Raw genomic sequence first — 57,340 nt, forward strand, 5'->3', positions numbered from 1 at the left:
TGATGGATGTGCCGCCGGATCACGTCGAGCAATGGCTGGTGAAAACGCCAGTCGCACCGGTGAGTGCGCCGGCACCCGAGCCGGAGCCCGAGGATGTCGATCCGGACACCACTGCCGTTGCCGCAGCACCGGCGCCCGCCGCAGCGGCGCCGGGAGGGCAGCGATGATGCGCGCGATGCCCCTGCACGAATTGCTCGCCGGCGAAGTGCCGGCGATGCCGATTTTCAATCCGGTCATTCACGGCTTGTCTGCCGACAGCCGTGAGCTCAGCGAAGGCGATGCGTTTATCGCCTTGGCTGGTGCGACCACGCATGGCCTGAATTTCGTCGACAAGGCGCGCGCCGCCAAGGTCGCGGCGATCGTGTTCGAGCTGCCGGCGCCGGCTGATGTCGTGCTGCCGGAACACGCCATCGGCGTGGCGGATCTTCGCCACAAACTCGGCCGTCTCGCCGATCGTTTCTACGGCGCACCGTCGAAAGCGTTGACGATGACCGGCGTCACCGGCACCAACGGCAAGACCTCGACGGTGCAGTTGATCGCGCAGGCCTTGAGCACGCACGGCGAAACAGTCGGCACCATCGGAACGCTCGGCGCTGGCCTGTATGGTGAGGTCGTCGCGCACGAACGCACCACGCCCGACGTGATTCCGGTGCATCGCCTGCTCGCGGAAATGCGCGAACAGGGCGCGACGCAGGTGGCGATGGAAGTGTCATCGCACGGGCTCGAGCTCGGTCGCGTCGATGAAGTCGCGTTCCGCGTCGCGGTGTTCACCAACCTCACCCGCGACCATCTCGATTTCCACGGCAGCATGGAAAGCTACGGCGCAGCCAAGGCGAAGCTGTTCGCCTGGCCGACGCTGCGTGCGGCAGTGATCAATGTCGACGATGCGTTCGGCATCGAACTGCTCGGCAAACTCGCCACCGACGTGCGTGGCATCGGCGTCAGCTCGCGCGGCAATGCCGCCGCGAGCCTGCGTGCCGAGCGGCCGATGCTGTCGCCGGAAGGTCTGCGTTTCACCCTCAGCGAAAGCGGTCAGGGTTTCGATATCGCCTCGCCGCTGCTCGGGCGTTTCAATATCGACAACCTGCTCGCTGTCGCTGGTGCGTTGCGTGCGTTGAACTGGAATCTCGAAAAAGTCGCGCAGGTGTTGCCGACGCTTTCGCCGGTCGGCGGCCGCATGAGCCGCGTCGGCGGCAGCAATGGCCAGCCGCTGCTCGTCGTCGACTATGCGCATACGCCCGATGCGCTTGAACAGGCCCTGGCCAGTTTGCGCGAACACACGCCGGGTCGTCTGACCTGTGTGTTCGGTTGCGGTGGCGACCGTGATCGCGGCAAGCGCCCGCAGATGGCGTTGCTGGCCGAGCGCGGCGCCGATCGCGTGATCGTCACCGACGACAATCCGCGCAGCGAGAACGGCGATGCGATCGTCGCCGACATTCTTGAGGGCTTCAACAATCGCAGCCGTGTCGAAGTCGAGCGCGACCGTGCGGCAGCGATCGCCCTGGCGCTTGCCGGCGCGGGCGGCGACGACATCATCCTGATCGCCGGCAAGGGTCACGAAACCTATCAGGATGTCGGCGGCGTCAAACATCCATTCGACGATCTCGCGGTCGCCCGCGGCCTGCTGGAGGCGCGCGCATGAGGCCGTTGCCGCTCTCGCAGATCGCCAGTTGGTGCGAAGGTCGCCATTTCGGTGCCGATGTCGAGATCCGCGCCGTCAGCACCGACACGCGCAACGTCGCGGCCGGCGCGCTGTTCATCGCGCTGCGTGGCGAGAATTTCGACGGCCACGATTTCGTCGCCGAAGCGCAGGCGCGCGGCGCCGCGGCGTTGCTGGTGCATCGTGAAGTCGATTCGTCGCTGCCGCAGATCCGCTGCGCCGATACCGAGGAAGCGCTGGGCGAGCTCGCCGCCGGCGTGCAGCAGGGCCGACGCGCGGTCGTCGTCGCCTTGACCGGCAGCAACGGCAAGACCTCGGTGAAGACGCTGACCCAGGGCATCCTGGCGCGGGCAGGCCGCACGTACTTCAATCCCGGCAATCGCAACAATGAAATCGGCCTGCCGCTGGCGGTGCTCGACGCGCCCGAAGACGCGCAGTTCGCGATCTACGAAATGGGTGCAGGCAAGCCCGGCGACATCGCCTACTTGGCCAGCATCGCACCGCCGCAGGTGGCGCTGGTCAACAACATCGCACCGGCACATATGGAGCGCATGGGCAGCCTGCTCGGTATCGCCGAAACCAAGGCGGCGATCTACGAAGCCTTGCCGGACGACGGCGTCGCGGTGATCAACGCCGACGATGCCTTCGCGCCGTTTTTCATGCAGATCGTCGGCGCGCGGCGCAGTTTCCGCTTCGGTATCGAGAACGATGCGCACGTGCGCGCCGATCACATCGTCGCTTCCGCCGATGGCTCGCGCTTCAGTCTGCACACGCCAGCCGGCTCCGCCGATATCGCTCTGCCGCTGCCCGGTCGCCACAGCGTGATGAACGCGCTCGCCGCCGCTGCCTTGGCGCTGGCGGCGGGTGCGCCGTTCGATGCGATCGTCGCCGGCCTCAACAACGCCGAAGCGGTGAAAGGCCGGCAGATTTCCCAGCGCCTGACCAACGGCGCGGTGTTGATCGACGACAGCTACAACGCCAATCCGGGCTCGGTGAGCGCGGCGATCGCGACACTGGCGCAGTCCGGCGACGAAGCCTGGCTGGTGCTCGGCAACATGGCCGAACTTGGCGAAGGCGCGGCGGCATTGCATGCCGAGATCGGTGCGCAGGCCAAGCGTGCCGGGCTGAAGAAGTTGTGGACAGTTGGCGATCTCGCCCGTGAGGCGAGCCGTGCGTTCGGTGATGGTGCGCGGCATTTCGACAATCAACAGACATTGATCGCTGCGCTCACGTCCGAGCTGCATGCCGGCGTGCGCTGCCTGGTGAAGGGTTCGCGCTCGAGCGCGATGGACAGGATCGTCAATGCGCTGCTCGCGCAGGACAGGGGAGAGGCCGGACATGCTGCTTGAGTTGGCCCGCTGGTTGCAGGCATTCGCGCGATTGTTCGCGCTGTTCGACTACATCACTATGCGCGCGATTCTCAGCGCGCTCACGGCGCTGGGTCTGTCGCTGTGGTTGGGGCCGTCGGTGATCGCGCGCCTGGCCAAACTCAAGGGCGGCCAGCCGATCCGCAAGGATGGTCCGGCTTCGCATTTTTCCAAGGCCGGCACGCCGACCATGGGCGGCGCGTTGATCCTGTTGACGATCACGCTGTCGACGCTGCTTTGGGGCGACCTGCGCAATCGTTTCGTCTGGGTGTTGCTCGCGGTGCTCGTGAGCTTCGGCGCGATCGGCTGGCTCGACGACTGGATCAAGATCGTCCGCCGCGATCCGAATGGTCTGAAGTCGCGGCACAAGTACGCGTTGCAATCGTTGTTCGGATTGCTGGCGGCGTTCGTGCTGTTCTACACCGCGAAAGTGCCGGCGGAAACCACGCTGTATCTGCCGTTGCTGAAGAATTTCGCGTTGCCGCTGGGCGCGGGCTTCATCGTGCTGGCGTATTTCTGGATCGTCGGCTTTTCGAATGCGGTCAATCTCACCGACGGCCTCGATGGTCTGGCGATCATGCCGACTGTGCTGGTCGCCGCCGCGTTGGGCGTGTTCGCCTACGCCTCGGGCAACTCGGTGTACTCGCAATACCTCGGCATTCCGGCGATTCCCGGCGCTGGCGAACTGGCGATCATCTGCGCGGCGATCGGTGGTGCCGGCCTCGGCTTCCTGTGGTTCAACACCTATCCGGCGATGGTGTTCATGGGCGACATCGGCGCACTCGCGCTGGGCGCGGCATTGGGCACGATCGCCGTCATCGTCCGCCAGGAACTGATCCTGGTGGTGATGGGCGGCATCTTCGTGATCGAAACCCTGTCGGTGATGATCCAGGTCGCGAGCTTCAAGCTCACCGGCAAGCGCGTGTTCCGCATGGCGCCGATCCATCATCATTTCGAACTCAAAGGTTGGCCGGAGCCGCGCGTGATCGTGCGCTTCTGGATTATTTCCGTCGTGCTTGTGCTGGTGGGTCTCGCCACCTTGAAGGTGCGCTGATGGGCTACCTCAGCGACCGCGCCAGCCAGGCCCTGCGCTTCGACGAACTCGAAGGCCGTTTCGATCCGTGGCTGCTCGGCATTGTCATCACGCTGGCCTGCGTGGGGCTGGTGATGGTTGCGTCGGCATCGATGCCGTATGCAATGAGCAATGGTGCCGGGCCGTTCTACTACTTCAATCGCCACGTGATCTTCCTGGCGATCGGTCTCGTGCTGGGTTTCGCGCTGATGCGCATCGAACTCAAGCGCGTCGAGCAGCAAAGCCATCTGTTGCTCGCCATGTGCTTCCTGTTGCTGCTGGCGGTGTGGCTGCCGGTGGTCGGTGTACGCGTCAATGGCGCGCGTCGTTGGCTCAATCTCGGTGTCTCGCACTTCCAGGTGGTCGAGGCGGTCAAGCTGATGCTGATCATCTGGCTGGCGAGCTACCTCGTGCGCTTCCGCGATGTCATCGGCGACAGCTGGAAAGCGCTGCTCAAGCCATTGATCGTCGCCGGTCTGCTGGTCGGACTGCTGCTGATCCAGCCCGACTTTGGTTCGGCCACGCTGATCCTCGCGGTCACCGGCGGAATGGTCTGGCTCGGTGGTGCGCGCGTGCGCAATCTTGCGTTGCCAGCGCTCGCCGGTCTGACGGCGATGTCTTTCATCGTGATGCTGGAACCGTATCGCGTGCGTCGCCTCGCGTCCTTCAGCAATCCCTGGGCAGATGCGCAGGACAGTGGCTACCAGCTTGTGCAGGCGCTGATCGCAATTGGTCGCGGCCAGGCCACCGGTGTCGGTCTCGGCGGCAGCATTCTCAAGCTCGACTACCTGCCGGAAGCGCATACCGATTTCATCTTCTCGGTGACCGCCGAGGAACTCGGCTTCGTCGGCGTCTGCTTCATCATCGGCCTATTCGCATTGTTCACCTGGCGCGCCTTCAGCCTGGGCCTGCGCTGCATCGAGATGCGTCGGCATTTCAGTGGCTACTGCGCGTTCGGCGTCGGTCTGTGGATCAGCCTGCAGGCATTCGTGTCGATGGGCGTGAATCTGGGCATCCTGCCGACCAAAGGTCTGACCCTGCCGCTGGTGTCTTCGGGCGGTTCCAGCGTGTTGATGACCTGCGCGGCGATGGGTCTGTTGCTGCGCGTGAGCTACGAGCTCGATCGCGCCGAACGCAAGGTCGCGAAGTTGCGTGGCCAGTCGCAGGTCGCCGACGTGATCGTCGATGACGAACTCTACGACTCGACGCCGCATCCGGCGGCATCGGCGCGTCCGGTCACGGCGACGACGATGCCGGCGACGCGCGGCCAGCGCGCGCGCATCGAACCCCGGCTGGGAGCGCAGCGATGAACGCAGGCGCAGCGCAGTCGCCCGTGATGATTCTCGCCGGCGGCACCGGTGGCCACATTTTTCCGGGGCTCGCCTTGGCGCGGGCGCTGCGCGAACGCAGCGTGCCCGTGCTCTGGCTCGGCTCCATGGGCGGCATGGAAACGCGGTTGGTGCCTGCCAACGATTTCCCGATCGAAACCATCGCCGTGCGTGGGTTACGTGGCAAAGGCCTGGTCAGTATGTTGAGCGCGCCATTCGTGTTGCTGCGCTCGGTCTGGCAGGCGCTTTCGGTATTGCGGCGCACGCGACCGCGCGCGGTGGTGAGTTTCGGCGGTTTCGCGGCGGGTCCCGGCGGCATCGCGGCATGGTTGTTGCGCCGGCCACTGATCGTGCACGAACAAAATCGCGCGCCGGGCATGACCAATCGCGTGCTCGCGAAAGTCGCGCGGCGTGTCCTCTGCGGATTTCCCGACAGTTTCTCCGGCGTCGCCAACGAAGTCGTCGGCAACCCCGTGCGTCCGGAAATTTCCGCGCTGCCGGCACCAGCGGAGCGCTTCGCCGATCGCCATGGCGCGCTGCGTCTGCTCGTGCTCGGCGGCAGTCAGGGTGCACGCGCGATCAACGCCACGGTGCCGAAAGTGATCGCGTCGCTGCAGGCGGCGACGCCATTCGATGTCCGGCATCAATGCGGCGAGAAGATGTTTGAGGAAACCGTTGCAGCCTATGCGGCGGTCGGCGTCGAGGCGAGCGTCGAGCCGTTCATTACCGATATGGCCGCGGCTTACGGTTGGGCGGATATCGTGATCGGCCGCGCCGGTGCGTTGACCATTGCCGAACTCTGCGCTGCCGGCGTCGGCAGCGTGCTGGTGCCGTTCCCCGGCGCGGTCGACGACCACCAGGCGCGCAACGCCGATTACCTCAAGGAACGCGGTGGTGGCGAGTGGCTGCGCCAGGACGGTGCGCTGGAGATGGAGCTGCGCGCGCAACTGCAATCGTTCGCCGGCAATCGCGCCCATCTGCTGCGCATGGCCGAGGCCGCACGCGCGGCGTCTTTTCCGCAGGCCGCGGAACGCGTGGCCGACATCGTGATGCAGGAGGCCCGGGCATGATGCGTCGTCGTCTTCAGGAAAGTGGCGATCTGGCACGGGCATTCCGCCGCGTGCATTTCATCGGTATCGGCGGCGCCGGCATGAGCGGCATCGCCGAAGTGCTGGTGACGCTGGGCTACCAGGTTTCCGGCTCCGACCAGAACGATTCGCTGACCACGCGCCGCCTGGTGCAGATGGGCGCGACGGTGCATCGCGGCCACGCCGCGACGAATATCGACAACGCCGACGTCGTGGTGATTTCCAGTGCGATCAAGCCCGAGAATCCCGAGCTGATGGCGGCGCGCGAGCAGCGCATCCCAGTGGTGCCGCGTGCCGAAATGCTGGCAGAGTTGATGCGCTTCAAGCGCGGCATCGCGATCGCGGGCACCCACGGCAAGACCACGACAACCTCGCTGGTCGCGAGCGTGCTCTGGGAAGGTGGGCTGGATCCGACTTTCGTGATCGGTGGCCAATTGTTGTCGGCGGGCGCGAACGCCAAGCTTGGCAGCGGCCAGTGGCTGGTCGCCGAAGCAGATGAAAGCGACGGCAGTTTCCTGCGCCTGAATCCGCTGATCGCGGTGGTCACCAATATCGACGCCGACCATCTGGAAAACTACGGCGGCGATTTCAATCGCGTGAAAGCCGCGTTTTCGGAATTCCTGCATCGGTTGCCGTTCTATGGTTTGGCCGTGCTGTGCATCGACGACGAGGAAGTCGCGGTGCTGGCCGAGCAGATGCCGCGGCATCTGATGCGCTACGGTTTCGCCGAGCAGGCCGATGTGCGCGCGACCGACGTGAGCCAGGACGGCGGCAGCATGGCCTTCACCCTGCATCTGCCGGACACCGCGCCGCAGCGCGTGCGCTTGAACTTGCCTGGCCGCCATAACGTGCAGAACGCGCTCGCCGCCGCGGCGATCGCCTGGCAGCTGGGCGTGGCGCCAGCGGCGATCGCCAGCGCGCTGGAAAAATTCCAGGGCATCGGCCGCCGCTTCAATCTCAAGGGTGAGCTCGACACCGGCAAGGGCAAGGTGCTGCTGGTCGATGACTACGGCCACCATCCACGCGAACTCGAAGCGGTATTCGCGGCAGCGCGCGGCGGTTGGCCGGAGCGCCGACTGGTGGTCGCATTCCAGCCGCATCGCTACAGCCGCACGCGCGATTTGTTCGATGACTTCGCCGCGGTGCTGTCGAGCTGCGATGCCGTGGTGCTGACCGAGGTCTATGCCGCTGGCGAGGCACCGGTCGCCGGTGCCGATGCGAAATCGCTGGCGCGTGCGATCCGTGCGCGCGGCCGCATCGATCCCGTCGTTGTCGCGAGCGCGCGCGAGCTCGCGGCGGTGTTGCCCGACGTCCTCAACGACGGCGATCTGCTGTTGATGATGGGCGCCGGCGACATCGGTCACGTCGCCGCCGATATCGCGGCGCATGGATTCGAAGGAGCCAGCAAGGCATGAAGCAGATTTCCCAGCCCAGCGCATTCGGACGCGTCGCCGTGTTGATGGGTGGCAGCAGTTCCGAGCGCGAGGTTTCGTTGAACTCGGGTGCGAACGTGCTCGAGGCCCTGCGCGCCAAAGGCGTCGATGCGCAGCCGGTGGACGGCATTCCGGCGCTGGTTGAAGCGCTGATCGCGAAGAAGTTCGACCGCGTGTTCAACATCCTGCACGGCAACAAGGGCGGTGGTGAGGATGGTGTGCTGCAGGGCCTGCTCGAGGCCTTGAACGTGCCCTGCACTGGTTCCGGTGTGCTCGGTACGGCGCTGGCGATGGACAAGATCCGCACCAAGCAGGTCTGGATGACGCTGGGTCTGCCGACACCGAAATATATGCGTCTGGCTCCGGGGGATGATGTGCACACCGCAGCGCGTTCGCTCGGTCTGCCGGTGATCGTCAAGCCGGCCTGCGAAGGTTCCAGCGTCGGCGTCAGTCGCGTTTTCAACGATGCCGATCTTGAAGCGGCGGTGGAACTCGCCGCGCGCTATCCGGGCGAGCTGCTGATGGAGCAGATGATCGTCGGCGAGGAGCTCACCGTCGGCATCCTCGGCGAAGAATCGTTGCCGTCGATCCGCATCGTGCCGGCGGGCGAGTACTACGACTACCACGCGAAATACATCGCTGAAGACACGCAATATCTCTGCCCGGGTCTGGATGGCGATGCGGAAAGCGAAGTCCGCCGGCTCGCGCTCGCGGCATTTCACGCGGTGGGCTGCAGCGGCTGGAGCCGCGTCGACGTGATGCGCGACCGCGCCGGAAAATTCTTCCTGCTGGAAGTCAACACCGCGCCCGGCATGACCAGCCATTCGCTGGTGCCGAAGGCTGCGCGCGAAGTCGGCATCGATTTCGAAACGCTGTGCTGGCGAATTCTCGAGACCTCGTTCAAGGAGACCGGCAAGCCGTGAACGCCGTCCTGCGCATCGCTGCGTGGATCTTCGCGATCGTGCTGGTCGCGCTGCCGGTCGTCGCCGTAGTGAACGGCTGGATTGGTGGTTCGCGCTGGCCGATGCGGCATCTGGCGGTCACCGGCGAATTTTCGCAGGTGAGCGATGCGCAGATCCGGGCGGCGGTAATGCCGAACGTGCGCAACGGATTCTTCGCGGTCGATCTCGACCGGGTGCGTACTGCGCTGGCTGCGCTGCCCTGGGTCAAGCATGTCGAAGTGCGCAAGCGCTGGCCGGATCGCCTGGAAGTGTCGATCAGCGAATACAAGCCGCTGGCGCACTGGGGCGAAGAGCGGATGTTGTCCGAGCACGGCGAATTGTTTCCCGCGCCCAAAGGCGTGACCGCGAATCTGCCGCAGTTCATCGGCCCGGATTCCCGCGCCAGCGAATTGATGGCGTTCTACAGCCAGGCGCGGCCGCTGTTTCTCGGCAATGGTCTGGCGGTACGCACGGTCGAATTGTCTGCACGCGGCAGCTGGAATCTGTCGCTGTCCGACGGCACCCGCGTCGAAGTGGGGCGGGGCGACCCGCAATCGAAGCTGCAGCGGTTCGCGCGGCTGCTACCGCGTATCCGCCACACCGATTCGCGCACGCTCGATCGCGCCGACCTTCGCTACACCAATGGTTTCGCATTGACCTGGCGCGCCGCAGATGCGACCGCGCCGACTCCGCTCAAACAGGCAGGAATATGAATCGCAAGGGCGACAAATCGCTGATCGTCGGACTCGACATCGGCACTTCCAAAGTCACCGCGCTGGTCGGCGAGTATTCGCCTGGTCAGGAGATCGAGGTGATCGGTATCGGCTCGCACGAATCGCGCGGCATGAAACGCGGTGTGGTGGTCGACATCGAGTCGACGGTGCAGTCGATCCAGCGCGCGATCGAGGAAGCCGAGCTCATGGCGGGCTGCGAAATCCGTTCGGTCTACGCCAGCATTTCCGGCAGTCATACGCAGTGCCGCAACTCGCCGGGCATCGTGCCAGTGGCGAGCGGCGAAGTGACTTACGGCGATCTTGACAACGTGCTGCAGGCGGCGCGCGCGGTGGCGATCCCGTCCGATCAGAAGATCCTGCATGCGATTCCGCAGGAATACATCGTCGACAACTCGCAGGAAGGCATCCGCAATCCGGTCGGCATGTCCGGCGTGCGCCTGGAAGTGCGCGCGCATATCGTCACCGGCGCGCAGTCGGCGGCAGCCAACGTGATGAAATGCGTCAATCGCTGCGGCCTGCAGGTCGACGACCTGATCCTGAGTTCGATCGCGTCGAGCACCGCTGTGTTGACCGCCGACGAACGCGAGCTGGGCGTGGTGCTGGTCGATATCGGCGCTGGCACCACCGATATCGCAGTGTTCGTGCAGGGCGCGTTGCGCCATACCGCGTCGCTGCCGATCGCCGGCGACCAGGTCACCAATGACATCGCGCATCTGCTGCGCACGCCGACGCCGGAAGCCGAGCAGATCAAGGTGCGTTACGCCTGCGCGCTTGCGCAGTTGGCGACGGCCGAGGAAAGCATCCAGGTGCCGAGCGTGGGCGATCGTCCGCCGCGTCGGCTTGCGCGCCAGGCATTGGCGGAAGCGGTACAGAACCGTTACGAGGAAATTTTCGAAATGGTGCAGGCGGAATTGCGCCGCTCCGGTTTCGAGGATCTGGTGCGCGCCGGCCTGGTGTTGACCGGCGGTGCGGCACGTATGGAAGGCGTGGTCGAACTGGCCGAAGAAATGTTGCACATGCCGGTGCGCGTGGGCATACCTCAACACGTGACCGGCCTGGGCGAAGTGGTGGGCAATCCCGTGCACGCGACCGGCGTCGGTCTGCTGCTCTGGGGCAGCCAGGTCGAACACCCGCATCGCCCACGCATCAATACCGGCAAGGCCGGGACATTTTTTACCAAGCTGCGGAATTGGTACCGCGGCGAGTTCTAGTCGCAACCCCCGAAAACAATAAAAAAATCCATCTGAAAATCACGAGGACACGGACATGGCACATTTCGAACTAGTGGAAAAGTTGGCTCCGAACGCCGTCATCAAGGTGTTTGGTGTGGGCGGTGGCGGTGGCAACGCCGTGGCGCACATGGTCAATGCCGGCGTCGATGGCGTGGAATTCATCACCGCCAATACCGATTCGCAGGCGATCAAGCAGTGCGGCGCCAAGCAGCAGCTGCAGCTCGGCGGAAACGTCACCAAGGGCCTGGGCGCTGGCGCGAATCCGGAAGTCGGCCGGCAGGCGGCGCTGGAAGATCGCGAGCGCATTCTCGAGGCGCTGGACGGCGCCGACATGGTGTTCATCACTGCCGGCATGGGCGGCGGTACCGGCACGGGCGCTGCACCGGTGGTGGCGCAGCTCGCGAAAGAGCGCGGCATCCTGACGGTGGCCGTGGTCACCAAGCCGTTCCCGTTCGAGGGACGCCGTCGCATGCAGGTGGCGCTGAAGGGTATCGAGGAGCTCGCCAACCATTGCGATTCCCTGATCACCATCCCGAATGAAAAACTCATCACCGTGCTCGGCCGCGACGCGACCATGATGCAGGCCTTCCGCGCCGCCAACGACGTGCTGCTGGGCGCCGTGCAGGGCATCGCCGACCTGATCGTCCGTCCGGGCCTGATCAATGTCGACTTTGCCGACGTGCGCACCGTGATGTCGGAAATGGGTCTGGCGATGATGGGCAGCGGCACCGCCCGCGGCGATGATCGCGCCCAGGCGGCGGCGGAAGCGGCGATCAGCAACCCGCTGCTCGACGAGGTCAATCTCGCCGGTGCCAACGGCGTGCTGGTCAACATCACCGCCGGTCCGGATTTCACGATGCGCGAGTTCGACGAGGTCGGTCGCATCATCGAGGAGTTCGCTTCCGAGGACGCGACGGTGGTCATCGGTACTGTGCTCGATCCGGACATGGCCGACGAAGTTCGCGTGACCGTTGTCGCCACCGGCCTCAACCGCAGCACCGCCGCGCGCCAGCCGATCCGTACCGGCGGCGAACGCGAGGTGATGCGCGAGCCTGTTCGCAACCAGGTCAAGCTGGTCCGCAATGCCACGACCGGACTGCCGGATTTCGATGCCATGGCCAACGTCACCGCCAATCCGTCGGCGGGTAACAACCTGGGCTTGCGCAGCCGCGGCGCCGAAACCGCCCCGGCGACTGCCTTGGGCGACCTGCCTACCGACCACAGCTATCTGGATATCCCGGCCTTTTTGCGTCGCCAGGCCGATTGATCGCAAACCGTATCCCCCCGCCAAGCCGCTGTGCCCGGGTTGGCGGTTCTTCCGTTCCCCCAAGGAAGGAGGGAACGGTGTGTTTGCCTCAGTGATTTTTTCCCGCCGGGTCTTCCGGCGGGATTTTCTTGCTCATCAGGAACTTGGCGACAAAAACCGGGTCTGGATCACACCCCTGGCAGGGCTTTTGGCTTACTCTTGCCGACCGTTGGTTTTCGGATTCGTTCAGGAAACCCTGTGCTATTCTCGTTAACGTTTTGTGTCCTCCCCTCCGGAGAACGCTGAGAAATGATCAAACAGCGCACTTTAAAGAATGTCATCCGCGCCACCGGCGTGGGTCTGCATAGTGGTGAGAAGGTCTACATGACCCTGCGTCCCGCAGCCGTGGACACGGGCATCGTTTTCCGTCGCACCGACTTTGCCAAACCTGTCGAGATCAAGGCCAAGGCCGAATTGGTCGGTGACACCAGCCTGTGCACCGCGCTCGTCCAGGGCGACGTGCAGGTCAAGACGATCGAGCATCTGCTCTCGGCCTTGGCGGGACTGGGTATCGACAACGCTTATGTCGACCTGTCCACGGCGGAAGTGCCGATCATGGATGGTTCTGCCGGTCCTTTTGTATTCCTGCTGCAGTCGGCGGGAATCGAGGAGCAGAACAAGGCCAAGCGTTTTATCCGCATCAAGAAGACGGTGCAGGTCGATTCCGGCGACAAATGGGCGCGTTTCGAGCCGTTCGACGGTTTCAAGGTCGGTTTTACCATCGACTTCAACCACCCCCAGTTCAACAAGGCGACCTCCAGCGCGGAGATCGACTTTTCCACCACGTCTTTCGTCAAGGAAGTCAGCCGCGCCCGGACCTTCGGTTTCATGAAGGACATCGAGTACCTGCGCGAGCGCAACCTTGCTCTGGGCGGCAGCATGGACAATGCCATCGTCCTGGATGACTACCGCGTCCTCAACGAAGATGGCCTGCGCTACGAAGACGAGTTCGTGAAGCACAAGATCCTCGACGCGATCGGTGATCTCTATCTGCTCGGTTACAGCCTGATCGGCGCCTTCTACGGCTACAAGTCCGGTCATGCCCTGAACAACCAGCTGCTGCGCGCCCTGTTGGCCGACGAGTCGGCTTGGGAAGCGGTGACCTTCGAGGACGAAGAGGCTTCCGCCTCCGCCCCGATTTCCTACGCCCATCCGGCGCAGGCGGTCTGAGAAACGGCTGGCGCCTGAATGGCCCAGCCCCGGGTTCCTTTTCTGGAACCCGAATCACGTAGTTATCATCTTGATTTAACTGGTTTTTAACGGTTGCTCGGATTTCATCGGGCAGAATGCCCCTCGCTTCACGCAAACCGAATCACGGCAAGGACGCCAGTTTCATTAGTTGGGCCCGGAGTTCCGGGTCTGTCACTGACTGGGCCGTTGTGCGTAGAGATTCACGCACAGCCTGGGAAAGAGGTTTGCCAGAAGATGGTTCGGGGAAGCCCGGCGTCAACGGGACCACTTTAACGACCAGCGTGCGGGCCGGTAGGCCAGCCGCGGCAGCAGCGTCCAGCAGGGCGTCTGTACTCAGCCGCAGCTTGTTCTTCCAGACCGGGGCGTTGACCAGAAACACGAGCTTGTCTTGATCCACGTTCGCCAGGCGGCAATGCCCGGCAAGCGCGGCGGGCAGACTCTGGCGCAGCAACTGATCGAGCCGGTCCAACCATTGGGCGCGTTCGATCAGGGATCCGAGTCCCGCCGAAGCAGCCTGCAAGGCCTGCGGAGGTGAACCCGATCCAGCGGTGCCACGATCCTGAGAGTGAGTAAGTTTTGCCATGATGAATGTGATCATCGTATCGAAATTCTTTCGTTCGCCGCAGAAATTGGCGTTCGACAACCCGAAAGTCGCATCGGCCACCGCCGGCATCGTGCTTTCCGTGCTGGCATTGGCATTCACCGCCGGCTTCGCCACTCGTGGCGCCAATGGCGCGGCCCGTGGCGAGATCGCGCAGCTCAAGAGTGAGCTGAGCAAGCAAAACACCGAGCTCAAGGCCGCTCGCGAAGACGCGCAGCGCGAGATCAACGCCGTCGCTGCCCGCGTCGGTGAGCTCCAGGCGCAGGCCAACCGTCTCAACGCCCTCGGCGAGCGCCTCACCCGCGACGGCAAGATGAGCGACGGCGAATTCGATTTCGACCACGTCCCCGGCATGGGCGGCGCGGAAGCGGTTTCCGACATCCCGGCCGGCGACCTGCTCAAAAGCCTGAACAACCTGCAGACGCAGTTCGACCACTCCGGTCGTCAGCTGTCGGTGCTCGAGGCCATGCTTTACAACCAGCAGGTGCAACTCAAGAGCACGCCCTCGCGCGCGCCCTCGCAGGGCTACATCACTTCCGGCTTCGGCGGCCGCGCCGATCCGTTCACCGGCGGCAGCGCCCACCACATGGGCATCGATTTCCACGCCAACATGGGCGATCCGGTGCTGTCCGCTGCCGATGGCGTGGTCAGCTTCGCCGGCGTGAAGAGCGGCTACGGCAACGTGGTCGAGGTCGATCACGGCAACGGTTATTCGACGCTTTACGGCCACAATTCGCGTCTTACGGTGCGTGTTGGCGATGTCGTCCATGCTGGACAGGAACTGGCCAAGGCCGGCTCGACCGGCCGCTCGACCGGTCCGCACGTGCACTTCGAGGTTCACGTCAACGGCGTCCCGGTGAACCCGCGCCCGTTCCTGGAAAAGCTCGGCAGCTGATCCATCCGGCCCGATTGATATCCCCGGGCCCGTCCCCAAGTTAAACTAGCCGGCCATCCGCAAGGGTGGCCGTTTTTTCTTTGGTGCCTGGCCCGATGGCCGGCGCGGACTTCGTACCTTCCCTATCTGGTTTATCCATGCTCAACAGCCTGCTCACCCGCCTTTTCGGCAGCCGCAACGAACGCCTGCTGCGCCAGTTCCAGAAGAACGTCGCACGCATCAATGCGCTGGAACCGGAGTTGCAGAAACTCAGCGACGACCAACTGCGCGGCAAGACCGATGAGTTCCGCAAGCGCATCGCCGAAGGCGCGACGCTAGACCAGCTGCTGCCCGAAGCCTTCGCCGTCTGCCGCGAAGGTTCGCTGCGCGCGCTAGGCCTGCGCCATTACGACGTGCAGATGATCGGCGGCATGGTCCTGCACTCCGGCCGCATCGCCGAAATGCGTACAGGCGAAGGCAAGACGCTGGTCGCGACCCTGCCGGTCTACCTCAACGCACTCGCCGGCAAGGGCGTGCACGTCGTCACCGTCAACGACTATCTCGCCCGCCGCGACTCGGCCTGGATGGGCAAGCTCTACAACTTCCTCGGCATGAGCGTCGGCGTCGTCTATCCCGGCATGCCGCACGCGGACAAGAAAGGCGCGTACTCGGCCGACATCACCTATGGCACGAACAACGAATACGGTTTTGACTACCTGCGCGACAACATGGCGTTGGCCAGCGAAGACCGTTTCCAGCGCGGCCTGTTTTACGCGATCGTCGACGAAGTCGACTCGATCCTGATCGATGAGGCGCGCACGCCGCTGATCATCTCCGGTCCCGCCGACGAATCGCCCGAGCTTTACATCAAGGTCAACAAGATCGTGCCGCGCCTGACCAAGCAGGAAAAAGAAGACGGCATCGGCGATTTCTGGCTCGACGAGAAACAGAAGCAGGTGCATCTGTCCGAAGCCGGCATGGAGCACGCCGAAGAACTGCTGCGCCGCGACGGCATTCTTGCCGCCGACGATGGCCTATACAGCGCCAACAATCTCGCGGTGGTTCATCACCTCAATGCCGCCTTGCGCGCGCATGCGATCTACCAGCGCGATGTCGATTACATCGTGCGCGACGGCGAAGTCATCATCGTCGACGAATTCACCGGTCGCACCCTGGCTGGCCGGCGCTGGTCCGATGGCCTGCACCAGGCAGTCGAGGCCAAGGAAGGCGTGGACATCCAGCGCGAAAACCAGACGCTGGCCTCGATCACTTTCCAGAACTATTTCCGCATGTATTCCAAGCTGTCCGGCATGACCGGCACGGCTGACACCGAAGCCTACGAATTCCAGAGCATTTACGGCCTGGAAGTGGTGGTGATCCCGACCCATCGCCCGATGGTGCGCAAGGACCATTCCGATCTGGTCTATCTGACCCGCCAGGCGAAGTTCGACGCGGTGATCGAGGACATCAAGGATTGCTACAGCCGCGGCCAGCCGGTGCTGGTCGGTACGACCTCGATCGAAACCTCCGAGCTCGTCGCCAACCAGCTCGCGCTGTCGAAGATTCCGCATGAGGTGCTCAACGCCAAGCAACATGAGCGCGAGGCGCAGATCGTTGCCCAGGCAGGTCGCGCCAAGGCCGTCACCATCGCCACCAACATGGCCGGTCGCGGTACCGACATCGTGCTCGGCGGCAGTCTCGAAGCCGAACTGCATACGCTGGGCGAAGACGCCTCCGAACTCGACAAAGCCCGCGCCAAGTCCGAATGGCAGAAGCACCACGACGAAGTGCTTGCTCTCGGCGGCCTGCATATCATTGGCACCGAGCGCCACGAGTCGCGCCGCATCGACAACCAGTTGCGCGGTCGTTCGGGTCGCCAAGGCGATGCCGGCTCTTCTCGCTTCTATCTGTCGCTCGAAGACAACCTGATGCGCATCTTCGCCGCCGAGTGGGTGCAGACCGCGATGCGCCGCATGGGCATGAAGGAACACGAGGTCATCGAATCGAGTCTGGTGACCAAGCAAATCCAGAACGCGCAGCGCAAGGTCGAAGCGCACAACTTCGACATCCGCAAGAACCTGCTCGATTTCGACGACGTCGCCAACGACCAGCGCAAGGTGATCTACCAGCAGCGCGACGAATTGCTGGAATCGGAATCGGTGCAGGAATCGATCGACGCGATCCGTGAAGACGTTTTCGCCGAGCAGTCGCGCCGTTATGTGCCTGAAAATTCCATCGACGAACAATGGGACGTCGACGGCCTGCAGCGTTCACTGGCCGACGACTTCGGTATCGAAGTCGACCTCCGTCAGCTGATCGCGACCAGCGCCGAGCTCGATGCCACCGGCGTCGCCAGTCATGTGATCGCCGCCGGCGAGAAGCATTTCGCGGAGAAGGAAGCGCAGCTTTCGCCCGACATCATGCGGCACCTGGAAAAACACCTGATGCTGAACGTGCTCGACCAGAGCTGGAAGGAGCATCTGGCGCGCATGGATTACCTGCGCCAGGGCATCCATCTGCGTGGTTACGCGCAGAAGCAGCCCAAGCAGGAATACAAGCGCGAGAGCTTCGAGCTGTTCACCGAGATGCTTGAGCGCGTCAAGCGCGAAGTGATCACGATGCTGGCGCGCGTGCGCATCCGCGACGAGGAAGAAGTCGCGCAGATGGAAGCCGCCGAACGCCAGCGTCAGGAAGCGCAGCTTGGCCGCATGCAGTTCCAGCATGCCGATACCGGCGGTTACGGTGCCGACGAAGAAGCCGCGCAGGCGCAGGCCTTGCTCGCGGCGGGCGAGGGCGTGCTGGCTGGCCCGAAGGTCGGCCGCAACGATCCCTGCCCCTGTGGCTCGGGCAAGAAATTCAAGCAATGCCACGGTCAACTTTCCTGAGTTGATCGCATGGGCGGCGACCGGCATCGCCAGCTCGCCGATGACGTGATCCATGTGGTCGCGGGCGTCCTCAGCGATGCCCGCGGCCGCATCCTGATCGCACGCCGCACCGCCGGTCGCGACCTGGCCGGTGCCTGGGAATTTCCCGGTGGCAAGGTCGAGCCCGGCGAATCGGCGCTGCAGGCGCTGGATCGCGAATTGGGCGAAGAATTGGGCATCCGCGTCGATGCGATCGAACCGTTGATCGCGGTGCCACAGATCTATCCTGACAAACGCATCCTGCTCGACGTCCATCGCGTGTTGGAATATCACGGCACGCCTCGCGGCTTGGAAAAACAGGCCCTGGCCTGGTCGCCGAGCGCGAAACTCGCCAGCTATCCGATGCCGCCGGCGGACATTCCGGTCGTCGCAGCGCTCAACCAGCCCGCGGAATATCTGATCACCCCGGACCCCGGTGACGATGATGCGGATAGCGATGACGATTTTCTCGCGAAGGTCGAGCTCGCTTTGATCGCCGGAATTCGTCGGCTGCAATTGCGCAGTCGCAAACTGCCGCCGGCACGATTGCGTGCCCTGGCCGTGGCGATGAAGCAGCGTTGTGATCATTCCGGTGCGCAGCTGCTGATCAATGGCGATATCGCGTTGGCCCGGGAGCTTGGTTGCGGGCTGCATCTGCAGGCCGCACAACTTGCTGCCTTCGATAGGCGATCATTTCCCGCGGAGCAGCTGCTCGCGGCTTCGTGCCATGACGCGGAAGAGTTGCGGCGTGCGCAGGCGCTGGGCGCGGATTTCGTCGTGCTCGGAGCGGTGGCGACCACCAGCTCGCACCCCGGCCAGGCCGCGCTGGGCTGGCGGGGATTCGCCGAGTTGCGCGAACAGGTATCGCTGCCGATCTACGCGTTGGGAGGGCTGGGTCGCGGCGATCTGCCGGCGGCGCGCCAGCATGGTGCGCAAGGTATCGCTGCGATTCGCGGCTTCTGGCCCGCCGATTCAGCCTGAGCGGATCGCCAGCTGGCGATACAGCGCATCCAGGCGCTGCGCCGGCGCCTGCAGATCTTCGGCGTCGGCATCGTTGATCACGACATCGTCGGCGATCGCCAGGCGCTGGCTGCGGCTGGCCTGCGCAGCGATCATGCGTTCGGCCAGTTCGTAGTCGACACGGTCGCGGGCGATCAAGCGCGCGCGCTGGATTTCGATCGGCGTATCGACCACCAGGATGCGTTGCAGCCACGGGTACGCCGTCTTGCCGCCGCCTTCGGTGAGCAATGGAATCGCGACCAGTGCATAGGTGCCGCCGGCCGCCGCGCACTGCTCCGCGAGTAGCTGGCGGATACGCGGATGGGTGATCGCCTCGAGGTCGCGCTTGGCTTGATCGTCAGCGAAGATGATTTCGCGCAGGCGGCCGCGATCGAGTTCGCCGTCATCCTTGCGCAGCGTCGGGCCAAAGCGTTCGAAGATTTCCGTCAGCGCGGGCTGCCCGGCCGCAACTACGCTGCGCGCCGCGACGTCGGCATCGACCACGGTGACAGCGAGGCTTTCGAACTGGCGGGCGAGTTCGCTTTTGCCCGAGGCGATGCCGCCGGTGATGGCGACCACGAACCTGGCCATGCTCAGCTCGCCGGCGAAGACCAGCGCAGATAGCTGCCGAGCAGGTCTGTGGCGAGAATGAAATGGATCCAGCCGGCGATGGCCAGATACGGGCCGAACGGGATCTGCGTGCCGCGGTCGCGGCCCTTCGCCAACAACCACAGCGAGCCGATCACCGCGCCGACCAGGGAAGCGATCAACAGGATCGGCAGGATCGCCTTGATGCCGCACCAGGCGCCCAGTGCCGCCATCAGCTTGAAGTCGCCGTAACCCATGCCTTCCTTGCCGGTGACCAGCTTGAACAGCCAGTACACGCTCCACAGGCTCAGATAGCCGACGGCCGCACCGAGAATGGCCGAGACCGGATCGACGTAGACGGTGATCACGCTCGCGAGCAGGCCCAACCAGAGCAGGGGGTAGGTGAGTTGATCGGGCAGGTAGGTGGTGCGCAGGTCGATGCCGGACAGCGCCACCAGTGCCGCACTGAACAGCAGGCCGAGGCCGCTTTCCCAGCCGATGCCGAAACGCCAGACGCAGGCGGCGAACATCAGGCCGGTGATCAGCTCGACCGCGGGATACTGCCAGCTGATCGCCGTCTTGCATTGCCGGCACTTGCCGCGCAACGCGATGAAACTCAGCAGCGGAATGTTTTCCCAGATCGCCAGCTTGTGGCCGCAATGCGGGCAATGCGAAGCCTCGATGACGATGCCCGGCGGCGCCGGATCGTAAGGCTCGGTCAACTCCAGGAGTTCGCGGCTGTCGTGCTTCCACTGCCATTCCAGGCGCCGCGGCAGGCGCAGGATGACCACGTTGAGAAAGCTGCCGATCAACAAACCCAGAACAAGGGCGGCCGTGACGGCCGCCGCGGGATTTTCCGCCAGGAATTCAAACATTCGCGATCAGATGGTCGCAGCGAGTTTGAAGATGGGCAGGTACATCGCGATCACCATGCTGCCGACCATGATGCCGATGATCACCATGATGAAAGGCTCGAGCAGGCTGGCCAGGGCGTCGACGGCGTTGTTGACTTCCTGTTCGTAGAAATCCGCGACCTTGAACAGCATCGTGTCGAGGGCGCCGGATTCTTCGCCGATCGCGGTCATCTGCGTGACCATGTGCGGGAAGATGTTGACCTGCTTCATCGCCATGTTCAGCTGGTAACCGACCGCGACGTCCTGGGAGATGCGCTTGACCGCTTCGTTGTAGATCACGCTGCCGGTGGCGCCGGCGGTGATGTCGAGGGCTTCCACCAGCGGCACACCGGCCTTGAAGGTCAGCGCGAGGGTGCGGGAGAAACGGGCGATCGCCGACTGGTGCAGGATCTGGCCGATGACCGGCACTTTCAGCATGAACCGGTCAACGAAATGCTGGACCTTGACCGAGCGTTTGAAGATGGTCATGAAGCCGACGATGCTGCCGATCACCACCAGCAGCACCAGCCACCAGTAGGACACCATGAAGCGCGAGGCATGCACGTACATCATGGTGAAAGCCGGCAGTTCGGCGCCGAAGTTCTTGAACACTTCCTCGAACTGCGGGATCACGAAGATCAGCAGGATCGACGACACCAGCAGGGCGATGGCGAGCACGCCGATCGGGTAGAACAGCGCTTTCTTGATCTTGCCTTTCAGGGCCTCGATGCGTTCCTTGTAGGTCGCCAGCGTGTCGAGAACCGTGTCGAGCACACCGGCGCCTTCACCGGCGCGCACCAGGTTGCGGTACAGCTCGTCGAACTGCACCGGATACTTGCCCAGCGATTCGTACAGGCTGGAGCCGCCGGAAAGACTGTCGCGGACGCCTTCGAGCATGTCCTTCATGCGCGGATTTTTCTGGCCGCCGGAAAGGATCTCGAAGCTCTGCACCATCGGCACGCCGGAGGCCAGCATCGTGGCGATCTGACGGCTGAACACGGCGATGTCGAGCGAGCTGATGCGCTGACCGGCTTGGCCGAACAGCGGCTTGGGCTTGGGCTTGACGATGGTCGGATTGATGCCTTGCTTGCGCAGCTCAGCGCGCAGGAAGTTCGCGCTCTTGGACTGCGACTCGCCCTTCATCTTGGTGCCGCGCTTGTCGGTGCCTTCCCACACGAACACCTCGAAAGGATTGGCTCGGGCGGCGGTCGCGGGGGCTTTGGTCGCGGTGGCTTTGGTCGTTGCCATGGCTTAGTCCTTGGTGACGCGGTTGATTTCGGCCAGGCTCGTCAGACCGTTCTTGGCCTTGAGCAGGGCGGAGAGGCGAAGGTCGCGAATGCCCGAGCGCAGGGATGCGTCGGCAATCTGCATGGCGTTGCCGCCTTCGAGGATGATCCTCTGGATTTCTTCGGACATCGGCATGACCTGGTAGATGCCCATGCGGCCCTTGTAGCCTTCGTTGCAGTCAGCGCAGCCGACGGCCTCGTAGATCTTGATGCCGGCCTTCACTTCCGCCTCGGTGTAACCCTCGGCGCGCAACGCCGCATCGGGCAGCTGTACTTCGCGCTTGCAGGCATCGTGCAGTCGGCGTGCCAGGCGCTGGGCGATCACGATGGTGACCGAACTGGTGATGTTGTAGGGCGCGATGCCCATGTTCATCAGGCGCGAAATCGTCTGCGGGGCATCGTTGGTGTGCAGGGTCGAGAGCACCATGTGGCCGGTCTGCGCGGCCTTGATCGCGATCTCGGCGGTTTCCAGGTCGCGGATCTCGCCGACCATGATCACGTCCGGATCCTGACGCAGGAACGAGCGCAGCGCGACGGCGAAGGTCATGCCCTTCTTCTGGCTCATCTGCACCTGGTTGATGCCCGGGACGCGGATTTCGACCGGGTCTTCGGCGGTGGAGATGTTGCGCTCGTCGGTGTTGAGGATATTGAGGCCGGTGTACAGCGACACCGTCTTGCCCGAGCCAGTCGGGCCGGTCACCAGGATCATGCCGTAAGGCTTGGCCAGCGCGTCCAGATACAACTGCTTCTGGTCTTCCTCGTAACCGAGCTTGTCGATGCCCAGCTTTGCCGCGGAGCCATCCAGCAGTCGCAGCACGATCTTCTCGCCGAACAGCGTCGGGCAGGTGCTGACGCGGAAGTCCATCTGCTTGGTTTTGGAAATGTTGAGCTTGATGCGTCCGTCCTGCGGCACGCGGCGCTCGGCGATGTCGAGCTGGGCCATGACCTTGAGGCGGGCGGAAATGCGCGGATGCAACTTGACCGGGGCCTTGGCCACGGCGCGCAGAATGCCGTCCATGCGCAGACGGACGCGGAAGTCGTTTTCGTAGGGTTCGAAGTGGATGTCCGAGGCGCCGCGCTTGATCGCGTCGAGCAACACCTTGTTGACGAATTTCACCACCGGCGTGTCGTCGCCGCCCTTGGTGTCCATCGCCGAATCGTTGGCGTCATCCTCGCCGCCGGTCGACTCGAGGTTTTCCAACCCCTCGTCGTCGCCCATGCCGGTGTCCATGGTGTCGCTGTTGGACAAGGCCAGCTCGACCGCTTTGCGCAGGCGCTCGTCGTCAACAAGGATGGGCTCGACCGACAGGTTGGCGGCAAACTTGATTTCGTCCAGTGCCCGCGTGTTGGTCGGGTCGGAGATTGCTACGTAAAGACGATTGCCGCGCTTGAACAGCGGCAGCGCCAGGTGCTTCTGGATCAGCTCCTCGCTGATCGACTTGGCGGCGGAGAAGCGCATGTCCATCGCAGTCGGGTCGAACAGCGGCATGCCGAATTCGACGGAATTGGCGGCGGCGATCTGCGCCGAATTGACCAGGCGCTGCTCAAGCAGATAGGCCTGGGCCTGTTTCTTGACCTTGCTTGCTTCGTCCAGCGCCTTGCGGGCGTCGGCTTCGCTCAGCGCCCCGTCCAGCACGAGCCGGCGGGTGATGCCGGTGATGCCTGCAAGGTTTGCGGTGGCAACATTCATGGCGGACTTTCCCCAGTAGCTCCCGGACTTTACCGCAATTTTCTAATCTGGCGTAGCACCTGGCCGCGGGCCCGGTCCGGCGTGGCTCCCGACCGGCCTTCAGGATACCCTGTGGCCCTGCACGGGGACCGGATAAATGCGGATAAGCTTGATTCTGCCAGCGAAAAACGAGGCTGAAGGCCTGCGCCGGACATTGCCCGGGGTGCGCGCCGTCCTTCCGGACGCCGAAGTTATCGTGGTCGATGATGGCTCCAGCGACGACACCGCCGCGGTCGCCCGCGAGTTCGGCGCCACCGTGCTCAGCTCGCCCTACTCGATGGGCAATGGCGCGGCGATCAAACGCGGCGCCCGCGCGGCGACCGGCGAGGTACTGATGTTCATGGACGCCGACGGCCAGCACGACGCCGCGTTGATCCCGCCACTGATCGCCCGTCTCGATGAAGGCTACGACATGGTCGTCGGCGCTCGCGGCTGGGACGGTCAGGCCAGCGTCGGCCGGGGGCTCGCGAACGGCCTCTACAACCGGGTCGCCAGCCTGATGACGGGGTTCCAGGTCGCCGACCTGACCTCGGGTTTCCGGGTGGTCCGCGCCGACAAGTTCAAGGAATTCCTGCACCTGCTGCCGAACGGCTTTTCCTACCCGACCACCATCACCATGGCGTTCTTCCGCAGCGCCTACGCCGTCGCCTATCACCCGATCCCGGTGGCCAAGCGGCTGGGCAAAAGCCACATCAAGCCGCTGCGCGACGGTGTGCGCTTCCTGCTGATCATCTTCAAGATCGCCACCTTGTATTCGCCGCTGAAGCTGTTCGCGCCGGCGGCGATCGTGTTCGCCCTGCTCGGCCTGGGCAACTACGCCTATACCTTCATCACCGAAGGTCGCTTCACCAACATGAGCGCGCTGCTGTTGAGCGCATCGGTCATCGTTTTCCTGATCGGCCTGGTCTCCGAGCAGATCACTTCGTTGACCTATGTGAAAGGCCGCGAGCAATAACCGGCCCCGTGGAAGATCGCGCGCAGCAGATGAGCGTCCAGGTTTTCATCCCCACCTTCAACCGCTCGGCGAAACTCGCGCGGGCCGTGGAAAGCGTGCTCGCCCAGACGGCCGGGGACGCGGAGGTGGTCATTCTCGACAACCACTCCGAAGACGACACGCCCGCCGTCGTGGCCGCATTGATGGCCGCCGACCCGCGCATCACCTACGTGCGCCGCGAGCGCAACATCGGGATGATCGCCAACTTCAATGCGATCCGCAGCCTGGTCACGGCAGATTTCTTTTGCGTGCTTACCGACGATGACGAGTACGAGCCCTGCTTCCTCGAAACGGCACTGGCCTGTTTCGGCAAAGACCCGCGCATCCGTTTCGTCGCCTGCAATGCGCCGACCCTGTTGCACGGCGAAGTCGTCAAGAGCCAGCTCGATGCCTGGCAGGAAGGCTTCTACCCGGCGAACACCACGGTCTTCAAATGCCTGAGCGGGCACTACCCGCTGATCACCAACTGCCTGCTGCGCGCGGAAACCGCCGGTGACTTCGTCTTCCACGAAGATCTGGGCAACGTCGGCGACGGCATGCTGCTCACCTGCCTGTTCTGCAAATACGACGCCTACATCAGCAAGGTGACCACGGGTTCCTGGAACAGCGATGGCGAAAACGCCTCGACCCTGCTCAAGGCCGACCCGGCGCTGCTCGTCGATACCGCGATCCGGGAGGCGCAGCACTATAGGGCGTTCTGCCAGAAAAATGGCATAGTCATGCGCGGGTTGCCGATGCTGTGGTTGAAGCGCTTCCTCACGGTTTTGATGGCCGCGGATCGCTCCGGTTTCCGGCATGTCCGGGAGGCCAGCGAAATGCGCCGCAGCTTCTGGCCATCGACGATCGCCGTGCTGTGGATCCTGCATCAGCTGCGGGTGATCCGGCTGTTCCACAAAGCTCTTTTGCTGTTCCGCCGGCTCAGCCTGTCCTGGGTTGCGCGGCGTGGAAAAGCGGGGCTGAGGCATTCCTGAGGTTGGGCAAGTTCAAGGAGAGGTGCGTTGAAAGCTGTGATTCTTGCCGGCGGCCTGGGCACCCGGATTTCCGAGGAAACCCACCTCAAGCCCAAGCCAATGATCGAGATCGGCGGCAAGCCGATCCTCTGGCACATCCTCAAGATGTATTCGGCCCATGGCGTGAACGAGTTCGTCATCTGCTGCGGCTACAAGGGCTACATCATCAAGGAATACTTCGCCAACTATTTCCTGCACATGTCCGATGTCACCTTCGACATGGCGAGCAACCAGATGCAGGTGCACGAACGCCACGCCGAGCCCTGGAAAGTCACTCTGGTCGATACCGGCGAAGAAACCATGACCGGCGGCCGTCTGCGCCGGGTCGCGCGCTATGTGCAGGATGATGAGGCCTTCTGCTTCACGTATGGCGATGGCGTCGCCGATGTCGACATCACGCGGCAGATCGCCTTCCACCGCGAGCACGGAAAAAACGCGACGGTCACCGCCGTGCAGCCGCCGGGCCGTTACGGCGCGTTGACGCTCGCCGGCACGGCGGTCACCGGATTTACCGAGAAACCGCGCGGCGACGGCGGCCTGATCAACGGCGGCTTTTTCGTGCTCTCGCCGAAATGCCTTGATTTGATCGAAGGCGATGCGACCAGTTGGGAGGGCGCACCCCTGGCAACGCTTGCGCGTACCGGACAACTGCAGGCATTCGAACATCCCGGCTTCTGGCAGCCGATGGACACGCTGCGCGAAAAGACGCTGCTCGAGGACCTGTGGAGCTCGGGCAAGGCGCCATGGAAAGTCTGGTGAACATCGCGCCGGAGCATTGGCAGGACCAGTCGGTTTTCCTGACCGGCCATACCGGCTTCAAGGGCGGGTGGCTGTCGCTGTGGCTGCAACAACTTGGCGCGCGTGTGCATGGTTATGCGCTGGATCCGCCGACCACGCCGGCATTCTTCGACGCCGCGCAGGTGGCTACAGCCTTGGCTTCCGATGTCCGCGCCGACCTCGGCGATGGCGCTTCGCTCCGTTCCGCCCTGCAGCAGGCGCAGCCGCGGGTGGTGTTCCATCTCGCGGCACAATCGCTGGTGCGCGAAAGCTATCGCGACGCGCTCGGCACGTTCGCCACCAATGCCATGGGCACGGCAAATCTGCTCGAAGCCGTGCGCGGCATCGACACGGTGCGTGCGGTGGTGCTGATCACCACCGACAAGGTGTATCTGAATCGAGAATGGAACCAGGGCTATCGCGAAGCCGATCACCTCGGCGGCCACGACCCCTACAGCGCCAGCAAGGCGGCAGCGGAAATCATCGCCGCGAGTTATCGCGCCAGTTTTTTCACGGGGCCGCATCGTCATCCTGCGCAGGTCGCAACCGCGCGCGCCGGTAACGTGATCGGTGGCGGCGACTGGGCCAACGATCGCCTGGTGCCCGATGGCCTGCGCGCTTTCGCTACCGGCGCACCGCTGCGCCTGCGCTACCCCGACGCCGTGCGTCCCTGGCAGCATGTGCTGGAGCCGCTCGCCGGCTATCTGCAACTGGCGCAGCGGCTGCTTTCGCCGGAAGGCGAGCGCTTCGCCCGCGCATGGAATTTCGGTCCGGATGAAAAGTCCGAAGCCACAGTCGTCGAGGTTGCGCAGATCCTGGCGCGAGCTTGGGGCGACGGCGCCCGCGTCGAAGCCGAAACGCGTTCCGGGCATCCGCACGAAGCCGGATTGCTGCGCCTCGACAGCTCCGCCGCACGGGACATGCTTTCCTGGCGACCGCGCTGGTCGCTGGCGCAGGCCGTCGAGCAAACGGTTGCCTGGCAACGCGCGATGAATCGCGGTGACGATATGGCCGCCGTAAGCCGCGGTCAGATCCGCGCCTACATGGCTGCGTCGGCATGAGTCCACGCTTCGACATCCTCGCGACGCCACTGCCTGGACTGCAACGGATCCAGCGCAGACCCGTGAGCGACGAGCGCGGCTTTTTCGAGCGTCTGTATTGCACGCAGGAAATGGCGGCATTTCTTTCCGGTCGCGGCATCGCGCAAATCAATCGCAGCCTCACGCGGCACGCCGGCGCCGTGCGCGGCATGCATTACCAGCGCCCGCCGCATGCCGAAACGAAAATCGTCAGTTGCCTGCGCGGCGCGGCTTTCGATGTCGCCGTCGACTTGCGCCGCGGCTCCAGCACTTTTCTGCACTGGCATGGCGAAATAATCAGTGCCGACAACCACGCCAGCCTGCTGATTCCCGAAGGCTTCGCCCACGGCTTCCAGGCACTCACCGACGACTGCGAAATGCTTTATCTGCACACCACCGCCTACGAGCCGGCCGCCGAGTCCGGATTGAATCCGCAGGATCCGACGCTGGCCATACGTTGGCCGCTGCCGATCGGAGAAATGTCGCCGCGAGATGCCGCGCACGCAGCGATCACCGATGGTTTCGAAGGGCTTGCGCCATGAAGTGCCGTCACTGCGCCGCGCAACTCGCGCTATCGATGCTCGATCTCGGCAGTGCGCCGCCATCCAACGCCTATCTCACCGAGGCGGCGCTGAAGCAGCCGGAAAAATGGTTTCCGCTGCGCGTGCTGGTTTGTCAGCACTGCTGGTTGGTGCAGACCGAGGATTTCGCGCGGGCGGAGGAATTGTTCGACGCCGAGTACGCGTATTTCAGCGCGTTCTCCAGCAGCTGGCTCGCGCATAGCGAGCGCTACGTCGCCGATATCATCGCCAGTGCCGGACTCGGCGCCGGCAGTCACGTCGTCGAGGTCGCGGCCAATGATGGCTACCTGCTGCAGTATTTCCAGCAGCGCGGCATTCCCTGCACGGGTATCGAACCCACCGCGAGCACGGCAGCGGCGGCACGAACCCGCGGCATCACCATCGTGGAAGATTTTTTCGGCGCGCGACTCGCGAACGAACTGGTCGCCAAGGGCCTGCAGGCCGATCTGACCGTCGCCAACAACGTCCTTGCGCATGTGCCGGACATCAACGACTTCGTCGCCGGCTTCGCGCTGCTGCTCAAGGAAGACGGCCAGGCGACCTTCGAGTTTCCGCATCTGCTCAGACTCGTCGCCGGCAACCAGTTCGACACGATCTATCACGAACATTATTCCTATCTGTCGCTGTCGGCGGTGACGCGGATTTTTTCCGCGAATGGCCTGGCGGTATTCGACGTCGAGGAACATCCCACGCACGGCGGCAGCCTGCGGGTGTTCGCACAGCGATCGGACACTGGCAAGCGACAGCGCAACGGGCGCGTCGACGAACTCCTGCAGCGCGAGCAGCATTCCGGAATGCTGGCCGACGATTTCTATGCGCGGTTCCAGCAGGCGGCTGAAGGCGTGAAGGACGCGTTTCTGGCATTTCTTCTCGACGCAAAAAAACGCGGCAAGTCCGTCGCTGCCTACGGCGCGGCGGCGAAAGGCAATACCTTGATGAATTTCGCCGGCCTGCGCCCTGACCTGATCGAGTTCGTCGTCGATCGCAATCCCGCCAAGCAGGGGCGATACCTGCCCGGCAGTCGCATTCCGATTTTCCCCGAGGCGCACTTGCGCGAACGCCGACCCGATTATGTCGTCATCCTGCCCTGGAACCTCCGGCAGGAAGTCGTCGCGCAACTTGCCTACATTCGTGATTGGGGTGGTCGCTTCGTCACCGCCGTTCCTGCGCTGGAGATATCGGACGCATGATCGCCATCCACGCCAGCGCCAAAGTTTCGCCACTCGCCGATATCGAGGATTCGGTGCGTGGCACGCGCATCGATATTTCCGAAGGCGTGGTGATCGACGCCTTCGTCAAGATCAAGCCGGTCGGCGGCGTCGGCGATGTGTTCATCGGGCCGGACTCGGTGATCAATTCCGGATGCGTGCTGTATTCCGGCAACGGCATCCGCATGGGGCGCGGCGTTCTGGTCGCGGCGAACTGCACTTTCGCGCCGGTGAACCACGAGTACGCGCGCAGGGACGTGCCGATAGCGAAGCAGGGCTTTCGTGCAGGCAAAGGCGGCATCGTCATCGGCGATGACGTCTGGATCGGCGCCAATTGCGTGATCCTCGATGGTGCGCAGATCGGCGACGGTTGCGTCGTCGCAGCCGGCAGCATTGTCCGCGGCGCGCTGGAAGCGTATGGCGTGTACGGCGGAAATCCGCTCGCCAGGCTCGGTGAGCGCAAATGAAGTTCACTGTCGTCGGCGCATCCGGGTTCATAGGCGGCGCCTTGGTCGCTACGCTGCGCAAGCTCGGTCACGAGGTGAATGCGCCGGTACGCGGGGCGGCGTCATTGCTGCACGAGCCGTTGGGACATGTGATTTGCGCCGCGGGAATTACCGCCGACTTCCGCACGCGTCCGTTCGATGCTTTGCGCGCGAACACCGCTCTCGTGGCCGAACTGCTGGAGCGGGCGGCGTTCGATTCCTTGCTGTATCTGTCGTCGGCGCGCATCTATCGCCATGCCGAACACACACGCGAAGATGCGCGGATTTTCCTCAGTCCCGAAGATCCGGAAGATTTGTACGATTTCACAAAGCTCACTGCGGAGGCGCTCTGCCACGCCAGTGGTCGTGCCAATGTTCGTGTCGTCCGATTGAGCAATGTGGTCGGCGCCGATTTCCGTTCGGGGAAATTCCTGTTCGAGTTGATCCGCGCCGCCTGCGACGATGGCGCGATCGCGTTGCAAAGCGCGCTCGATTCGGCCAAGGATTATGTGTGGATCGGCGATGTCGTCGAGCAGGTGCCGAAAATTGCCTTGTCCGGCCGGCACCACTGCTACAACTTGTGTTCGGGCACAAACCTGACGCACCGGCAATTGCTCGAACAGATCCAGACGGTGACCGGCGCCCGCTTGTCGGTGCGCGAGAATGCGCCCTGCACCGTCGCGGCGCCGATCGACATCGACCGGCTGCGTGAAGAGTTCGGCTATCGACCGACGCCCGTGCTGCCGCTGATCCCGCCATTGATTGATGATTACAGGAAGCAACGTCATGCTGAAAATTGATATGGAAAACGGCCTCGTGGAAGTCGATGGGCCGGACGGCAGTACGACGCTTGCGATCGGTTCGCCGGAAGCGTTCAAGCTGATATCGAAGGCATGGCTGCGTAGCGGCTGGGACGCGAAGTACGTCTACAGTTTCAGCTGGATGGGCCGCCCGATCATCCAGTTGCCCGAAGACATGATGCGCATCCAGGAAGTCATCTATGCGCAGCGGCCCGATGTCGTGATCGAAACCGGCATCGCCCACGGCGGCAGCCTGATTTTCTACGCCAGCCTGTTCAAGGCGATGAACCACGGTCGTGTCATCGGCGTGGATATCGAGATCCGTCCGCATAATCGTCAGGCGATCGAGGCGCACGAAATGTTCGACCGGATCAGCATGATCGAAGGCTCCTCGGTCGATGCCGGCGTCGTCGCGGCGGTCGGCAAACAGATCGCGGCGGGCGAGCGCGCGATGGTGATCCTCGACTCCAATCACACGCGGGCGCACGTGCTGGCGGAATTGCGCGCCTATGCAGGTTTCGTCGCCGTCGGTTCCTATCTCGTCGCCTGCGACGGGATCATGCAGGAAGTGGTCGGCGCGCAGCGGACGAGTCCGGAATGGATCAGCGACAATCCGCAATCGGCGGTCGCGAACTTCCTCGCTGAGCGCGATGACTTCGTGCTCGAGGAGCCGGCATTCCCGTTCAATGAAGGCGCGATTTCCGAACGCGTCACCTATTGGCCGAATGCGTTCCTGCGCAGGATCAAGTGAGAATTCGTTGTCGCGACGATGCTGGCCGCAAGGGAAAGCTGTCGCGCCTGCGTGCCCGTGACCTGATCCGGCCGATCCCGGTCGACGCAGAGCGGCGCGGATGTCGCTGAAGAAAAACGTCATCGCCAATTACTTCGGCGCCGGCTGGACGGCGCTGATGACGTTCGCGTTCGTGCCCTTCTACATCCGCTATCTCGGGATCGAGGCTTATGGCCTGATCGGCATCTACACGATGCTGCAGGCGTGGCTGTCGCTGCTCGACCTGGGCATGACGCCGGCAATGAGCCGGGAGCTGGCCGGCCTGGGCGATGATCGCAGGAAGGGGCAACAGGCCCGTGACCTTCTGCGCAGTGTCGAAGTGATTTTCTTCTGCCTCGCGACAGCGGTCGCGCTGGCGGTCTGGGCGTCGTCGCGCTGGCTGGCGTCGACCTGGTTGTCGAGCAAAGGCGTGGCTCCGGATGTGCTGGCGCAGGCCTTCGCGATCATGGGCGTGGTGGTCGGTCTGCGTCTGATCGAAAACATCTACCGCAGCAGCATCGTCGGTATGCAGCGGCAGGTGGCGCTGAGTGCGGTGACCAGCGTCGTGGCGACGTTTCGCGGCTTCGGCGCAGTGATCGTGCTGGCTTTCGTCGCGCCGACCATCCAGGCGTATTTCCTTTGGCAGTGCCTGGTGTCCGTGCTCTCGGTATCGGCGCTGGCCGCCACGGCGTATCGCGCGCTGCCGCCGGCGCTCGCCCGCGCCGGTTTCTCGCTGCCGGCGCTGCGTTCTGTGTGGCGTTTTGCCGCTGGCACCATGGCCATCACCTTCCTGTCGTTGTTGCTGACCCAGATCGACAAGGTGCTGCTGTCGCGCCTGCTTACCCTGGAGGCATTCGGTTATTACGCTTTCGCCGTCGTCGTCGCGCAGTTGCCGATCGCGCTGGTCGCGCCAGTGACGCAGGCGTTCTTTCCGCGTTTTGCGCAATTGCTCAAGCAGGACAACCAGGCCGGTCTGGCGCTGGCTTATCACACGGCCTGTCAGTTGATCACCGTGTTGCTTGGGTCGGCGACGGTGCTGCTGCTGTTGTCGGGGCAGGAAATTCTGCGCGCATGGACCGGCGACATCGACCTGTCTGCACGCACCTATCCATTGGTGGTGGTGATTGCCTTGGGCAGCCTGTTGAACGGCTTGATGACAGTGCCGTATTTCCTGCAGCTTTCCTCAGGCTGGACCGCGCTGAACATCCGCGTCAATCTCGTGGCGATCGCGCTGGTGGTGCCGGCGCTGTTCTGGGTCGTGCCCAGGCATGGTGCGATCGGTGCGGCCTGGATCTGGGTCGGACTCAATGCCACGTACGTTTTCGTGGTCATCCCGTTGATGCATCGGCGGCTGCTGGTCGGGGAAAAATGGCGGTGGTATGCACGCGACGTCGGGTTGCCGCTGGTCGCGGCGGCGGCCGTCGCCTTGTTGTTGGGCGCGGTGATTCCCGAACAGCACGGGCGGGTCGCGATGCTGGTCAAGACTGCGTTCTGTTTCGCTGCGATCGCGGCGGCGGCAACGTTCGCCGCGCCGATCGTGCGGGCGCAGTTTTTCGCCCATCTTCCTGCCGGACTGAAACCGCGCGCCCGCTGAGTGCGCGCTCAGCGAATTTTCGGCATGCCGTGGCGGAGCAACAGCAGGATTTTCTGCGGCAGGAAAACCACGGGCTGCAGATAGATGCGCAATCCGCCGCGCCGCGTCGATTGCAGCTGGCCTCGACGCGTGCGAAGAATGCCAAACTCGCGCAGTGGCAAAGTGATCGCCGGCCAGTAGATCTCCTTCCAGATGCGGACATCGCTGTTGATCATCGACACCAGCAAGCCCTCCATCGCCATCGCGGTCAGGTGCAGCGCGAGCAGCGGCCACATCAGCGGCCCGGGTGTTGTCACGAACAGCACGGCGGTCTTGTTGCGTTCGCTGAGGCGGCGCCGGCGGAAGGTGCTTTGCAATTGCCCGTCCTGCAGCTTGTTGCCGCCGAAACTTTTCCCCTGCCAATGCCGGTAGCCGCTTTCCCGCGTCGTCTGCACAGGCAACCCGCGCAGCCTGGCCTGGCAGCACAGGAACAGATCTTCGCCGATGGATTCGATCCACTCGGGAAATCCGCCGAGCTCGTTCCATGCCGCCCGCGGAATCCACAAACCGGCGCCGGGCACCATCGCCACGTCTACGCGCGCCGCATCGAGATTGGGCACGGGGTTGCAGAAAGGATCGAGCAGGCAGCCGCGATCGACCAGTTCCCCGGTCTGCCAGTTGTATTGCGGCAGCGTGAGTATTCCTTTCGGAGTTTGCTGGTCCGCGCAGCGTCGCAGTGTGGCGAGGGCATCGGGGAACAGCGCGGCGTCGTTGTTGAGCAGCAGAACGAATTCGCCGCGCGCGTATTCCACCATGCGGTTGTTGCTTACGCAGAAGCCGACGTTCTCCTTGCTCGCAAGCAGCTCGATCTGCGGATAGCGCTCGCGCAGCCACGCCACCGAGCCATCGGTGGAAGCGTCGTCGTGGACGATGATCTCGAACTCCAGATCACCGCTCTGCGCCAATACCGAATCCAGGCAATCGGCCAGCAGCGCGACGCCGTTGTAGTTGGCGATGCAGACCGAACACAGCGGCCGCGTCGGCCGGCTCAGCGAGGAATACTGCGCAACCATCGCCATGTCTGCCGCAGGCCTTCGTCCAGATCGGTTGTCGGCGACCAGCCATAGGCCAGTCGTGCCTGGCCGGCATCGATCACCGCGCGGGCCACGTCGACCTTGCGGCTGGCGTCGTGGCTGCGCTGCAAGCGCTGCCCGGACACCGCCTCCATCTTTTCGAACAGCGTGTTGAGACTGATGCCGACGCCACTGGCGGCGTTCAACACGCGCATGCCGGTCGGCATGTCGCGGTCGAGGATCGTCAGGCACAGCGCGACGAGGTCGTCGATATACAGATAGTCGCGTTCTGCGCTGCCATCGCCCCAGACCGTGAGCGCTTCATCGCGCAGCATCTTGCCGAACGCGGTGGGAATGATGGCGAAGCCCTGGCGTTCGTGTTGTCCGGGGCCATAGATGTTGGACGGGCGGAGAACCGTCGCGGCGCCGGCGAACTGGCTGCACCAGGCATCGATGAAATGCTCGACGGCGGCCTTGCCGGCGCCGTGGTAGGAACGCGGACGGATGCTGTCGCTTTCGTTGGCGGCCTTTGCCTGGACGTCGCCGTACAGCGTGCCGCCCGAGGAAAAATACAGCAGTGGCCGATCCGGGAAACTCTGCAGCGCCTGCAGCAGCGCGAGACTGGTTTGCAGATTGCCGCCGACTTCCGCCAGCGGATTTCCCGCGCTGCTGCCGGGAGTGGACGTCGACGCCGCGTGCACCACAGCGCGCGAGCGCGCCAGCAGCGGCAGGAATTCTTCCGACGTGTTCGGCGCGGCAACTATGGTTTCGATGCCGGCGTGCGCGCTCGCCGGCGAGTGACGGCCGACCGCGATCACCGGCGTGCCGCGTTGCGCCAGCGCCTGGCTCAGCGCATGACCGATGAAACCGTTGCCGCCGAGCACCAGGATGCTGTCAGCCATGACCGGTATCCAGCAAGCGGGAATACAGACCGATGTAGCGCTGCGCGCAATCGTCCCAGGTGCCGATTTCGCGCGCGGCCCAGACCCGCGCCGCTTCGCCGCAACGACGATTGCCCGATTCGTCCTGCAACGCGACGACGGCCGCGTGGTAGTCCTCGACAGCGTCGCAAAGAAAGCCGGTGCCGCCGTCGCTGACGAGGTTGGCATGCGCGGGCATGCGCGAAGCAATGATGGGCAATCCGGCGGCCATGGCTTCGAGCATAACCTGAGGCCGGCCTTCGGCATGCCGGCTCAGCGTGATCAAACCGTGCGCGTACGGAAACCACTCCTTTGCCAATTGTTCGGGCGACGCTGGCCCGTGGAAATGCACCCAGTCGGGAAGCTCGATGTTTTCCTGCATCGGACCGAACAGGTGCAGCTCGCGCGACTGCTCGCGGAACAAGGGTTCCGACCATTCGAACAGTGGGCCGAGTTTGTCGCGGGTCAGGCGCGTGACTACCAGCCAGCGCTGTGGCCGATCGCCGGCAAGTTCGCGCTTGATCGCATACCAGGTTGGATCGATGCCGAACGCGACGGTCCTGATTTCAGCGAGGTCGCCGAAAATTTCCGTCAGCGGTTGTTGCATCCAGTCCGCGTTCGGACAGATGGCGACGCGGCGACGGCGCATCACCCGGCGCAGCAGGGTTTTCACCATCGGCAGACGCAACAATTTCATGTCGTTGCCAAGCACCGTGATCAGCGCTGGCTTGCCGTTGCCGGGCAGGGGCAGCGCGCATTGCAGCCAGTTGACGTGATAGATGTCGACCGCGGTGTGCCGACGCAGCGCCTTGGCAATGAGGCGCAGCAGTTTCACCGGCGCCAGCAAGGCGCCGATTCCGCCCTGGCGCATGCGATGGGAAATGCCACCCGCAGCCATCAGCTCGGCCAGCCACTGTTTTTCTTTCGGCAGCGTGATCGCTTCGGCATTCGCAGGCAGCTCGCCTGGTGGCGCCCACAGGCAGAGTTCGACACCGCGTGCACGCGCCAGCGCATCGACCAGATGCCGGATGAACAACCCGCGCCAGTCGGAAAGATCGCGTGGATACGAGGTGCTCAGCATCAATACGCGCATTGCGGTGCTCGGGTTCTCGTGGAAATTTCGCATTGCAAGGTCGTTGATATGGCGGCCTGCAAGGCGAGCTTACAAAATTTGCGTCGGGTTTCATCGCCCCGTCGCGCGTTTTTCTCTCGCTGCGCGGCGCAGGCATAACCTTCCGGAATCCTCATGCCGCCGGACTCACTTGCTGCTGCCATCGGTGGGAATGCCGGTCGGGGCGTCGCGACGATGCAGGCTCGCCTGCAGTCGCGCTTCCAGCACGTCGGCGTCGCTGTTGTACTGGCCCAGTCGCCCGATCACGCGCAACTGCGCGATCTGTTCTCTGGCCTCCGGCAGCCGACCGAGAGCGATGTAGAGTTTCGCCAGGCTGATGTGGCGCTCCGAGCCGTTGGGTTCAAGCCTGGCCGCCTCGCGCCACAGACGCAGGGCCAGATCGCTGTCGCCAAGAATGTTCAAGGCATAGTTGCCGAAGATGCTCAACACTTCCGGATTGTCGCCTTGTTCCAGCGCGGCATCGAAGGTGTCGCGCATCTGGTCGGGCGGGAATTGGCAACGCCCGGTCACGCTGCAATCGACCAATGCCGCCAGCGAACCAGTTTCCTGCGGGCCGACGGCACGCGTGCGCAGTTTCTTCTGCATGTCCTGCCAGATCGCGGCGGCGCTGGGTCTGCCGATCCGGTTGTCGAAGATGAGCGCCGCCTGGTCGGGCAAGGTGTTCGCATTCCTGGCGTGCATGGCTTGGGCGAGCGCGGCATCGATCTTCGGAATCAGTGGCGAGTCGGTCTGGTAGCCGCTGATGATGATCAGGGTGCGGGCGAAGTCGTAGGTCGCGCGCGGCGATTGCGGATGCCTGGCCGCCTCGGTGCTGGCGAAGCGCAGCGGATCACTCCATTCGTCCGCGCGCAGATGCGTGGTCAGTGCGCACAGGCCAAGGAACACGACCGCGAACAACGCGCCCGCCCGCCGCGGCGTTTGCGCATCGGGCGCAAGCAAGAGCACATCCGTGACCATCAGGCACACGCCGAGCGAGGCGAAATAATTGCGATGTTCGAACACCAGTTCCAGCGGAATGATGGTGGCCGTCAGCGACTGCGCAGCAAGAAACCACAGCAGGCCTAGGCTGACCAGCGGCCGTTGCCGGCGACAAACCCAGGCGATGACGAGCAGCAGCGGCATCGCCAGCAATCCGACGATCGTCATCGCGGGATCCAGCAGGCCGCGCGAGAGCAGGTAATCGTCGTGATACAGGCCGAATTCGCCCAGGCGCGGAAACAGGATCCAATGCAGGTAATCGAGCACCACGCGCGGCTCGGTCAGCAGGCGCTCGATCAGGGTGAAGTCGCGGCCGACGATGATGTTCGAGCGCAGTGTCCCCGGCAGCAGCCAGGCCAGCCCCAGCAAACCTGGCAGCACCAGCACTACGGCGAATACTGCGAACAGGCGGTGATCACGCCGCCCGCCGCGCCCACGGAAATGGAACAGACAGCATTCCAGGATCAGCGCGTACAGCGGCAGCAACACCGCTGATTCTTTCGCCAGCAATCCCAGTGCCGTGCAAGGGACCAGGCCGCCGAGAATCCACCACCAGCCCGCCTGACCCTCGAGCTGGCGTTGCCGCCCGATCACATAGAGCAGCAGCCCCGCAAAAACGAAGACGTGGCAGAGGCTCTCCATGCGTTGCACGATGAACAGCACTGCCATCAGGTTGATCGGATGCAATGCCCAGCAGGCGGCGGTGAACAGCGCGGCCCATTCGCCGCGGCGCACGCGACCGGCATCGGCCGACGGCATCGCTGCCCGGATGAGCCGGCGGACCAGCGCGAACACCAGCAATGCATTGACCAGGTGGATGGCGATGTTGGTCAGTTTCATCGGCGCTGGATCGAGGCCGGTGAAGTAGTGGTTGATGGCGAAGCTGAGCATCGCCAGCGGACGCTGCAGGCTGCTGGCCGGCGAGGAAAATATCGCCGCCAGCCAGTCGCTCCAGATCAGCTGCGATACGTGCAGCGCCTTGTTGTCGACGATATTGGGATAGTCGTCGAACACGAAGCCGCCGCCACGACCGATCCAGTACGTCGCGACGACGACGATCAGCAAAAGCAGCAGCCAGAAAAAGACCGTCGTCCGTGACCAGCGTCCGGAAGACTGGGCTTCTGCGTGAGCAACGGCACTGCTGGATCCGGCGATGAAAGGAGCGGGCATGGTGGTATTCGTCAGGCTCGGATGTTGGCAGTGTGCGTTGCGGCGACTATAGCGGCAGCGGCGCTGGGGCTGCGGAATCGCTCTCAGGCGATGTCGTGATCCTGGCGCGCTGCGTATCGGAGGTGCGTTCCGGCGCATCGATTTCAGCGTGCAGCTTCGCCCGCAGTATCGCCATTTCGTTCGGCCAGTAATCCTGCCATTGCAGGACTTTCGCGTGCAGCTGCGGCATGCCTGGGGCGGGGCTGCGCGTTTGCGGTTTCAGGCGTTCGTAGTTGTCCAGGTGCGCGAGGGCCTGCCGGTAATAGCCGCCCGATGCCAACGCGGAGGCCTGGCGGGCGGCGACATCGGGACGGACGAACGCGGCGAGCGCGCGGTCGAAATGCAGCAGCGCCAGATCGGGTTGTTGCCGATGCATCGCGATCTGCGCGAGGACCGGTTCGATGTCCTCGTCGCGGGTGCGTTGGTCGAGTGCCGGGTTCTGCAACGCGGCGTCGATCAGGTTGTCGATGTCCGACAACATCAGTCCGGGGCATTGGCCTGCGCCGATCGCTTCGACGGCGTTTCCGCTCCAGGGGCTGATCAGTTGCAGGCCGCTGTCGGCATGGCGCACGGCCTCCGTCAATGCGGGGATGTCGCCTGCACGCAGGCCGCCCGAAGCGCAGGCAGCGTCGACGGCATTGAAGGCGATCTGCAGGTCATGCGGATGCCGTTTGCGCAGGGGCTGCAATCGCTGCAGCGCTTGCTGCGGTCTGCCGGCGGCGATATCGGCGATGGCGGCGGTGGCCTGTGCGCGCGATGAGTCGGGATTCTGTTTCACCCAGAGCCTGGCGAGGATGTCGGGCTGTCCCCACAGTTCGGCACGTTGATGCGTGGTGATGGCAAACACCGCAAGCAGTGCGAAGGCGATGGCCAGGCGCGGCGCGCGCGGAACCTTCAGCGCGCAGAGGCCGCGTGCGATCGGCCAGAACAGCAGCAATGCCGGTAGATAATTGCGGTGTTCGAAATACAGCTCCAGCGGCACCGCCGTGGACTCGAGCACATGGCCGGCGAAGAAAAACAGCAGCGCCGCCGACAAGGCCGGTGCGCGTCGCCGCAGGGAAAATCCTGCGACGATCAAACCGATGACGAGCAGCAACGCCGGTAGCGTGGCGAAAGGTCGCAGCAGGCCGAGCGAAGCGACGTAGTCGTCGTTGTACAGACCGGTGGAAATCGAACGCGGCACGAACAGCAGCTTGAGGTAGTCGAGCAGCACGCGCGGCTCGGTGAGCAGCCGTTGGCCTATTGTCCAGTGGCGTTTTTCCGGCATCGTGTCCAACATCGTCAGATAGTGGGCGATGTAGGCGACTGCGATCAGGCTGGGCAGGATCAGGACGATGCGCTTGCACCAGCGCAGTCTCGTTTCGGCGCGGGCATCAAGAGGGTTGTTTGGGGCATTCGCGTACACCGTGGCTTCCAGTGCCCACGCGAGCAACGGCAGCAGCAGACCGTTGGCCTTGCACAGCATCGCCAACCCCGCGCCGATGACGATGCCGCCCGTCAGCAGGAGCAGGCCGCTGCGACCGCCGGTTTGCAGATACCTTGCGCGTCCGCTGGCATAGGCCAGCAAGCCGAGCAGCGTGAATGTGGCAGGAAGCATGGCCTCGCGCTGCACGATGTAGAGCGTCGTCGACACGAACAGCGGATGCAGCAGCCACAAGCCGGCGGCGAGGAGTGCGGCGGCATCCACGTTGCGATCATTGCCGTCGAGAGTGCGGCCCAGGCGCCGCAGCAACGCAAAAAGCAGGACGCCGTTGCACAAGTGCAGCAACACATTGGTGCGCAGGAATGGCCAGGGCGCGGTTGGCCAATCATGGCCGTCGATGAGGAAGCTGAGCAGCGAAATCGGACGCCCGAAGGGATCGGCGGTTCCAGAGGTCAGGTAGCGCCAGAAGGTGCGCCAGTTGTCGACAGGGCCGCTGTTGCCGAGGGCGTCGAGATTGACGAAATCATCGAACAGGAAGCCGCCCGACAGGCCAGGGTGGTAGGCGATCCAGGTCAGCCACAGCAAGGCGACCAGGCCAACAACTGGCCAATGGCGACGGAGCGACTGCGGCATGGCGGTTGTCCGTCCTGGACGCGGCGGGAAAAAGAAAGGGTCGCACATGGCGACCCTTTCCTGGAATCAGCTACTAGCGCGATGACTACAGGCAGGCACAGCTGCTGGCGCACCATTTTTGTTTGATGGTCGTGCTCTTGCAATGCCATTCGACACTGCCGCCGCTGGAAACGGCGGAGAAGATGATGATCTTGCCGGCGCCGAGCGCGGCGTTGACCTTCGCGCCGCCCATTGCCGCCTGGATGGTGCCCTGGGCCACGCCGACGTTGACGGAACTCACGTACTGGCCGTGGATGGAGTTGGGCGAGGCAAGACCGGCCGAGGCGTTGCTGGGCGGGAAATAGCCGGCATAGGTATGGAACTCGACGAAGGCCGATTTGACGCCGTCAGTAAGCGCCGAACTTTCCGAGACCTGGGAGCGGATCACGTAATCCTGATACTGGCTGATGGCGATGGCTGCCAGGATCGCGATGATGGCAACCACGATCATCAGTTCGATGAGGGTAAAGCCCTTGGCGCTGCGCATGGTGGATCCCCTGATAGTGCTGGTCGTGATTGCCGGATCGCTCGAGAATCGTGTCGCGACAGCCACAGCCCCTGTCTGCGGTCGACGCGCCTTCCCTGGTTTCTGGAAGCAAATACCATGCCATGAAGCACCCCGGCGTGGGTTGAAAGAGGGGCGCCTCGGACAGCACGGACAGGTATTCCTGCCAGAGGCCGCTGCATCGGCAAAGTGACCCTACCAGACCGTTGCGGAAGCAAGCGGGCGGGGTTCGCCGGGGCAAAAAAAAGGGCCGCACAAGGCGGCCCTTTTCCATTCAACAAACGCTGCCGATTACTGGCAAGCGCAGCTGCTGGCGCACCACTTCTGCTTGAGCTGAGCGCTCTTGCAATGCCACTCGATGCTGCCGCCATTGGCGATCGGCGAGAAAACCAGCGTGGACGAAGCCGGAATCGCGACGTTGGCCTTGGCGCCGCCGAAGGAAGCCACGATGGTGCTGGTGGCGGAAACCTGGCTGACGTACTGGCCCTTGATCGAAACGGCGGTGGCGAGACCGGCAGAAGCGTTGTTGCTCGGCCAGGTGCCATGGTTGTTGTAGAACTCGGCAACGGCGGTCTTGGTGCCGTCGGCGAGCGAGGAGCCTTCCGAGACCTGCGAACGAATCACGTAGTCCTGGTACTGGCTGATGGCGATAGCCGCCAGGATCGCGATGATCGCGACCACGATCATCAGTTCGATGAGGGTAAAGCCTTTCTGATTCTTCATTTTGTATCCCCTAGGGTTATGGATATTGAGCTCACGTGCACCATCATCCGCGTTTCCCGTCCTTTGGTTGACGGACGCGATATACGTGCGGAGTGAACCTTGCACCATCCGTGCCAATTACGCCAGCGCGGAAGTGTGATTTGCCGCACAGAAGAAAAACGCAGGCCATCACGGAAACCGGGCAGGGCAGGAAAAGGGCAGAGCCTGATCTGCCCTCCGGTCAGATAGTGACAAATTGCGTCAGGTCATGCGCTGCGAGTGACCCGGAAATGGCCCGTCACCCGCGGCCAACGACTGCGGCAAGCCGTGGGCATCTCCCGATTTTCCAGGCATCGCCGCTTTCGTGATTTGGCTGAGAACAATCCTGTCCGTGCGCCGCGGATAGCGAGCAGCAAGATCGGAATGCTCATTCCATCCCGAGTTTTTTCAGCTTGTAGCGCAGCGCACGAAAGGTGATGCCCAACTGCGCCGCGGCCTTGGTCTTGTTGTAGCGACAAGCCTCCAGCGCTTTCTGGATGGTCTCGCGTTCGATCTGTTCGAGCGCGTGCGGCAGCGCCGCATCGGCGGTAATCGATACATTGCTCGCGACATTTCCAGCCTCGTGCGCATCTGCCGCGCGTGTGGGCAGGCGCAACTCGGCGACATCGATCTCGGCGTCGTCGCACAAGGCCACCGCGCGTTCGAGAATGTTCTCGAGCTCGCGGACATTGCCCGGGAATGGATGCCGACGCAGCGCTTCGATCGCCGCCGCCGACAACGGTGGAACCGGCTCGCCCAACTCCGCCGAAAGACGTTGCAACACGGCCTGGGCGATCAGTGGAATGTCTTCCTGACGATCGCGCAAGGGCGGTACCGGCAACTCGATCACATTGATGCGATAGAACAAATCGTGGCGGAACTTGCCGTCCTCGACCAACTGCGCGAGGTTCTTGTGCGTCGCCGAAAGGATGCGCACATCGACCTGCGATTCGCTGGCGGCGCCTACCTGGCGCACGGTTTTTTCCTGGATCACGCGCAGCAGTTTCACCTGCATGTGCAGTGGCAGCTCGGCGACTTCATCCAGGAACAAGGTGCCGCCGTTCGCGACCTGGAACAGCCCTTCCTTGTCGGCATGGGCGCCGGTGAAACTGCCTTTCTTGTGTCCGAACAATTCGCTTTCCATGAGTTCGGAGGGAATCGCGCCGCAGTTCACCGGCACGAACGGGCCTGTCGAACGCGAGCCCATTTCGTGGATCAGGCGCGCGACGAGTTCCTTGCCAACGCCGGACTCGCCGCTGATGTAAACCGGCGCCTGGCTGCGCGCGAGCTTGGCGATGGTGGCGCGCAGCTGTTGCATCGCCGGGGAATCGCCGATCAGACGGTTCGATGCTGGTTGCTGCGTACGGCGCTGTTCGCCGAGATCGAGCGCGTTCTGCACGAGCCGGCGCAGCACGGCGAGGTCGACGGGCTTGCTGACGAAATCGAAAGCGCCGGCCTTGAGCGCATTCACCGCCGCCTCGACGTTGCCGTAGGCGGTGATCATCGCCACCGGTGTTTCCGGATAGCGCTGGCTCATATGCGTGATCAGGTCCAGGCCGGTGCCGTCGGGCAGGCGCATGTCGGTCAGGCACAGGTCGTATTTGTCGGCAGCGAGCTGGGCCTTGGCCGAAGCGACATCGGCGGCGGTGTCCACACGCAGGCCCATGCGTCCGAGGGTCAGCACCAGCAATTCGCGGATATCGCGTTCGTCGTCGACGACCAGGGCGCTGCGGAGTGTGGTCATTGGTCCCGGAAACTTTGAATTCGGTCACAACCTTAGCCCAGGCTGGGGAAACGGCCAAGGCGTCCCTGCTATCCGGTCACCTGATCTTGCTGAACCAGGCTCTGCGATGCCGGCAGCGTGATCCGGAAACAGCTGCCGCCGCCGGGCACCGGCTGGAAGCTCAGCGTGCACAGATTGGCCTCGCAAAGTTGCTTGGCGATGTACAGGCCCAGCCCGGTGCCGTGCTCGTTGGTGGTGAAAAAGGGCGCGAATATCTGCTCGGCCACCTTCGCCGGAATGCCCGGGCCGCGATCGATCACCTCCAGCAAAGGCGGGCCCTGCGGGCCATCGCTGCGTGCCGACAGGGTCACCTGCGCCGGCTTGCCCGGCTCACGGCCATAGGTGAGGGCGTTATGTACCAGCACCGTCAGCACCTGATGCAGATGCTGCGGATCGACCATCGCGACCAGCAGGCGCCCACCCGGAATCGCCTGCAGCACGTCGGTCTCGAGAGGGTGGTTGGTGCGGTATTCCTCGGCGAAATGCCGGATGAAGGCATTCAGTTCCAGGCTGATCGTCTGCGAGCGTTCGCGGCGAGCCAGGCCCAGGATGTTCTGGACGATGCCGTTCATGCGCTGGCATTGCGAATGGATGATTTCCAGCAGGCGGCGGTCGGTGTCGGGCAGTGCCTGGGATTCTTCCAGCAGTTGCACCGAATAGCTGATCGCGGCCAGCGGATTGCGAATCTCGTGGGCGATGCTCGCCGACAGGCGGCCCAGTGTCGACAGCGTCAGTTCCTCGGCGCGGTCGGAGTAGATGCGGCTATCGTCGAGAAAGATCAGAAACAGCTTGTCGGTCAGGCTCAGCGCAACGAAACGCGGCAGTACTTCCGGGCTGCCTTCGGCAAACGTCATTGCCTTGGGCACTTCGCCGCGGCCCTGTCGCCACAGCCACAGACTCTGGTGCAGCGACGGCGCCACTTCGGCGAGATCGCGGCGATCAGGCGAGGGATTTCCCATCAAGGCCCAGGCGGCCTCGTTGGACAGACGGATGTGATGACCGCCATCGACCACCAGCACGCCGGTGCGCATGCGCCGGATCACCAGCTCGTTGAGCTCGGACAGGTTCGCCAGTTCCTCGCCGCGTTTTTCCGCCAGTGCCTGGCTGGCACTCATCTGCTTGCGCAGCTGCTGGCCCATGATCGCCATGCCGATGTAGGTGACCGAATACATCATCGGCTCGGCGATCGTGCGCGCGAAAGCGGGATAAAACAGCTGGTTGAACAGGTATTCGATCATCAGCAGGGCGGAGCCGGCCAAGGCAAACCCCAGGCTGGCGCTGGGCGTGAGGATCAGCGCGCCGGCGCCGATGTTGAACACCATGAACATCGCGATGCCGCTCTCGCCGCCATTCATCGCCAGCAGCGCGCAACCAATCGCCGACAGATCGAACAGCAGGCCGATTGCGGTCTGTCGGCGCAGGCGCTTGTCGATCCGGCGGCCGGCAATCAGCAGGCCGGCTGAAGCGATCAGATAGACCAGCGATGCGAACTTGAGAAGCAGCGGCTGCTGGATGTCGACGCTCCACTGCCCCAGCGGCGTGAACGCCACGAGAGCCAGGATGCCGGCTTCCAGTACGCGGAACAGATTGAAGAAGTAGAGCTCGCGCCGCTGCGGTATCGGGTTGACCTGGGCGGACGAGGGGGTCGGCATCGGGGGCTCGGGGCTCGCGGCAACGGAGCGGCCAGTATAGAAGCGGGCCGGCGGCTTTGCCTTTGCCGGGGGGGTCGGCGACAATGACGCCCCTTTCGGGCCGGCCTCGACCCAGATCGCGCCAGATCCGGTCGAGTCCGCCTGTCCCGTCAGCCCGTCTCCAGCCAGCCACCGGCGTTCCGCCGCTCCTTTCGAAGGTGTCGCATGAATTTTCACGAGTATCAGGCAAAGCAGTTGTTTGCCGACTACGGCATTGCCGTCCCCGCTGGCCGCATTGCCCGCACCCCGGATCAGGCTGTCGAGGCCGCCAAGGCCATTCCCGGCAATCTGTGGGTGGTCAAGGCACAGATCCATGCAGGCGGCCGCGGCAAGGCGGGTGGCGTCAAGCTCGCCAAGTCCTATGACGAAGTGAAGCAATACGCGGCCGCGATGCTCGGCACCAAGATGGAAACCTACCAGTCTGCGGGCGTCGCGTTGCCGATCGACACCGTGCTGATTTCCGAAGGCACCGACATCGCCAGCGAGTTGTACCTGTCGATCCTCACCGACCGCAGCAGCAAGACCATTACCTTCATCGCCTCGGCCGATGGCGGCGTCGAGATCGAAAAGACCGCGCACGACAATCCCGACGCGATCAAGGCTCTGCACGTGAATTACGTACAGGGCCTGCAGCCCTACGAATGCCGGCAGATGGGCTTCGACCTCGGCCTCAACGCCAAGCAGGTCGGCCAGCTGACCAAGATCATGCTGGGCCTGTACAAGCTGTTCAACGAAAAAGACCTCGCGCTGGTCGAGCTCAATCCGCTGGCGATCCTCACCTCGGGCGATCTCGCGGTGCTCGACGGCAAGGTCAACTCCGACGACAACGCGACCTTCCGCCACGCCGATCTCGCTGCGATGCGCGACATCCGCCAGGAAGACCCGACCGAAGTGCTGGCCAGCCAGCACGACCTCAACTACGTCACGATGGACGGCAACATCGGCTGCATGGTCAACGGCGCCGGCCTGGCGATGGCGACGATGGACGTGATCTCGCTCAACGGCGGCTCGCCGGCGAACTTCCTCGACGTCGGTGGCGGCGCGACGAAAGAACGCGTCACCGAGGCGTTCAAGCTGATCCTGTCGTCGGACAAGGTGAAGGCGATCTTCGTCAACATCTTCGGCGGCATCGTCCGCTGCGACATGATCGCCGAAGGCATCATCGCCGCGGTCAAGGAAGTCGACGTCAAGGTCCCGGTCGTGGTCCGCCTCGAAGGCACCAATGTCGAGAAGGGCAAGGAATTGCTGAAGAACAGCGGCCTGGCGATCACGCCGGCCGACGACATCAACGACGGCGCGAAGAAAGTCGTCGCGGCGGCAAAAGGCTGATTTTGTAGGAGCGACGCAAGTCGCGACCGCTTCCTCCAACCAACGACCTGTCGCGACTCGCGTCGCTCCTACAGGATCAAGGATTCGAACCCATGAGCGTTTTGGTCAACAAGAACACGAAAGTCATCGTCCAGGGTTTCACCGGCACCCAGGGCACCTTCCACGCCGAGCAGATGCTCGACTACGGCACCAAGGTCGTCGGCGGTGTCACGCCGGGCAAGGGCGGCAGCACGCATATCGGCCTGCCGGTGTTCAACACGGTGCAGGATGCGGTGAATGAAACCGGCGCCGATGCGTCGGTCATCTACGTGCCGCCGCCGTTCGCGGCCGATGCGATCCTCGAGGCTGCCGACGCCGGCATCCGCGTGATCGTCTGCATCACCGAAGGCATTCCGGTGCTCGACATGATGCGCGTCAAGAACACGCTCAAGGGTTACGACGATGTCGTGCTGATCGGCCCGAACTGCCCCGGCATCATCACCCCCGGCGAATGCAAGATCGGCATCATGCCCGGCCATATCCACAAGGCCGGCAAGATCGGCATCGTCTCGCGCTCGGGCACGCTCACCTACGAAGCCGTGCACCAGACCACGCAGGTCGGCCTCGGCCAGAGCACCTGCATCGGCATTGGCGGCGATCCGATGCAGGGCATGAACTTCATCGACTGCCTGCGCCTGTTCCAGGACGATCCGCAGACCGAGGGCATCATCATGGTCGGCGAAATCGGCGGCAGCGCCGAGGAAGAAGCGGCCGAGTTCATCGAGCAATACGTGACCAAACCCGTGGTCGGTTTCATCGCCGGCGCCAGCGCCCCGGAAGGCAAGCGCATGGGCCACGCCGGTGCGATCGCGTCCGGTGGCAAGGGCACCGCCGCCGGCAAGTTCGCCGCGTTGGAAAAAGCCGGTGTGACCACGGTGAGATCGCCGGGCGATCTCGGCAAGGCGATCGCGGCGCGTCTGCAGGCCTGATGCCGGCGTTCGTAGGAGCGGCGCAAGCCGCGATAGCTTTCCGTTCGGAGCGAGTGATCGCGGCTCGCGCCGCTCCTACACGACACCAGGCATGACAATCCCGGAAGGCCGCGCTACCTTGGCGCGGCCTTCCGCTTTTTGAGCTGAAACGATGTCCACGCTGCTGCGACTCGCCCTGGCCCAGTTCGATTTTCCCGTGGGCGCCATCGCTGCCAATGCGGAAAAGATCGGTGCGCTGATCGCCGAGGCGCGCGATGTCCACCAGGCTGACCTGGTGCTGTTCCCGGAATTGGCGCTCAGCGGTTATCCGCCGGAGGATTTGCTGCTGCGGCCGGCTTTCCTGGCCGATTGCCAGCGCGCGATGGATGCCATCGCTGCACAAGTGCACGGCATCGTCGCCGTGGTCGGTTGGCCGCAGGCCGCGGGCGCGGTGGTGTTCAACGCCGCCAGCATCCTGCGCGACGGTGCGATCGAACACACCTACCGCAAGCGCGAGTTGCCCAACTACGCGGTGTTCGACGAACGCCGCTATTTCGCCAGCGACACCGATGCCTGCGTGTTCGACGTCAGCGGTGTGCCGGTCGGCCTGGTGATCTGCGAGGACCTGTGGTTCGCCGAGCCGCTGGCGGAAACTGCGGCGCTCGGCGCACGCCTGGTGGTGGTGCCGAATGCCTCGCCGTTCGAGCGCGGCAAATCGATCCAGCGCGACGCCTTGCTCGCCGAACGCGTGCGCGAATGCAGACTGCCGCTGGCCTATCTCAACGTCGTCGGTGGCCAGGACGAACTCGTGTTCGATGGAGCTTCCGATCTCGCCGACGGCGATGGCGGCGTGCATCCGGCGGCGCGCGCCTTCGACGATCACCTGTTGATCGCCGACCTCGATGTCGACAGCGGCCGCTTCCGGCGCGTGAGTTGGCCCGAGGAAAATGATGAGAGCGAATCTTCGCTGGCCTGGCGCGCGATCGTCCGCGGCATCCGCGACTACTGCGGCAAGAACGGTTTCAAGGACGTCTGGCTGGGACTTTCCGGCGGCATCGATTCGGCGATGGTGCTGGCCTTGGCGGTCGACGCCTTGGGCGCGGCCAACGTCACCGCGGTACGGCTGCCCTCGCGCTACACCTCGGAGCTGAGCAACGATCTCGCCGACGAGCAGGCGCACGCGCTGGGTGTGCGCATCGAGACCGTGGCGATCGAGGCGCCGTTCGAAGGTTTCATGCAGGCGCTGGGCCCGATGTTCGCAGGCCGCGCCGCCGACACCAGCGAAGAAAACCTGCAGTCGCGCAGCCGCGGCGCGATCATGATGGCGCTGTCCAACAAGTTCGGCGGCCTGCTGCTGACCACCGGCAACAAGAGCGAATATGCGGTCGGTTACGCCACCATCTATGGCGACATGTGCGGTGGCTTCGCGCCGATCAAGGATCTCTACAAAACCGAGGTGTTCGCGCTGTGCCGCTGGCGCAATGCCCAGGTCGCGCCCGGCTTGCCGGCGATCATTCCGGAAGCGGTGATCGTGCGGCCACCATCGGCGGAATTGCGCGACAACCAGACCGATCAGGATTCGCTGCCGCCATACGACCTGCTCGACGCGATCCTGATGCGTTTCATCGACCAGGAAAAATCCCAGGCGGAAATCATCGCCGAAGGCTTCGATGCGGCGACCGTGCAACGCATTGCGCGGCTGGTGAAGATCAGCGAGTGGAAACGCCGCCAGGCCGCGCCTGGGCCGAAACTTTCGCGCCGGGCTTTCGGTCGCGAACGCCGCTATCCGATCACTTCGGGTTATCCGGGCTGATCGGGGGACGAGTTCTCCCGGCATCGGTAGCTGTCGCGTTCCGTGACGCAAAGAAAAACCCCGCCGCAGCGGGGTTTTTCGTGTCGATCCTTCGCGCCGCTTATTTGCGCGAACCAATTTCGCCGGAGAAGGGATTGAGCTTGTGCAGCACGCCCTTCTTGGTCGGCCAGTTGCCGGTCAAATACGGGTGCTGCGGGTAGTTCTTCTCGAGCACGCGACGGGCGTCATCGGCAAGCAGTTTCTCGCCCTGGCCAGTGTAGGAGGCAGCCATCAATGCCACCGCGTCGCCATCGAACTCGCTGCCCGGATAGGTCTCGACGAGGAACTTGCCGCGATTGGCCGCGGAAACATAGGCGCCGCGACGGTAGTAGTACAGGCCGACATTCACTTCGTAACGAGCGAGTTCGTTGCGCAGATAGACCATGCGCTGGCGCGAATCGGGGGCATAGCGGCTGCTCGGGAAGCGGCGCAGGACTTCGTTGAAGTCGTTGTAGCTCTGCGTCGGGCCGGACAGGTCGCGGTTGGCGGTATCGCGGCCGGTCCAGCGAGTCAGGAAGCCGGCATCGCGGTCGAAATTGATCAGCGCCTTCAGATAGTAGGCGTAGTCGATATCGGGGTGGCGCGGGAAAGTGCGGATGAAACGGTCGATACCCGCGGTCGCATCTTCGTGTTTTTCCAGCTTGTACTGGACGTAGATCAGGTCGAGCTGCGCCTGCTCGCTGTACGGACCGTAGGGGAAGCGGGCGACAAGGCGGGTGTAGTACTTCTCGGCCTGATCGAAATTGCGGTCATCGCGGTATTGCTTGGCCTGGGCGTAAAGCGCCTCGACGGGGAGGGTCTCGGTTTCGGCCTTGCCATCGCCGCCGAACCAGCCGCCTACCGTCTTGCAGCCACCCAGGCTCAGTGCGAGGGCGAGGAAAAGGAAAAAACGGGGCAAACCGGAGAGGCGGATCATCAGGGCTGGGCTCAACTGAGGGCTGGTGGACAGCAATTGGGGGATAATAACCGAAAGCTCCGGCCCGCCTCCACGAAGGCAGGGCGGGCGACACCGGGGCCAGCGGCTCCATTTCCGGGCCCGAACATGCAAACAGTGTCATCCGAACCTTCCGATTCATCCGACGAAGCCGATTACGAGCTGCTCGAAGCACAGGTGCCGGTCGAGTTGGCCGGCAGGCGCTTCGACCAGGCACTTGCCGAGATGTTCCCGGAGTTCTCCCGGTCCCGGCTCACCGAGTGGATCAAGGCCGGCAGTGCCCTGCTCGATGGCGTGCTGGTCAAGCCGCGCGATCCGGTCCGCGGTGGCGAGCCGGTCACGCTCAGCGTCAAGACCGAGGTCGAGACAACGGCCGAGGCCGAAGACATCCCGCTCGAGATGGTTTATGTCGACGAGGACGTGCTGGTGGTCAACAAGCCAGCCGGTCTGGTCGTCCATCCGGGCGCCGGCAATCCGCGTGGCACGATGGTCAATGCCCTGCTGCATTTTGACGCGCGCATGGCCGAGTTGCCGCGTGCCGGCATCGTGCACCGCCTCGACAAGGACACCTCCGGCCTGATGGTCGTGGCGCGATCGCTGCGCTCGCATTCGGCGCTGGTCGAACAATTGTCCGAACGCCGCGTGCATCGCCAGTACGTAGCCGTGGTGGTGGGGCCGATGATCGCCGGTGGCACCGTCGATGCGCCGATCGGTCGCCACCAGAGCGACCGCATCCGCCAGGCCGTGGTCAAGGAAGGCGCCGGCCGCGAGGCGATCACGCATTACCGCGTGCGCGAACGCTTCCGCGCCCACACCCTGGTCGAATGCCGACTCGAAACCGGCCGTACGCACCAGATCCGCGTGCACATGGCGCATGCCAAACATCCACTGGTCGGCGATCCGTTGTACGGCGGTTCCTATCGCCAGCCGAAAGGCGCGACGCCGGAACTCGCGGAAACCCTGCGCGCTTTCCGCCGCCAGGCGCTGCATGCGGAAAAGCTCGAATTCGTGCATCCGGTCAGCGGCGAAACCATCAGCACGGCGGCGCCGATCCCCGCCGACATGCAGACGCTGGTCGTCGATCTGCGCGCCGACACGGCGGCTTACAAACACTGAGATGCCGGCCGCGGCCTTCCTGACTGCCGACTGGCCTGCGCCCGCATCCATCCGTGCGCTGACCACGCTGCGCGCCGGCCCGGGCATCTCGCTGCCGCCGTTCGACCGTTTCAATCTAGGCCTGCGCTGCGGTGACGACAGCGCGCACGCGCAGACCAATCGCAATGCATTGATTGACGTCGCGCAACTGCCTTCCGCGCCGCGCTGGCTGCAGCAGGTGCACGGCATCGATGTCGCGCGTTTCGATCGCGGTGATCGTGAATTCACGTCCGCGCTCGCCGCCGGTGACTGGGACGAACCCATCGCCGATGCTGCGGTGACGGCCTCCGCAGGCGTGGTGCTCGCGGTGCTTACCGCCGACTGCCTGCCGGTGCTTTTGCGCAGCGACGACGGCAGCGAAATCGCTGCCGCGCATGCCGGCTGGCGCGGCCTGGCGAACGGCGTGCTGGAAGAAACCGTGCGCGCGATGCAGACGCCGGCATCGCGGTTGCTCGCCTGGCTGGGTCCGGCGGCGGGTCCGCAGGCCTACGAAATCGGCGTGGAAGTGCGTGCCGCGTTTCTTGCCGAAGATCCTGCGGCAGAATCCGCGTTCGTCGAAACACGCGACGATCATTGGCTGGTCGATCTCTACATGCTCGCTCGTCAGCGGCTGGCGCGCCTCGGCATCGAGCGTGTCTACGGCGGCGGGCTATGCACGATTTCCGATCCCGCGCGCTTTTATTCGCACCGCCGCGAGCAACGCACCGGACGCATGGCGACGCTGATCTGGCGCGACGCCTGAGCGGAAAAAATCGCAGTTGCGGGAATCAGAATTGGTCGCCGCCGCCGGTGAGTTGCTGTTCCATGGCATCGGCAGTGCGACTGGCGGCGTCGATCGCCTGCGAAAGCTGATACGCATTGGTGTTGACCGGAACCCTGACCACGAATGCCAGCGCATCCGACTCCATCCGCCATTGCCCCACCGCACTGTTGCGCGGGTCGTTGAGGATCTGGCTGGAGATCTCCGCCGGCAATGGCGCGCCCGGATTGCGATAGGCGAGGCTCCAGATCTCGCGCACGTTCACGCCGGCGTAGTTCTCGACGCGACTGCGGATCCAGCTTTGTTGCCGACGTCCGTTCTGAAGCGGCTCGACAACCCGAAAGTCGCCGTTGCCATCGACGCTGTACTTGATGCCGAGCAGATCCAGCGCCGCGGCGACGCCGGCATCCATCGCGGTATGGTTGACGGCACCGCTAGTCCCGCCGCTGTCGGTTCCGGCCGGTGCTGCCGCGCCGTTTGCCGCAGCAGGCGGGCTGGGATTGTCGGGCGCCGACGACGCGTAGTCATTCGATGACTGTTCGGCGTTGTTCGCGGCCGCCTTGAGCGTCAGATAAGCGACGCCGGCCAGGGCCATCAGCAGAAGAAAGGCCAGGCCGAGCCCAAGCAGCCAGTACAAGGCCGCGTTGGACGACTTCGCGGTAGTCGCGCGCTGGATGGTCGCGATGGGTGGCGGCGCGATGCGCACTGGCTTGACTGCTGCCGGGGTTGGCGGCGGTGTCGGCGATGGATTTGGCGACAATGGCGTCGGCGTCGGCGTCGGCGCGTGCGCGGGCAGTGGCGTGGTCACGTTCGCCGGTACCGCGTTCGGCGGCGCCGGCGGCACGGCGAGGAGCTGCGATCGCAATTCGTCGACGCGTCGCACGACCTCGGCGCCATCGGCCGGGCGGTTGTCGCGCTGCTTGGCCAGCAGCGCATCGAGCAAGGGCTGGAAGGCAGCGCGTGACGGTGGCAGGCGCGGAATATCCGCAGTCATGTGCTGCATGCCGATCGCCCAGCCATCGGTGCCCGAATACGGTGCCGCGCCGGTCAGCAGCTGATGGAAAACCACGCCCAGCGCATAAAGATCCGTGCGGCCGTCGAGCTCCTCGCCGCGCCATTGTTCCGGGCTCATGTATTGCGGCGTGCCCAGCGTCGAGCCCTCCGCCGTCAACGACGATGTCGCTTCGGACAGTCGCGCGACACCGAAATCGCTGAGCAGATAGCTGCCGTCGTCATGGCAGAGAATGTTTTCCGGCTTGATGTCGCGATGGATGACGCCATTGCGATGCGCATGATCGAGCGCATCGGCGATGTCGCGCATGCAGCGCAATGCGGCGGCGGCGTCGAGGCTGCCCACGCGCGCGGCGACCGAGCCGCCGGGGACGAATTCCATCGCCATGTAAGGCGCGCCGTCACTGCCCAGGCCGAGGTCGTGCACGGTGACGATATTGCGATGGCGCAGTCGCGCGACCACGCGGCCCTCGCGCAGGAAACGTTCGGCGTAAGCCGGGTCGCGCGCCAGTTCCGGCGCCATCACCTTGAGCGCGATCTCGCGGCCCAGCGACTCCTGCACGGCCCGATAGACCGTGGCCATGCCGCCGCGTCCCAACTCGTGCAGGATCCTGTAGCCGGCGATCATGTGCGTGCTCCCCAAGCCCCGAGTCATCATCCCCCAAACATCGGCGCAATGCAGCCGTCGTTCCCGGCGGGCTCTGATCACGGCGTGAATCGGCGCGGGGGCGTAGGCTTGAATCATGTCGACGTGGCCGCATTCAACAGCCATCGCGGCGCTTCGCCGCCCACGACTCCACCGGGATACTCGCATGCGCATGGACAAACTCACATCGCGATTCCAGCAGGCGCTCAGCGATGCGCAATCGCTGGCGGTCGGCCGCGACCACAACCTGATCGAGCCGACGCATCTGTTGGTCGCATTGATCGACCAGCAAGGCGGCAGTACGCGGCCCCTGCTCGCACAGGCCGGTGTCAATGTGACCGCATTGCGCCAGCGCCTCGGCGAGGCCCTGGACAAGCTGCCGAAAGTCACCGGCCAGGACGGCAACCTCAGCGTTGGCAACGATCTTGCCCGCCTGCTCAACGTCACCGACAAACTCGCACAGCAACGCGGCGACGCGTTCATCGCCAGCGAGTTGTTCGTGCTGGCCGCGTTCGACGACAAGGGCGAGGTTGGCCAAGCGCTGAAAGCCGCGGGCGCGAACAAGGCGGCAATCGAAAAAGGCATCGAGGCCTTGCGCGGCGGCGAAAAGGTCGATGATGCCAATGCCGAGGAAAATCGTCAGGCGCTGGAAAAATACTGCATTGACCTCACCGCGCGCGCCGAGAGCGGCAAGCTCGATCCGGTGGTCGGCCGTGACGAGGAAATTCGCCGCACTATCCAGGTGCTGCAGCGGCGCACGAAAAACAATCCGGTGTTGATCGGTGAACCCGGCGTCGGCAAGACCGCGATCGTCGAAGGTCTGGCGCAGCGCATCATCAACGGCGAAGTGCCCGAGGGCCTGCGCGGCCGCCGCGTGCTGTCGCTGGACATGGGCGCGCTGATCGCCGGCGCGAAGTTCCGCGGCGAGTTCGAGGAGCGGCTCAAGGCCGTGCTCAACGATCTGTCGAAACAGGAAGGCAACGTCATTCTGTTCATCGACGAATTGCACACGATGGTCGGCGCCGGCAAGGCCGAGGGTGCGATGGATGCCGGCAACATGCTCAAGCCCGCGCTCGCGCGCGGCGAACTGCATTGCATCGGCGCGACCACGCTGGACGAGTACCGCAAGTACGTCGAAAAGGACGCGGCGCTGGAGCGACGCTTCCAGAAAGTGTTCGTCGGCGAACCTTCGGTTGAGGACACCATCGCGATCCTGCGCGGACTCAAGGAACGCTACGCCGTGCATCACGGCGTCGAGATCACCGACCCGGCGATCGTCGCCGCCGCCACGCTGTCGCATCGCTACATCGCCGACCGCCAGCTGCCCGACAAGGCCATCGACCTGATGGACGAGGCGGCGAGCCGCATCCGCATGGAAATCGATTCCAAGCCGGAGGAAATGGATCGCATGGAGCGGCGCCTGATCCAGCTCAAGATCCAGCGCGAGGCGCTGAAGAAGGAGAAGGACAGCGAATCGAAGCAGCGCCTCGCCGATCTGCAGAACGAGATTGAAAAACTCGAACGCGAGTTCAACGATCTCGAGGAAATCTGGAAAGCAGAGAAGGCAACGCTGACTGGTGCGACCCGCATCAAGGAGCAGATCGAGCAGGCCAAGCTCGAACTCGATGCGGCGCACCGCCAGCAGGACATCGCGAAAATGAGCGAGCTCCAGTACGGTCGGATTCCGGACCTGGAAAAGCAGCTGACTGCCGCGCAGGCGGTTGAAACCCAGGGTTTCAAGCTGTTGCAGGACAAGGTGACGGCGGAGGAAATTGCCGAGGTGGTATCGCGCTGGACCGGCATTCCGGTCAGCAAGATGCTCGAAGGCGAACGCGAGAAATTGCTCAAGATGGAAGACGCGCTGCATGCGCGCGTGATTGGCCAGGACGAGGCGGTGAAGTCGGTGTCGAACGCGATCCGGCGTTCGCGCGCTGGCCTGTCCGATCCCAATCGCCCGAACGGTTCTTTCCTGTTTCTCGGCCCGACTGGCGTCGGCAAGACCGAACTGTGCAAGGCGCTGGCGGAGTTTCTTTTCGACAGCGGTGACGCGCTGGTGCGCATCGACATGAGCGAGTTCATGGAAAAACATTCGGTCGCGCGTCTGATCGGCGCGCCGCCGGGTTATGTCGGTTACGAGGAAGGCGGTTATCTCACCGAGGCGGTAAGGCGTCGGCCGTACAGCGTGATCCTGCTCGATGAAGTCGAGAAGGCGCATCCGGATGTGTTCAACGTGTTGCTGCAGGTGCTCGATGACGGCCGTCTGACCGATGGACAGGGCCGTACTGTCGACTTCCGCAACGCGGTGATCGTGATGACGTCCAACCTCGGTTCGCAGCACATCCAGGAGGTTTACGAAAACGGCGATGCCGATGCCGGCGACGATTCGCCCGAGCGCTACACGCAGATGAAGGCGGCAGTGATGGCATCGGTGCAGGGGCATTTCCGCCCCGAGTTCATCAACCGCCTCGACGACATCGTCGTATTCCATCCCTTGGGCCACGCGCAGATCCGTGCCATCGCGCGCATCCAGACCGCGTACCTGAGCAAACGCCTGCTCGAACGCCAGATCCGCCTCGACATCACCGATGCCGCGCTCGCGTTGCTGGGCAACGCGGGTTTCGATCCGGTGTACGGCGCAAGGCCGCTCAAGCGCGCAATCCAGCAGCAACTCGAGAACCCGCTCGCCAACAAGATTCTTTCCGGTGAGTTCGGAGCCGGCGATTCAGTGACGGTGGATGCCGAGGGCACAGGATTGGTGTTCCGGAAAGCCTGATCGGGCCCGTGCAGGAGCGCTGTAGGAGCGACGCAAGTCGCGATCGCTGGCTCGGGCGCGACGGTATTCGCGACTTGCGTCGCTCCTACGGCGCTCCTACAAGAGCGCTGTCTTCGCCAGCCGCGGATCGGCCAGCACCATCTCCGCCATGCTGAAGGCGAGTTCGCGTTCGGCCAGCACGGCGCCGTCGGCGCCGTGATCGAACAGGTGCCGGGCTTCGGCTTCGCTGTGCGCGCGGGCGAGGATGGTCATCGCTGCATTCGCCTTGCGCAGGCGGGCGATGATTTCGCCGGCTTCGAAAGCATTCGGAATCGCGATCAACGCGTGCGTCGCGGTTGCCGGCAGCAATTCATCCAGCAGGGCGGCGCTCGCGGCGTTGCCACGCACCGCCGCGATGCCGTCGCGATGCGCACGCGCTACCAGCTCGCGGTCGTTGTCGATCACCACCAGCGGCACGCCACGTTCGCGCAGCAAGGTCGCCAACTGGTGGCCGACGCGTCCGTAGCCGACCAGGATCGTGTGCTCGCCAACCGGCAAGGCAGGCCCTGGAAGCGGCTCGCGCTTCGTCGCGATGTTCGGAGCGCTCGCATCCGTCTGTCGCGACTGCCAGCGTGTCAATGCGACGAACAGCATCGGATTGACCACGATCGACAGCAGCGCGCCGGCGAGCACCAGATCTCGCGCTTCGACGGGCAGCAGCTTCAAGGCGACGCCGAGACTGGCGAGGATGAAGCTGAATTCGCCGATCTGCGCCAGGCTTGCGGAAATCGTCAGCGCGGTGGTGTTGGGATGGCCGAACAGGCGCACGACAAGAAATGCGATGGCAGGCTTGCCGACCGTGATGATCAGGAAAGTCGCCAGCACCGGCAGCGGCTGTTGCACGATGATCATCGGATCGAACAGCATGCCGACCGAGACGAAGAACAGCACCGCGAAGGCATCGCGCATCGGTAGCGAATCGGCCGCGGCCTTGTGGCTGAGTTCGGACTCGTTGAGCAGCATGCCGGCGAAAAACGCGCCTAGCGCGAACGACACGCCGAACAGTTGCGCCGAGCCGAACGCCACGCCCAGCGCGATCGCCAGAATTGCCAGCGTGAACAGTTCGCGCGAGCCGATGCCGGCGACGCGTTCGAGCATCCACGGAATTGCGCGTCGGCCCACCAACAGCATCAGCGTCACGAAGATCGCGAGTTTGCCCAGGGTGACGCCGAGCGAAGTCAACAATTTGCCGATTTCGAAACCGCCGGTGCCGGTCATCGAGTGCGCGAGCGCGGGCAGGAAGACCAGTGCGAGCACCATCACCAA

General features: G+C 64.0%; 47 protein-coding genes. 30 read left to right on the forward strand and 17 right to left on the reverse strand.

Translation table 11 applies throughout. The features are described from left to right. The first annotated feature begins 163 nt into the window (after nt 1-163). The 11 genes from VKM35_RS03890 to lpxC all read left to right on the forward strand — a co-directional run bounded on the left by VKM35_RS03890 (nt 164) and on the right by lpxC (nt 13,331). Nucleotides 164-1,642 (forward strand): UDP-N-acetylmuramoyl-L-alanyl-D-glutamate--2,6-diaminopimelate ligase, encoded by a 1,479-nt coding sequence (locus tag VKM35_RS03890; protein ID WP_324318556.1) that lies wholly within the window; start codon nt 164-166, stop codon nt 1,640-1,642. After that, nucleotides 1,639-3,009: a UDP-N-acetylmuramoyl-tripeptide--D-alanyl-D-alanine ligase gene (locus VKM35_RS03895; protein WP_324318558.1), complete on the forward strand. Its 1,371-nt coding sequence runs from the start codon at nt 1,639-1,641 to the stop codon at nt 3,007-3,009. The genes VKM35_RS03890 and VKM35_RS03895 overlap by 4 nt, the downstream gene beginning before the upstream one ends. Continuing rightward, on the forward strand, nt 2,999-4,081 hold the full coding sequence (mraY, locus tag VKM35_RS03900) for a phospho-N-acetylmuramoyl-pentapeptide-transferase (RefSeq protein WP_324318560.1): 1,083 nt from the start codon (nt 2,999-3,001) through the stop codon (nt 4,079-4,081). Before VKM35_RS03895 ends, mraY begins: the two co-directional genes overlap by 11 nt. Further along, entirely contained in the window at nt 4,081-5,409 is a 1,329-nt protein-coding gene (gene ftsW / locus VKM35_RS03905; protein WP_324318562.1) for a putative lipid II flippase FtsW, read from the forward strand. The genes mraY and ftsW overlap by 1 nt, the downstream gene beginning before the upstream one ends. Then, the gene (murG, locus tag VKM35_RS03910) at nt 5,406-6,497 is read left to right on the forward strand and encodes an undecaprenyldiphospho-muramoylpentapeptide beta-N-acetylglucosaminyltransferase (protein WP_324318564.1); all 1,092 of its coding nucleotides are present in this window, start codon (nt 5,406-5,408) and stop codon (nt 6,495-6,497) included. Before ftsW ends, murG begins: the two co-directional genes overlap by 4 nt. Next, complete coding sequence (murC, locus tag VKM35_RS03915; protein ID WP_324318566.1) at nt 6,497-7,930, forward strand: UDP-N-acetylmuramate--L-alanine ligase; 1,434 nt, start codon at nt 6,497-6,499, stop codon at nt 7,928-7,930. Before murG ends, murC begins: the two co-directional genes overlap by 1 nt. Next, nucleotides 7,927-8,871, forward strand: a complete 945-nt coding sequence (locus VKM35_RS03920) for a D-alanine--D-alanine ligase (protein ID WP_324318568.1) — start codon at nt 7,927-7,929, stop codon at nt 8,869-8,871. Before murC ends, VKM35_RS03920 begins: the two co-directional genes overlap by 4 nt. Beyond that, nucleotides 8,868-9,602: a cell division protein FtsQ/DivIB gene (locus tag VKM35_RS03925; protein ID WP_324318570.1), complete on the forward strand. Its 735-nt coding sequence runs from the start codon at nt 8,868-8,870 to the stop codon at nt 9,600-9,602. The genes VKM35_RS03920 and VKM35_RS03925 overlap by 4 nt, the downstream gene beginning before the upstream one ends. Further along, nucleotides 9,599-10,834 (forward strand): cell division protein FtsA, encoded by a 1,236-nt coding sequence (gene ftsA / locus VKM35_RS03930; protein WP_324318572.1) that lies wholly within the window; start codon nt 9,599-9,601, stop codon nt 10,832-10,834. The genes VKM35_RS03925 and ftsA overlap by 4 nt, the downstream gene beginning before the upstream one ends. A gap of 55 nt (nt 10,835-10,889) precedes the next feature. Further along, nucleotides 10,890-12,122, forward strand: a complete 1,233-nt coding sequence (gene ftsZ, locus VKM35_RS03935) for a cell division protein FtsZ (RefSeq protein ID WP_324318574.1) — start codon at nt 10,890-10,892, stop codon at nt 12,120-12,122. A 288-nt stretch (nt 12,123-12,410) separates the two neighbouring features. Then, entirely contained in the window at nt 12,411-13,331 is a 921-nt protein-coding gene (gene lpxC / locus VKM35_RS03940) for a UDP-3-O-acyl-N-acetylglucosamine deacetylase (RefSeq protein WP_324318576.1), read from the forward strand. Nucleotides 13,332-13,473: 142 nt separating this feature from the next. Here lpxC and VKM35_RS03945 read toward each other — a convergent pair whose 3' ends face one another. After that, nucleotides 13,474-13,950, reverse strand: a complete 477-nt coding sequence (locus VKM35_RS03945) for a DciA family protein (protein ID WP_324318578.1) — start codon at nt 13,948-13,950, stop codon at nt 13,474-13,476. On the opposite strand from VKM35_RS03945, the gene VKM35_RS03950 reads away from it, so the two are divergent. The 3 genes from VKM35_RS03950 (at nt 13,934) to VKM35_RS03960 (ending at nt 18,711) form a co-directional block, all read left to right on the forward strand. Next, nucleotides 13,934-14,848, forward strand: coding sequence for a peptidoglycan DD-metalloendopeptidase family protein (locus VKM35_RS03950; protein ID WP_324318580.1), 915 nt, complete (start codon nt 13,934-13,936; stop codon nt 14,846-14,848). The two genes, VKM35_RS03945 and VKM35_RS03950, sit on opposite strands and share 17 nt — an antisense overlap. Nucleotides 14,849-14,985: 137 nt before the next feature. Beyond that, a complete protein-coding gene (gene secA / locus VKM35_RS03955) occupies nt 14,986-17,712 on the forward strand; it encodes a preprotein translocase subunit SecA (RefSeq protein ID WP_324318582.1) in 2,727 nt (908 codons plus the stop codon). A 9-nt stretch (nt 17,713-17,721) separates the two neighbouring features. Beyond that, a complete protein-coding gene (locus VKM35_RS03960; protein WP_324318584.1) occupies nt 17,722-18,711 on the forward strand; it encodes a Nudix family hydrolase in 990 nt (329 codons plus the stop codon). On the opposite strand, the gene coaE is transcribed toward VKM35_RS03960, so the two are convergent. From coaE to pilB, 4 genes are all read right to left on the reverse strand, one after another. Beyond that, the gene (gene coaE, locus VKM35_RS03965) at nt 18,703-19,320 is read right to left on the reverse strand and encodes a dephospho-CoA kinase (protein WP_324318586.1); all 618 of its coding nucleotides are present in this window, start codon (nt 19,318-19,320) and stop codon (nt 18,703-18,705) included. The genes VKM35_RS03960 and coaE overlap by 9 nt on opposite strands. Nucleotides 19,321-19,322: 2 nt before the next feature. Next, nucleotides 19,323-20,192 (reverse strand): A24 family peptidase, encoded by an 870-nt coding sequence (locus tag VKM35_RS03970; RefSeq protein WP_324318588.1) that lies wholly within the window; start codon nt 20,190-20,192, stop codon nt 19,323-19,325. A gap of 6 nt (nt 20,193-20,198) precedes the next feature. Further along, a complete protein-coding gene (locus VKM35_RS03975; RefSeq protein ID WP_324318647.1) occupies nt 20,199-21,353 on the reverse strand; it encodes a type II secretion system F family protein in 1,155 nt (384 codons plus the stop codon). Between the two features lie 108 nt (nt 21,354-21,461). Further along, nucleotides 21,462-23,186 carry a type IV-A pilus assembly ATPase PilB gene (gene pilB, locus VKM35_RS03980; protein ID WP_324318590.1) on the reverse strand — a complete coding sequence of 575 codons (1,725 nt, stop codon included), beginning with the start codon at nt 23,184-23,186 and terminating at the stop codon, nt 21,462-21,464. 136 nt (nt 23,187-23,322) lie between these two features. Between pilB and VKM35_RS03985 the strand changes: the two genes are divergently transcribed. The 10 genes from VKM35_RS03985 (at nt 23,323) to VKM35_RS04030 (ending at nt 32,522) form a co-directional block, all read left to right on the forward strand. Continuing rightward, nucleotides 23,323-24,180, forward strand: coding sequence for a glycosyltransferase family 2 protein (locus VKM35_RS03985; protein WP_324318592.1), 858 nt, complete (start codon nt 23,323-23,325; stop codon nt 24,178-24,180). Between the two features lie 29 nt (nt 24,181-24,209). Then, nucleotides 24,210-25,190 carry a glycosyltransferase family A protein gene (locus tag VKM35_RS03990; protein WP_324318594.1) on the forward strand — a complete coding sequence of 327 codons (981 nt, stop codon included), beginning with the start codon at nt 24,210-24,212 and terminating at the stop codon, nt 25,188-25,190. Between the two features lie 27 nt (nt 25,191-25,217). Next, on the forward strand, nt 25,218-25,988 hold the full coding sequence (gene rfbF, locus VKM35_RS03995; protein WP_324318596.1) for a glucose-1-phosphate cytidylyltransferase: 771 nt from the start codon (nt 25,218-25,220) through the stop codon (nt 25,986-25,988). After that, on the forward strand, nt 25,985-27,067 hold the full coding sequence (gene rfbG, locus VKM35_RS04000; protein WP_324318598.1) for a CDP-glucose 4,6-dehydratase: 1,083 nt from the start codon (nt 25,985-25,987) through the stop codon (nt 27,065-27,067). Before rfbF ends, rfbG begins: the two co-directional genes overlap by 4 nt. Continuing rightward, nucleotides 27,064-27,627 (forward strand): dTDP-4-dehydrorhamnose 3,5-epimerase family protein, encoded by a 564-nt coding sequence (locus VKM35_RS04005; RefSeq protein ID WP_324318600.1) that lies wholly within the window; start codon nt 27,064-27,066, stop codon nt 27,625-27,627. Before rfbG ends, VKM35_RS04005 begins: the two co-directional genes overlap by 4 nt. Next, complete coding sequence (locus VKM35_RS04010; protein ID WP_324318601.1) at nt 27,624-28,856, forward strand: class I SAM-dependent methyltransferase; 1,233 nt, start codon at nt 27,624-27,626, stop codon at nt 28,854-28,856. Before VKM35_RS04005 ends, VKM35_RS04010 begins: the two co-directional genes overlap by 4 nt. After that, on the forward strand, nt 28,853-29,341 hold the full coding sequence (locus tag VKM35_RS04015; protein WP_324318603.1) for an acyltransferase: 489 nt from the start codon (nt 28,853-28,855) through the stop codon (nt 29,339-29,341). The genes VKM35_RS04010 and VKM35_RS04015 overlap by 4 nt, the downstream gene beginning before the upstream one ends. Then, a complete protein-coding gene (locus VKM35_RS04020) occupies nt 29,338-30,159 on the forward strand; it encodes an NAD(P)-dependent oxidoreductase (protein WP_324318605.1) in 822 nt (273 codons plus the stop codon). The genes VKM35_RS04015 and VKM35_RS04020 overlap by 4 nt, the downstream gene beginning before the upstream one ends. Then, a complete protein-coding gene (locus VKM35_RS04025) occupies nt 30,146-30,910 on the forward strand; it encodes a cephalosporin hydroxylase family protein (RefSeq protein WP_324318607.1) in 765 nt (254 codons plus the stop codon). Before VKM35_RS04020 ends, VKM35_RS04025 begins: the two co-directional genes overlap by 14 nt. Nucleotides 30,911-31,010: 100 nt before the next feature. Further along, nucleotides 31,011-32,522 carry a lipopolysaccharide biosynthesis protein gene (locus VKM35_RS04030; RefSeq protein WP_324318609.1) on the forward strand — a complete coding sequence of 504 codons (1,512 nt, stop codon included), beginning with the start codon at nt 31,011-31,013 and terminating at the stop codon, nt 32,520-32,522. Nucleotides 32,523-32,530: 8 nt separating this feature from the next. On the opposite strand, the gene VKM35_RS04035 is transcribed toward VKM35_RS04030, so the two are convergent. The 9 genes from VKM35_RS04035 to VKM35_RS04075 all read right to left on the reverse strand — a co-directional run bounded on the left by VKM35_RS04035 (nt 32,531) and on the right by VKM35_RS04075 (nt 44,589). Then, nucleotides 32,531-33,580: a glycosyltransferase family 2 protein gene (locus tag VKM35_RS04035; protein ID WP_324318611.1), complete on the reverse strand. Its 1,050-nt coding sequence runs from the start codon at nt 33,578-33,580 to the stop codon at nt 32,531-32,533. Beyond that, entirely contained in the window at nt 33,550-34,476 is a 927-nt protein-coding gene (locus VKM35_RS04040) for an NAD-dependent epimerase/dehydratase family protein (protein WP_324318613.1), read from the reverse strand. Before VKM35_RS04040 ends, VKM35_RS04035 begins: the two co-directional genes overlap by 31 nt. After that, the gene (locus tag VKM35_RS04045) at nt 34,469-35,587 is read right to left on the reverse strand and encodes a glycosyltransferase family 4 protein (RefSeq protein ID WP_324318615.1); all 1,119 of its coding nucleotides are present in this window, start codon (nt 35,585-35,587) and stop codon (nt 34,469-34,471) included. The genes VKM35_RS04040 and VKM35_RS04045 overlap by 8 nt, the downstream gene beginning before the upstream one ends. Before the next feature lie 165 nt (nt 35,588-35,752). Next, the gene (locus VKM35_RS04050) at nt 35,753-37,774 is read right to left on the reverse strand and encodes a tetratricopeptide repeat protein (RefSeq protein WP_324318617.1); all 2,022 of its coding nucleotides are present in this window, start codon (nt 37,772-37,774) and stop codon (nt 35,753-35,755) included. Between the two features lie 46 nt (nt 37,775-37,820). Continuing rightward, nucleotides 37,821-39,869: a tetratricopeptide repeat protein gene (locus tag VKM35_RS04055; protein WP_324318619.1), complete on the reverse strand. Its 2,049-nt coding sequence runs from the start codon at nt 39,867-39,869 to the stop codon at nt 37,821-37,823. 85 nt (nt 39,870-39,954) lie between these two features. Then, a complete protein-coding gene (locus VKM35_RS04060) occupies nt 39,955-40,395 on the reverse strand; it encodes a pilin (RefSeq protein WP_324318621.1) in 441 nt (146 codons plus the stop codon). A gap of 309 nt (nt 40,396-40,704) precedes the next feature. Further along, on the reverse strand, nt 40,705-41,136 hold the full coding sequence (locus tag VKM35_RS04065) for a pilin (protein WP_324318623.1): 432 nt from the start codon (nt 41,134-41,136) through the stop codon (nt 40,705-40,707). A gap of 406 nt (nt 41,137-41,542) precedes the next feature. After that, nucleotides 41,543-42,898, reverse strand: a complete 1,356-nt coding sequence (locus VKM35_RS04070; RefSeq protein WP_324318625.1) for a sigma-54 dependent transcriptional regulator — start codon at nt 42,896-42,898, stop codon at nt 41,543-41,545. A 68-nt stretch (nt 42,899-42,966) separates the two neighbouring features. Continuing rightward, complete coding sequence (locus tag VKM35_RS04075) at nt 42,967-44,589, reverse strand: sensor histidine kinase (RefSeq protein ID WP_324318627.1); 1,623 nt, start codon at nt 44,587-44,589, stop codon at nt 42,967-42,969. 204 nt (nt 44,590-44,793) lie between these two features. Here VKM35_RS04075 and sucC point away from each other — a divergent pair, with 204 nt between their 5' ends. The 3 genes from sucC to VKM35_RS04090 all read left to right on the forward strand — a co-directional run bounded on the left by sucC (nt 44,794) and on the right by VKM35_RS04090 (nt 48,717). Beyond that, the gene (gene sucC, locus VKM35_RS04080) at nt 44,794-45,957 is read left to right on the forward strand and encodes an ADP-forming succinate--CoA ligase subunit beta (protein ID WP_324318629.1); all 1,164 of its coding nucleotides are present in this window, start codon (nt 44,794-44,796) and stop codon (nt 45,955-45,957) included. Nucleotides 45,958-46,049: 92 nt separating this feature from the next. Then, nucleotides 46,050-46,925, forward strand: coding sequence for a succinate--CoA ligase subunit alpha (gene sucD, locus VKM35_RS04085; RefSeq protein WP_324318631.1), 876 nt, complete (start codon nt 46,050-46,052; stop codon nt 46,923-46,925). A gap of 151 nt (nt 46,926-47,076) precedes the next feature. Then, on the forward strand, nt 47,077-48,717 hold the full coding sequence (locus VKM35_RS04090; RefSeq protein WP_324318633.1) for an NAD+ synthase: 1,641 nt from the start codon (nt 47,077-47,079) through the stop codon (nt 48,715-48,717). A 100-nt stretch (nt 48,718-48,817) separates the two neighbouring features. On the opposite strand, the gene VKM35_RS04095 is transcribed toward VKM35_RS04090, so the two are convergent. Further along, nucleotides 48,818-49,672: an outer membrane protein assembly factor BamD gene (locus VKM35_RS04095; RefSeq protein ID WP_324318635.1), complete on the reverse strand. Its 855-nt coding sequence runs from the start codon at nt 49,670-49,672 to the stop codon at nt 48,818-48,820. 126 nt (nt 49,673-49,798) lie between these two features. On the opposite strand from VKM35_RS04095, the gene rluD reads away from it, so the two are divergent. Then, nucleotides 49,799-50,806 (forward strand): 23S rRNA pseudouridine(1911/1915/1917) synthase RluD, encoded by a 1,008-nt coding sequence (gene rluD, locus VKM35_RS04100; RefSeq protein WP_324318637.1) that lies wholly within the window; start codon nt 49,799-49,801, stop codon nt 50,804-50,806. 1 nt (nt 50,807) lies between these two features. Beyond that, the gene (gene pgeF / locus VKM35_RS04105) at nt 50,808-51,587 is read left to right on the forward strand and encodes a peptidoglycan editing factor PgeF (RefSeq protein ID WP_324318639.1); all 780 of its coding nucleotides are present in this window, start codon (nt 50,808-50,810) and stop codon (nt 51,585-51,587) included. Nucleotides 51,588-51,612: 25 nt separating this feature from the next. On the opposite strand, the gene VKM35_RS04110 is transcribed toward pgeF, so the two are convergent. Continuing rightward, entirely contained in the window at nt 51,613-53,244 is a 1,632-nt protein-coding gene (locus tag VKM35_RS04110; protein ID WP_324318641.1) for a serine/threonine-protein kinase, read from the reverse strand. A 184-nt stretch (nt 53,245-53,428) separates the two neighbouring features. On the opposite strand from VKM35_RS04110, the gene clpB reads away from it, so the two are divergent. Continuing rightward, the gene (gene clpB / locus VKM35_RS04115; RefSeq protein ID WP_324318643.1) at nt 53,429-56,035 is read left to right on the forward strand and encodes an ATP-dependent chaperone ClpB; all 2,607 of its coding nucleotides are present in this window, start codon (nt 53,429-53,431) and stop codon (nt 56,033-56,035) included. 96 nt (nt 56,036-56,131) lie between these two features. On the opposite strand, the gene VKM35_RS04120 is transcribed toward clpB, so the two are convergent. Further along, nucleotides 56,132-57,340 (reverse strand): cation:proton antiporter (locus tag VKM35_RS04120; protein WP_324318645.1); only part of this gene is annotated, 1,209 nt, incomplete at its 5' end.

This window comes from Arenimonas sp., from assembly GCF_035312645.1.
Lineage (GTDB): Bacteria > Pseudomonadota > Gammaproteobacteria > Xanthomonadales > Xanthomonadaceae > Arenimonas.

What these genes read in the sequence shown, in the direction of transcription:
- lpxC (WP_324318576.1), top strand. Translation starts at nt 12,411, where the DNA reads ATGATCAAACAGCGCACTTTAAAGAATGTCATCCGCGCCACCGGCGTG.
- VKM35_RS03985 (WP_324318592.1), top strand. Translation starts at nt 23,323, where the DNA reads ATGCGGATAAGCTTGATTCTGCCAGCGAAAAACGAGGCTGAAGGCCTG.
- sucD (WP_324318631.1), top strand. Translation starts at nt 46,050, where the DNA reads ATGAGCGTTTTGGTCAACAAGAACACGAAAGTCATCGTCCAGGGTTTC.
- rluD (WP_324318637.1), top strand. Translation starts at nt 49,799, where the DNA reads ATGCAAACAGTGTCATCCGAACCTTCCGATTCATCCGACGAAGCCGAT.
- VKM35_RS03975 (WP_324318647.1), bottom strand. Translation starts at nt 21,353, where the DNA reads ATGAAGGGCGAGTCGCAGTCCAAGAGCGCGAACTTCCTGCGCGCTGAG.
- sucC (WP_324318629.1), top strand. Translation starts at nt 44,794, where the DNA reads ATGAATTTTCACGAGTATCAGGCAAAGCAGTTGTTTGCCGACTACGGC.
- secA (WP_324318582.1), top strand. Translation starts at nt 14,986, where the DNA reads ATGCTCAACAGCCTGCTCACCCGCCTTTTCGGCAGCCGCAACGAACGC.
- VKM35_RS03960 (WP_324318584.1), top strand. Translation starts at nt 17,722, where the DNA reads ATGGGCGGCGACCGGCATCGCCAGCTCGCCGATGACGTGATCCATGTG.
- VKM35_RS04015 (WP_324318603.1), top strand. Translation starts at nt 28,853, where the DNA reads ATGATCGCCATCCACGCCAGCGCCAAAGTTTCGCCACTCGCCGATATC.
- VKM35_RS04110 (WP_324318641.1), bottom strand. Translation starts at nt 53,244, where the DNA reads ATGATCGCCGGCTACAGGATCCTGCACGAGTTGGGACGCGGCGGCATG.
- VKM35_RS04050 (WP_324318617.1), bottom strand. Translation starts at nt 37,774, where the DNA reads ATGCCCGCTCCTTTCATCGCCGGATCCAGCAGTGCCGTTGCTCACGCA.
- VKM35_RS04020 (WP_324318605.1), top strand. Translation starts at nt 29,338, where the DNA reads ATGAAGTTCACTGTCGTCGGCGCATCCGGGTTCATAGGCGGCGCCTTG.
- VKM35_RS04030 (WP_324318609.1), top strand. Translation starts at nt 31,011, where the DNA reads ATGTCGCTGAAGAAAAACGTCATCGCCAATTACTTCGGCGCCGGCTGG.
- VKM35_RS04010 (WP_324318601.1), top strand. Translation starts at nt 27,624, where the DNA reads ATGAAGTGCCGTCACTGCGCCGCGCAACTCGCGCTATCGATGCTCGAT.
- murG (WP_324318564.1), top strand. Translation starts at nt 5,406, where the DNA reads ATGAACGCAGGCGCAGCGCAGTCGCCCGTGATGATTCTCGCCGGCGGC.
- pilB (WP_324318590.1), bottom strand. Translation starts at nt 23,186, where the DNA reads ATGAATGTTGCCACCGCAAACCTTGCAGGCATCACCGGCATCACCCGC.
- VKM35_RS04005 (WP_324318600.1), top strand. Translation starts at nt 27,064, where the DNA reads ATGAGTCCACGCTTCGACATCCTCGCGACGCCACTGCCTGGACTGCAA.
- VKM35_RS03895 (WP_324318558.1), top strand. Translation starts at nt 1,639, where the DNA reads ATGAGGCCGTTGCCGCTCTCGCAGATCGCCAGTTGGTGCGAAGGTCGC.
- VKM35_RS04035 (WP_324318611.1), bottom strand. Translation starts at nt 33,580, where the DNA reads ATGGCGATGGTTGCGCAGTATTCCTCGCTGAGCCGGCCGACGCGGCCG.
- VKM35_RS03950 (WP_324318580.1), top strand. Translation starts at nt 13,934, where the DNA reads ATGATGAATGTGATCATCGTATCGAAATTCTTTCGTTCGCCGCAGAAA.
- VKM35_RS04095 (WP_324318635.1), bottom strand. Translation starts at nt 49,672, where the DNA reads ATGATCCGCCTCTCCGGTTTGCCCCGTTTTTTCCTTTTCCTCGCCCTC.
- murC (WP_324318566.1), top strand. Translation starts at nt 6,497, where the DNA reads ATGCGTCGTCGTCTTCAGGAAAGTGGCGATCTGGCACGGGCATTCCGC.
- pgeF (WP_324318639.1), top strand. Translation starts at nt 50,808, where the DNA reads ATGCCGGCCGCGGCCTTCCTGACTGCCGACTGGCCTGCGCCCGCATCC.
- VKM35_RS03890 (WP_324318556.1), top strand. Translation starts at nt 164, where the DNA reads ATGATGCGCGCGATGCCCCTGCACGAATTGCTCGCCGGCGAAGTGCCG.
- ftsZ (WP_324318574.1), top strand. Translation starts at nt 10,890, where the DNA reads ATGGCACATTTCGAACTAGTGGAAAAGTTGGCTCCGAACGCCGTCATC.
- VKM35_RS03970 (WP_324318588.1), bottom strand. Translation starts at nt 20,192, where the DNA reads ATGTTTGAATTCCTGGCGGAAAATCCCGCGGCGGCCGTCACGGCCGCC.
- VKM35_RS03990 (WP_324318594.1), top strand. Translation starts at nt 24,210, where the DNA reads ATGAGCGTCCAGGTTTTCATCCCCACCTTCAACCGCTCGGCGAAACTC.
- VKM35_RS04025 (WP_324318607.1), top strand. Translation starts at nt 30,146, where the DNA reads ATGCTGAAAATTGATATGGAAAACGGCCTCGTGGAAGTCGATGGGCCG.
- VKM35_RS04090 (WP_324318633.1), top strand. Translation starts at nt 47,077, where the DNA reads ATGTCCACGCTGCTGCGACTCGCCCTGGCCCAGTTCGATTTTCCCGTG.
- VKM35_RS04070 (WP_324318625.1), bottom strand. Translation starts at nt 42,898, where the DNA reads ATGACCACACTCCGCAGCGCCCTGGTCGTCGACGACGAACGCGATATC.
- VKM35_RS04040 (WP_324318613.1), bottom strand. Translation starts at nt 34,476, where the DNA reads ATGGCTGACAGCATCCTGGTGCTCGGCGGCAACGGTTTCATCGGTCAT.
- VKM35_RS04055 (WP_324318619.1), bottom strand. Translation starts at nt 39,869, where the DNA reads ATGCCGCAGTCGCTCCGTCGCCATTGGCCAGTTGTTGGCCTGGTCGCC.
- VKM35_RS04060 (WP_324318621.1), bottom strand. Translation starts at nt 40,395, where the DNA reads ATGCGCAGCGCCAAGGGCTTTACCCTCATCGAACTGATGATCGTGGTT.
- ftsA (WP_324318572.1), top strand. Translation starts at nt 9,599, where the DNA reads ATGAATCGCAAGGGCGACAAATCGCTGATCGTCGGACTCGACATCGGC.
- mraY (WP_324318560.1), top strand. Translation starts at nt 2,999, where the DNA reads ATGCTGCTTGAGTTGGCCCGCTGGTTGCAGGCATTCGCGCGATTGTTC.
- VKM35_RS03945 (WP_324318578.1), bottom strand. Translation starts at nt 13,950, where the DNA reads ATGATCACATTCATCATGGCAAAACTTACTCACTCTCAGGATCGTGGC.
- ftsW (WP_324318562.1), top strand. Translation starts at nt 4,081, where the DNA reads ATGGGCTACCTCAGCGACCGCGCCAGCCAGGCCCTGCGCTTCGACGAA.
- VKM35_RS04075 (WP_324318627.1), bottom strand. Translation starts at nt 44,589, where the DNA reads ATGCCGACCCCCTCGTCCGCCCAGGTCAACCCGATACCGCAGCGGCGC.
- coaE (WP_324318586.1), bottom strand. Translation starts at nt 19,320, where the DNA reads ATGGCCAGGTTCGTGGTCGCCATCACCGGCGGCATCGCCTCGGGCAAA.
- VKM35_RS04065 (WP_324318623.1), bottom strand. Translation starts at nt 41,136, where the DNA reads ATGAAGAATCAGAAAGGCTTTACCCTCATCGAACTGATGATCGTGGTC.
- VKM35_RS03920 (WP_324318568.1), top strand. Translation starts at nt 7,927, where the DNA reads ATGAAGCAGATTTCCCAGCCCAGCGCATTCGGACGCGTCGCCGTGTTG.
- VKM35_RS04045 (WP_324318615.1), bottom strand. Translation starts at nt 35,587, where the DNA reads ATGCGCGTATTGATGCTGAGCACCTCGTATCCACGCGATCTTTCCGAC.
- clpB (WP_324318643.1), top strand. Translation starts at nt 53,429, where the DNA reads ATGCGCATGGACAAACTCACATCGCGATTCCAGCAGGCGCTCAGCGAT.